The organism is Streptomyces sp. NPDC022552, from assembly GCF_055561875.1.
The window spans coordinates 1-55,201 of record NZ_JBVHGJ010000017.1 but is presented as its reverse complement, the minus strand read 5'-3'; the positions used below and the strand labels follow the sequence as shown (position 1 = coordinate 55,201).

Here is a 55,201-nt window from a genome sequence, read left to right as displayed (position 1 = left end):
GAGGCCGCGACCCGTACCGCCACCGCCTCCGCGTAGACCGCGTCCGGGCGTTCGAAGGCCGTACGGGACCCGGAGCGCAGGAACGTCACCGCGCCCACCGTCCTGCCCCGGCTGCGCAACGGCAGGCAGAGCGCGTGGACCGCGTCCTGCGGCCAGTGGCGCGTCGTCGCCCAGTCCTCGGCCGCCTGCGGGCCCGCCGTGGCGGGCGCCGACGCCCGCACCGGTCCCGTACGGGAGAGGGCCTGGAGGACCGGGTGACCCGACGGGTAGCGCAGCGGGATGCCGCCGCCCGCGACCGGTACGACCGGGCCCGGCTCGCCCGTCGGCGTCGCCGCCACCCGTACGAGCCGCCGCTCCCCCGCCGCCACGTCGACGAGCGCGTGGTCGGCGAACCCCGCCAGCGCGAAGTCCAGCAGGACCGTCGCCGCCTCCCTCGGGTCCTCGCACTCGGCCGCCACCGCGCCCCCGCGGTGCAACTGGCTGTACCGGAAGCGCAGCCGGTCCGCCTCCTGCTCGGCGAGCCGCTCCTCGGTGACGTCCTGGAACAGCCACCCGACCCCCAGCGGAACCGGCTCCTCCGCCAGCGGCGACGCCAGCCGCACGAACCCGCTGCGCCAGCACCGCCGCCGTTCGCCCTCCGGCGTCCGGAGCGTCACCCACACCTCGGCCGCGCCCTTCGGCGCGCCCTCCGCGAGCACGTGCTCCAGCGCGGACTCCAGCTCCTCCACGCCCTGCGCGATCAGCTCCCCCAGCGGCCGCCCCAGCAGGGTCGTACGGCCCGCGCCCATGACCCGGGCCGCGTGGCCGTTGACGACGGTGGGGCGCAGGTCCACGTCGACGAGGACGACACCCCAGGACGCGTCGTCGAACAGCGCCTCGCTGAGCGCGATCGAGCGCTCCAGATCGATCTGCGCATGAACCTCGCTGAACGCGCAGTACACCCCGGCGGGCTTCCCGTCCGCGCCGCGCACGCCCGCGGACTGCGTCCGTACGAGGACGCGGCCGCCGTCCTTCCGTACGAGCGCGAACTCGTTCACCAGCCGGCCCGGCGCCTCCATCGCGGCCATCAGGCGGGCCAGCGCCTCGACGGCGTCGGCGGGCCGCGCCGCCCACCCCTCGAAGCCGCGCCGCCCGACGGCCTCCTCGGCCGACCAGCCGAGGATCCGCTCGGCCTCCTTGTTCCAGTGCGTGACGGCACCATCGGCGTCGAAGGCACAGAGCGCCGCGTCCATTCCGTCGAGGAGCGCGGCGAGCAGATCGGCCCCCGGCCCCTCCGCGTCGCGCCGCTCCGCGGTCCCACTCCTGGCAGCACTCATCCCGGCACCCCCTGCAGGACGGTGTACGCACGTGCATCCGCACGTCTCAGATCATTCAACTTGAACGTGACGCAGGACACACCCGGTTCAATGAAATCGTTGCGTCCCGGAAACGAACACGGGGCGGGTGCGGGGCGACGAGAGCCGCGCACCCCTCACGACACCGTCCTTGGGGTTCAGAAGGCGGCGATGACCTTCGCACTGGGCCAGGGTTCCGCTGTCACTCGACGGGGCGCGAACGGGGCCCGCCAGTCGCCGTTGCTCCGGTGCAGGTAGGCCCCGCCGGAGCCGTACGCGATGAGGTCGGGCCGTCCGTCGCGGGTGGCGTCACCCACGGCGACGACGTGGGAGTACGCGCTCCAGCCGCCCCCGATCCTCGTCCTGGCGGCGAAAGTGCCCTCGCCCTTGCCCAGGTACAGCCAGAGAACACCGTCCTTGTCGCGGGCGACGAGGTCTCCTGCCGCCGCTCCGGCGATGTCGCCCGTGGCCGTGAGCTGGTTGTAGACACCCCAGCCGCCACCGATCCTCTTTCGCGGAGCGAACGGCGCGTTGATGTTTCCCGTACCGGCGTAGAACCAGAGAACCCCGGCCGTGTCTGCGGCGAGCAGATCAGGCTTGCCGTCGCCGTTGAGATCACTGCCGCCGGTGATCTTGTTGTAGACCTGCCAGCCGCTTCCGACCTTCCTGCGAGGGGCGAACACCTCTCCTCGGTCACCCGTGCCCTCGTGGATCCAGAGGATGCCCGTCCTGTCCCGAGTCACGGCATCGGCGTGCGGGGCACCACCCAGGTTTCCGGGTGAAGCGAACCGGTCGTAGCTGTGCCAGCCCTCTCCCACGGTCGAGACCGTGGGCCAGAAAAGGGTGGCGATCTCCGGGCGATAGGAGGTGTCGTAGCGGTTGAGCCGACCTGCGGGGTCCACGACGAGAAGGTCCGGGGAACCGTTGTCGGTGAAGTCGTGCGGCGCCTCCTTGCGGACCACCGTGAGGTTGCCGGAGCGTTCGGTGGCGGGGCCGATGCCGTTCAACGGCGACGCCGTGACGCGCCAGTGGTACGCCCCGTTGTACGCGGCGGTGAACTCCCCCTTCTCGTACGGCTCCCGGTTGAAGCGGCCGGCCCACGACGTGCTGATGGTCGCGGCGCCGCGGTCGAGGATTCCGGACGGGTCCACTCTCGTGGCCGTCCACCGCCTCTGGGATGCCACATGGGTCAGCTCGATCTCCAGACGCACGTTGGGCCGGCTGACAGTCGTGTCCAGGGAGACCACTCCGCTGCCACGGTCCAGGTCGATCACCGAGGGAACGGCGGTCTTCAGGATGGCTACCTGGGTGGGCTCACCGGTACTCGCCACCATGGTCGCGACCGGCTTTCCGTCGGCGTCGAGGGAGACCTGGTACAGCCCCTCCCCGTGCTCCACGCTGCCGCCGTCGGCGAAAAGAGCGCCGTCGGCGGCGACCTGTGCACCGTATGTGTGGTCCAGCAGCCGGACGGTGGCACCGGTCTTCAAGGAGCGGGCGGTCAGCGCGTGAAGCGGGTCGGGTGCGGTTGCCTGGCCGCCCCGCCGTTCGGCGTACAGAACCCAGTCACCGAGCAGGTCGACCGTGAGGGCTCCGGCGCCTCCCAGTACGGTGCGCTCCGGATCACCCGCCCCGCGTGGAGCGACAACGAGCGTCCGGCCGGCCTCCGAGCTGGTCTCGGTCCAGGCCAGGTGCGTCGCCGACGCGGCAGCGGACCTCACGGGCGTGGCACGACCGGTGTCACGCCTCTCGATCACAGCGGCCGTGGCGATGTCGACCAACGCGATGTGGTTCGTGGTCGACGCCGCCGTACCGAGGGTGTAGCGGACGACCAACGTGCCCACCGGGGCGTCGACGGTGACACCCCCGAACGTGGCTCCCTCGGGCAGACCCTTCACCGTACGGTCCCGCAGCACGCCGTCCGGCTTGTCGACGAAGTGCAGGTCTCTCCCGCCTGCCGCATTGGGGGCGGTCATGACAAGAGCGGGGCCGACCGCCCGGTACAGGGTGTAGTCGCTGCCGAGGGCGTCCCTGTCGATCCTCACCGGAGCGGCCCCGCCGGCCATGTCGTGCAGCAGGTAGGCGTCAGGCTGCTCCACCACGACGATGTCCGACGCCGAGCCGCGGGAGGGGCCGTTCATCTCGGTGGTGGAGCCGTCCGAGAAGCGTGTCCACCTCCACCGAGGGTTGCTGCCCTCGGCGAGGGTGAGGAAGCCGGTCCTGCCGATGCCGCTGACCACGACGCCCGGCGGCATGTCGACCGGGGCGCCCTCGGCCACCTCCGCTTCAGCAGCGTCACCTTCGGCGGCCGGGGCGGACGTCGCCGCCGCCACAGGCGGGGCGAGGACCAGAGACGCCGAGGCACCGGTCGTGACGGCGAGTGCGGCGGTGACCGCCACGGTCAGCCGACGACGGGCCGAACGTGCATGGATCAAGGTCTGTTCCCATCCCATTCCCTGAGAGACCGGGCGCCTCGTGCGCCGGGTCTCGATGAGACCCATGACCAGGTCGAATGGTTGTACGCAGAACGGCCTGGAGCCTGGACCGCAATAAATCGCTTGAGGCTTCGCGGAAGGGTTCCTAGGGTGTGGAGCACACGCGAAAGGAGGTGATCCGAAAACATGATTTCTTTTCGGACTCGTGAGGTGACTGCGGGCTAACGGCCTGCCGTCGCACTCTGTGCACCTCGGCAGGACAGCTGCCGATACCCAAGCAGTCACCCGACCCGTGGGCCGCCGGTAAGTCCGGCCGGCTCTCGTCCGAACTCGAGCGGACGGGACCAAGGCCCACGGGTCGTCTGCGTTTCCGGGCTGGGTTCCGGGCTGGGCTTTCGGGCTGGGCTTTCGGGCTGGGTTTTCGGGCTGGGTTTTCGGGCTGGGTTTTCGGGCCGACGTGTACAACCAGTTCCCCTGTTCGGCCGTCGAACCGGGTGGCGCGCACCGGCGTGCGCCCGCCCGTTCGCCCAGGAGGACACTTCTTGCTTTCCGTACGCATGCCCCGCCGCCTCGGCGCCGCCGTCGCCACGGTCCTCGCCGTCACCCTCGGCGCGGGCACCCTGACCGCCGCTCCTGCGGGCGCCGCCGTCTCCGTCCGGACAGCCGCCACGGCGGACACGGTCGAGGTCCGCTCGCTCGTGCCGGGCACCCACCTGCTGAGCGGGGGCAGCACGGGGTACTTCACGTACATCCCCACGGACGACGATCTGTCCAAGAAGCTGCGGTGGACGCCCTACGGTCCGGGCCCGAGCCGTGACTTCACGTACGGAGCGGACAGGTACATCACCGACACGTCCGGGGACCTCCTGGTCACCTCCTCCGAAGGATTCGGGGCCACGGCCACGGACATGGAGACCGGGGAGTCCTTCGGCCCGGACGAGATCCCCGGCACGCTGGACCTCGAGTACAGGGGCACCGCCGGTAAAGCTCTGTTCGTCCTCGCGAGCGGTGGGCTGTTCATGAAGGCGAAGGACTCCGGCCAACGCCTCGTGACGGGCCTGCCGGACGGTACGTGGTACCAACGGGTGGAGCCGGCCACCGCCGGGTACGGCCTGCTCACCTACAGCACCGCGGCGGGTGAGCTCCGACGCGGGCTCATCGACCTGGCCACCGCCTCGATCACGGAGACGTTCCCGTATCCGAAGGGCCCGTGGGGCCGCGACGCCACTCTGGCCGGCGAGCGGTTCGCCTGGGTCGAGAGCGACACCGCCACGGACACGCTCCGGGTGGTCGTCCGCGACCGGGCGACCGGAGCGGAGAGCACCGTCACGGTCCCCGGGACGGCTGCCGACCACGGCCCGGACATCGAACTGCTCGGTGACTGGCTGATCTACGACGGAACCGCCCGCCATCTGCGGTCGGGCGAGACCGTCGAGGTGCTCGAGCACACCTCCACGTCGTTCACCACCCCCGACGGCTCGGCCAAGATCACGCAGGGCCGGACCGCCGCGCACGGCGACGGCGTCTTCCGTCTCGCGCTCGGCGCGGACGGCCGGCCGGGCGTCCGGCTCCTGGCACGCCTGGGCACCACCACGTCGGTGATCCACGACCTGGACGGCGACGGCTCCCCCGACCTGCTCGGCCGGGACGCCTCGGGCACGTTGTGGAGGGACAGCCTCGGGGACGGCCGCCAGGCGTCCGCGATCAGGTCCGGCTTCCACATCTACGACAAGATCGAGGTCGTCGGGAACATAGTCGGCCAGGGGCACTCCGCAGATGTGATCGCCCGTGACAAGGCCGGCGTCCTCTGGCTCCACCAGCCTTACGGCGCGGGGTTCTTGAGCCGCACGCAGATCGGCGGAGGCTGGCAGACGTACGCCACGATCACCGGCGGCAGCGACCTCACCGGGGACGGACGCCTGGACGTCGTCGCCATCGACAAGGCCGGCGTCCTGTGGCTCTACGCGGGCACCGGCGAGACGAACCGTCCCTTCGGGGCCCGCGAGCGCATCGGCACCGGCTGGAGCATCTACGACCAGCTCGTCGCCGTCGGCAACCTCGCCGGCGGTCCGGCCGGCGACCTCGTCGCCCGCGACAGGAACGGCGTGCTGTGGCTCTACCTCGGGAGGGGCGACGGCACCTTCGTCCAGCGCACGAGGATCGGCGGCGGCTGGCAGACGTACTCCCAGCTCATCGGTGCCGGAGACGTCGACCACGACGGCAAGGCCGACCTCTTCGCCGCCCACCCGGGCTCGAAGACCGTCTACCTCTACTCCGGCACGGGCGACCGTCACCGGCCGTTCCACTCCCGCAAGGTCACCGACGTCCACGCGGGGCGCACGTACAACCACATGAGCTGATCACACGCGCTAGGCCATCGACAGCCGGCCCGTGCGCTGCGACCGGGCCTCGCCGACCCTGAGGATCACCGCCGCCGCCCCCAGCAGCAGTGCGCTCAGGGCGGTGAGGCCGAGGAGCGTGGGGGCGAGGTCCGTCAGCGTGCGGTGTTCCAGGAGGGCGCCGCGGACGGCGATCAGGCTGCCGGTGAGCGGGAAGACCGCGCCGGCGACCTGGATCGCCGCGGGCAGGGCGAAGTGCGGCAGGCGGACGGCGGAGACGAACCACAGCGGCTCGTCGAGGATCGTGTACAGGAACGCCGAGTCGCGCGAGAAGACCAGCAGGCTGTTGAGGAACGCGCCCCACGCGACCGCCGGGACCAGCAGGGCGAGGAAGACGACTCCGTACATCCACCAGGCCGAGACCGACAGCGCGCCGAAGCCGGTGAGGGCGGCCACCGTGAAGCAGGTGAGCAGCCAGGCGTTCTGGAGGAGCGCCCCCGCGCCGTTGGCGATCATGAGGGTGAGGCGGCCGGCCGGGGAGAGGAAGAGGAGCTCCAGGGTCCCGGTGGAGCGCTCGAAGGAGAAGTGCCAGGCGCTCTGGACGAGGGAGAAGAAGAAGGCGTACGCGAGGGTGCCGGTGGCCAGGAAGGCGAGGAGGCGGTCCGGGTCGGCGGCGAGCGGCCAGTTCGCGGCGGCCGGGGAGGCCGTGGCGACCGGGCGCAACGTGTAGTAGGTGGTGGCCAGTTGCAGGACCGGCCAGACGAGCATCGAGAAGGCGACGAGCGGCTGGCCGAAGAGGCGGCGGTGCTGCTTCAGCGCCTCCGCCGCGAAGACTCTCAGCGCGTGGTTCATACGAGCGCCTCCTCGCCGGTCTCCGCCAGCGCCAGGATCGCGTCCTCCAGGCTCGCCTCCGCGATCTCCAGGCCGCCGATCGAGCCGCCCGCCTCGACGACGGCCGCCGCGAGCGGGCCCGCCATGTCGTCCGGGTGGCGCAGGGTGATCAGCTCGGCCCCCTCGGGGAGGGGTTCGCGTACCGCGCCGAAGCGTTCGGCCACCGCGGCGGTCGCCGCGCTCGGGTTCGTGACCGTGAGGCGGATCGTACGGTGGCTGCCGGTGGCCGCCTTCAGCTCCGCCGGGCTGCCCTCGGCGAGGTGGCGGCCCGCGGAGATCACGTACACATGGCCGCAGAGCTCCTCGACCTCGGCGAGGTAGTGGGAGGTGAGCAGGACGCCCGTGCCCTCCTCGGCGAGGCGGGCCACGACGCGGCGCAGGTCGCGGGCGATCGGGGCGTCGAGGCCGAGGGTCGGCTCGTCGAGCAGCAGGTGGTCGGGGGTGTTGACGAGCCCGCGGGCGATGGCGAGGCGCTGGGTCATACCGCGCGAGTACCGCTCGACCATGGTGTCCGCCGCGTCCGACAGGCCGACCAGGCTCAGCAGCTCGTCGATGCGGGCGCGCAGTTCGCGCTTGGGTACGTCGTAGAGCTGGCCGAAGTACCAGAGGTTCTCACGGCCGGTCATGCGGGTGTAGACCATGCGCTCGCCGCCCGCGATGAGGTTGATGCGGCGGCGGACGGCGCGGGCGTCGGCGACGGTGTCGAGGCCGTCGACCGTGACCGTGCCGGAGGTGGGGCGCAGCAGGGTGGCGAGGATCTTGATGGTCGTGGTCTTGCCGGCGCCGTTGAGGCCGAGGAGGCCGGTGATCCGGCCGGGCGGGATGTCGAGGTCGAGGCCGTCGACCGCCCGCTTGAGCGAGCGCGGGCCGAAGAGCCCCTTGTCGCGTACGGGGAAGTCCTTGGTGAGCGCGCGCACCTGAATGCCCGTCGAGCCCTTCATGTCAGTACGTCCTTTCCACGGCCCGGGCCTCGGCCCGCGGCAGGTAGGTCAGGCCGAGCAGCAGGTACACGGCGCTGACCGCGGCGCACACCGCCAGCCTCGGCAGGAGGTCGGGCAGCGACTGGCCGCCGGTGGTCGCCGCGTGCAGGACGTCCGTGGCTGCGGTCGTCGGGAGCAGTTCGGCGAACCACTGGACGGGCTCGGGCAGGTAGGCGCGGGGGAAGGTGAAGCCGCCGACCAGGCCGAGGACGATGAAGACGGTGTTCTGCGAGATGTGCGCCTCGCCCGCGGCGATCATCAGTCCGCCGAGCCCGACCGAGAGGGCGAAGACGGCCCCGGCGAGCGCGAGGACGCCCAGGACCAGGCCGGCCGCGGAGGCCACGGGAACGGAGAGGCCGAGCAGGGCGACGAAGACGCCGAGGGCGAGGAACTCGACCAGGCTGCTGAGCACGGCGAAGGCGGTGAAGCCCGCGAGGTAGGGGAAGCGGCCGGCCGGGGCGATCAGGAGGGCGCCGAGCGTGCCCTCCCGCTGCTCGGTGATGAGCGCCTTCGCGGACCAGAGGATGAGGCGGACGGTGAACTGGAAGGCGGTGGCGCCGACGACGATGTAGGCGAGGTAGGCGGTGGTTCCGCTGCCCGCGGCGAAGTCGTCGGCGACGGCTCCGCCGCCGACGACGTGGTAGCCGAGGTACGCCAGCGAGATGGCGAGCGCGGCGGGCAGGACCGTGCCGACGGCGTAGGTCCATGGGTAGGCGCGGCGGGTCATCTGCCAGGTACGCCAGGCGGTTGCCCAGGCTATGGGCATACGAGCGATCCCCTCCCCCTGTGGATCGGTCTCGGCGTTCAGCCGGGGACCGATCCCTGCGATCAGTGAGTTTCTTTTCGGAACTTACAATGGGTTTCTATCGGGAACTCACTCGATGGCGCAAGATGGAGCGGTTGCCCGACCGAGGAGGAGCGCATGGTCCGAGCCGTGCCCGAGCGCGACGCCGCCTGCGCGATCGCCCAGGCCGCCGCCGTCGTCGGCGACTGGTGGAGCCTGCTGCTCGTACGGGAGACCGCGCGCGGCCGCCACCGCTTCGACGAGCTCCAGGGCGAGCTCGGCATCTCCCGCAAGGTCCTCACCGAGCGCCTCGGCCACCTCGTCGACAGCGGCGTGCTCGACAAGGTGCCGTACCAGGAGGGGCCGGTGCGGTACGAGTACCGGCTCAGCCCGGCCGGGCGCGCCCTGCTCCCCGTCCTGGTCGCGATGCAGGACTGGTCCGACCGCTGGCTGCTCGGCGACGGCACCCTCACCGCCTCGGCCGACGAGCACAGCGCCGAGGCCCTCCGCGTCCACGAACTCCCCGGCACTCGGCTGCCGCGCCTGACCCTGCCCGCGCACACCGGCGCCGATAGGGACCCCGTGGACCCGGACGCCGCCGCCACCGTGCTCTTCTGCTACCCCGCGACCGGGCGGCCGAGCCCGCTGCCCGACGGCTGGAACGACATCCCCGGCACGGTCGGCTGCACGCTGGAGAACCGGCTGTTCAGGGACGCGTACGGGGACTTCACGGAGGCCGGGATCGCCGTCCACGGGGTCTCCACCCAGCGCCCCGACGAGCAGCGGGCCTTCGCCGCCGCCGAGGACATCCCGTTCCCGCTGCTCTCCGACATGGACGCCCGGCTCTCTGCGGCGCTCCGGCTGCCGACCTTCCGCGCCGGGCAGGCGCTGCGGCTCAAGCGCGCGGTCCTGGTCGTGGACCGGGAGCGGACCGTACGGCACGCGCGCTTTCCGGTCACGGACATCCCGCACGCCGTCGAGGAGGCGCTCGCGGAGGCGGCGAAACTGTCAGGGTGAGAGGCGCTCCACGCGCCACTCACCGGCGTCGCCTTCGTCCTCGCCCACGCGCACGTACCGCAGCCGGTCGTGCAGCCGGTTCTCGTGCCCCTGCCAGAACTCCACCGCCTCCGGCACGACCCGGATGCCGCCCCACTCCGGGGGCACCGGCACCTGCTCGTCCGCCGGGTAGCGCGCCGCCAGCTCCTCGTACCGCGCGAGCAGCTCGTCGCGCGACTCGATCACCGAGGACTGGTGGCTGGCCCAGGCACCCAGCTGGGAGCCGTGCGGGCGGGTGCGGAAGTACGCGACGGTCTCGTCCCTGCCGGTACGGACCGCCCGGCCCGTGACGATGACCTGGCGGGCCAGCGGGTGCCAGGGGAAGAGCAGCGAGACGTACGGATTGGCGGCCAGCTCGCCGCCCTTGCGGGAGCCGTAGTTCGTGTAGAAGACGAAACCGCCCTCGTCGTAGTGCTTCAGGAGCACCGTGCGCGAGGAGGGGCGGCCGTCGGGCGTCGCGGTCGAGACGACCATGGCGTTCGGCTCGTGGATCGCCGGGCTGGTGGCGGCGATCTTGAACCAGCGCGTGAACTGTTCGATCGGTTCAGGGGCGAGGTCGGCCACAGTCAGCTCCGTGGTGCGGTACTGCTCGCGCATGTCGGCGGGATCGAAGGCGTCGGTCACAGGAATCATCCTGCCGCAGAGGCGGAGCCTGCCCGGCATCGAGGCCCGCTAATCCTTCCTCGCCGGATCGGCGCACTGTGCCGGATGTCACGCTTCCCCGCATCATCGGAACCGTACAGACTCTTGGGCTGGACGACTGTTCATTCCCGACCAACAGGCCTCACCGGCCGACAGGTCCCCCTCCGACCTCCCGGTCCTTCCGGCCGACAGGTCCACCAACCCGCTGGATGATTGATCATCGATTGAGGAGCCGCCTGATGTCCGACTTCGTACCCGGGCTCGAGGGAGTCGTCGCGTTCGAAACGGAGATCGCCGAACCGGACAAGGAGGGCAGCGCCCTCCGGTACCGCGGCGTCGACATCGAGGACCTGGTCGGTCACGTCTCGTTCGGGAACGTCTGGGGTCTACTGGTCGACGGGGCGTTCGACCCCGGTCTGCCGCCGGCCGAGCCGTTCCCGATCCCCGTGCACTCCGGCGACATCCGCGTCGACGTACAGTCCGCGCTCGCCATGCTCGCCCCGGTCTGGGGTCTCAAGCCGCTGCTCGACATCGACGCCGAGCAGGCCCGCGAGGACCTCGCCCGCGCCGCCGTCATGGCGCTGTCGTACGTCGCCCAGTCGGCGCGCGGCCAGGGCCTGCCGATGGTGCCGCAGAGCGAGATCGACAAGGCGCAGACGGTCGTCGAGCGCTTCATGATCCGCTGGCGCGGCGAGCCGGACCCGCGCCACGTCAAGGCCGTCGACGCGTACTGGACCTCGGCCGCCGAGCACGGCATGAACGCCTCCACCTTCACCGCCCGCGTCATCGCCTCCACGGGCGCGGACGTGGCCGCGGCGCTGTCCGGCGCCGTGGGCGCGATGTCCGGTCCGCTGCACGGCGGCGCCCCGTCCCGCGTCCTCGGCATGATCGAGGAGATCGAGCGGACCGGTGACGCCACCGCGTACGTGAAGAGGGCCCTGGACAAGGGCGAGCGCCTGATGGGCTTCGGCCACCGCGTCTACCGCGCCGAGGACCCGCGCGCCCGCGTCCTGCGCCGTACGGCCAAGGAGCTGGCCGCGCCGCGGTTCGAGGTCGCGGAGGCGCTGGAGAAGGCGGCCCTTGAGGAGCTGCACAACCGCCGCCCGGACCGTGTCCTGGCGACGAACGTGGAGTTCTGGGCGGCGATCATGCTGGACTTCGCCGAGGTCCCGGCACACATGTTCACCTCGATGTTCACCTGCGCCCGTACGGCGGGCTGGTCGGCGCACATCCTGGAGCAGAAGCGCACCGGCCGCCTGGTCCGCCCCTCGGCGCGATACATCGGCCCGGGCCAGCGCAACCCGCAGGAGATCGCGGGCTACGCCGACCTGGCGGACTACGCGGGCTGAGCCCACGAACGGCCACCGCGCGCCCAGCGACGCGGAACAGGGTGACGACACGCGCCGGGGCGAGCCCGCACAGCCTGCCCCGGCCGGCCCGCCCGGGCCCGGGTAGGCCCCGGTCGCGCCCGGGCGGCCCCGGTCCGGCCCGGGTTCAGGCGCCCGCCCGTCACGCCGTCGTGAGGCGGCGGTCCTCCGTGAGCAGCAGGTCCGCGTGGTGGCGGGCCGCGGCCAGCGGGTGGGCGCGCAGCTTGCCCTTCAGTTCGTTGCGGCCGTACTCGGCGAACAGCGGGTTCGCCGGGTCGGTCGTGATCCCGGGCGCCGTCGAGGCGTACGGGAAGGGCAGCGGCGCGATCCGCGCGTCGAGCCTCGGGTTGTAGAAGAACGGGACGGAGAAGCGCTCCGTCGCCCCGCGCGGGGAGACCACCCGGTGGTTGGTGGCGAGCAGATAGCCGTTGGTCGCCACTTCGAGCAGCTCGCCCAGGTTGACGACGAACGCGCCGGGCAGCGGCGGCACGTCGTGGAAGAGACCGTCCTCCCGCTCGACCTGGAGGCCACCGACGTGGTCCTGGAGGAGCAGGGTCAGGAAGCCGTAGTCCTTGTGGGCGCCCACGCCCTGGTCGGCGCCGTCCCCGGCGCTTCCCGGGTAGCGCACCAGCTTGAGGTGCGGGTGGGCCTGGGCCCCGAAGATGTCGTCGTAGAAGTCCTCGGGCGCGCCGATCGAGGCCAGCAGCTCGTGCAGCAGCCGCTGGGCGACCGCGCTGAGGCGCTCGACCCAGTTGAGCGCGGCGACGCGCAGCTCGGGGAGGGCGGCGGGCCACTGGTTCGGGCCCTGGAGCCACCAGTACGGGGGCTCGCCCGGGCCCGGGACGCGCGCGGGGCGCTCGGCACCGATGTCGAGCTGGTCGCGCCAGTCGCGTGAGCCGCCCGTGCGCTCGTCGCCGATACGGGTGTAGCCGCGGAAGTGCGGCGAGTTGGTGGTGTCCAGGGCGAGCCGGTCGGCCTCCGGGAGGGCGAAGAACGCCTTCATCGCGGAGGTGAGGGCCGCCGTCTCGGCCTCGGTGATGCCGTGCCCGACGAGCTGGAAGAAGCCGACGTCGTGGGCGGCGGAGTGCAGCTGGGCGTGGAGGAGGCGTCGGTCCCGCGGGCCGCGGTCGGCGGCGGAGAGGTCGACGATCGGGAGCTGGGAGCTGTACGGCTGGGTCTGCGACGAGTGCGTCATGGTGTGCGTCCGCGGGGTGTACGGGTGCCCGGGCGCGCCGCCAGGGGTGGGGCGGGGGCGCGGGTGCCTGAAGAAAAAGGGGGCTTCGAGGTCAGGCGGAGCGCCGACAGCCCATGCTCGTGACGCGGACGAAGTCCACGTGGCGGCGGCGTACGAGCGGAAGCATGGAACCAGCGTACTGCGGGGCGGGCAGGACGTATGTGGCGTGGGTCACGACCGGCTGTGGGCTCGGTCACGCGGGCCTCCGGCACGGTCGCGGCCCACCGGGGGGGGCACGCGCTCCGCTCGCCGCTCGCATCGGGACGGGTGACCATGGTGGACGGGACCGCTCCGGGGGCCAGGTGCGAGGAGGCACCCGTGGCACAGACCCGTACGACCGACGTGCTGATCGTGGGCGCCGGCCCCGTGGGGCTGAGCGCCGCCGCAGAGCTGCGCCGCCGCCGGGTGGCCTGCCGGCTCGTCGACCGGCTGCCGGCCCGCCTCCCGTACGCGAAGGCGGTCGGCATCCAGCCGCGCACGCTGGAGATCTGGGACCGGATGGGACTGGCCCGCGCCGTCCTGGAACGCGCCGTCCCGCTGCGCGGCCAGTTGCTCTACGTCAACGGCCGGGAGCAGGGCCGGTTCGAGCTCGCCCTGCCGCCGGACGTCCCGTACCGGTTCGCCGCGCTGCCGCAGTACGAGACCGAGCGGCTCCTGGAGGAGTACGTCGCGGACCTGGGCACGACCATCGAGCGCGGCACCGAACTGCTGTCGTTCGCCCAGGACGCGGACGGGGTGACCGCCCGGCTACGGACCGCCTCCGGCGCCGAGGAGGAGCTGCGCGCCCGCTTCCTGATCGGCTGCGACGGCGCGCACAGCACCGTCCGCAAGGGGCTCGGCCTCAGCTACGAGGGCGGGGCCTTCCCGGAGGAGTACATGCTCGGCGACGTCGAGGCCGACTGGGACCTCCCGGACGGGTACGGCATCCGGTCCCTGCACCGCGCCGAGGACGGCTCCACGGACGACGCACTCGTCTGCATCCCGCTGCCCGGCACCCGCCGCTACCGGATGTCGATGACGGTCCCGCCCGAGCTGTCCGCCCAGGGCGAGGCCAAGGAGCGCGGCGACGGTGTGGCGCACGGTCTGGAGGGCGGCGCGGCCCCCGGGCTGTCCCACATCCAGGCCGTGGTCGACCGGCTGGCCCCCGCCCCGACCCGCGTCTCCACGCTGCGCTGGTCCTCCGTCTTCCGCATCAGCCACCGGATCGTCGACCGGTACGGCGAGGGCCGGGTCTTCGTCGCGGGCGACGCCGCCCACATCCACCCGCCGACCGGCGCCCAGGGCATGAACACCGGCATCCAGGACGCCTGCAACCTGGCCTGGAAACTCGCCCTCGTCCTGCGCGGGGAGGCCGGGCTCTCCCTGCTCGCCAGCTACGACGCCGAGCGCCGCCCGGTCGGCGAGGAGGTCGTGGGCCGGACCGTCCGGCACGCGAGCCGGGGCATCGAGAGCGACCCCGAGGACCCGGCGACCCTGATGCTCCGGGAGGCCCAGCTGCTCGTCACCTACCGGGGCGGTCCGCTCGCCGGCAGCCCCTACGGGCCGGACGACGCGCCCCAGCCCGGGGACCGGGCACCGGACTGCGGCGGCCTGGCCCTCCCTCTCGCCACCTACCCGCTCCGGCTGCTCGACGTCCTGCGCGGCCGCACCGGGCACGTCCTGCTGCTGTACGCGGCCGATCCCGACGACCTGGCCAGGGCGGCGGAGGCGGGAGCGGTGGTGGCGAAGGCCGTGGGCGGTCAGGAGTCGTCGGAGGACGGCCGTCTGTCGACGGTCGCGGTGCTCGCCCGAGACGCCTCGTCCGACGCGCCCGGGGCACCCGCCGCCTCAGGCCACGTCGGATACCGGGACGCGGCAGGGGAGTTCGCCCGGCTCTACCGGCCGGACGGCCCGACCGGGTTCCTCGTGCGTCCCGACGGGCAGCTCGGCGCCCGCTTCCCGCTCGCCGGCACCGCGGCGGCGCTCACCGGCTACCTGGCGGCGCTGTCCGTACCGGACGCCTGAGCCCCCAGCGCCTCGTCGAGGAGCTTCGACCACTGGGCCACGACCCGGTCCCGGCGGGCCCGGTCGTCCGACAGAAGCGTCGCGAGCCCCAGGCCACGGGCCATGTCCAGGAAGCCCTGGACCGTCTCCCGCACGCCGGGGACCGACTCGTCCGCGGCGAGGAGGGTCACCGCCATGCGGTGGGACTCGCGGCCGACGCGCGCCTCCAGCTCCTGCACGCGCGCGTGGAGCTGCGGCTCGTGGGCCGCCGCCACCCAGAGGTGGAGGGCGGCGCGGAAGAGCGGCCCGGTGAAGAGGTCGACCAGGGCCGACACGGCTTCCCGGCGGTCGCGGGCCGGGAGGGTGCGCAGGGCCTCGGAGCGCTCCTCGGCGACGTACTCGACGGCCGCCGTGAAGAGGTCCTCCCGGGTCGGGAAGTGGTGCTGCGCCGCGCCCCGCGAGACGCCCGCCCGCTCGGCGACCACCGAGACGGTGGAGCCCGCCCAGCCGTGTTCGGCCAGGCAGGACACCGCCGCCTCCAGGAGCCGCTGCCGGGTGGCGCGGCTCCTGTCCTGCTTGGGGCCGGTCACAACCGCCATTCGGGGTCCCGTCGTTCGAGGAAGGCCGTCATCCCTTCGCGCGCCTCGGCGGAGGCGAAGAGCGAGGCCGACCTCTGGACCAGGTCCTCCGCTTCGCGTTCGAAGGTCTCCAGGACTTTAGCCGTGACCAGGCGCTTCGACTCGGCCAGCCCCTGCGGGGAGCCCTTGCGAAGGCCGTCCAGGATGGCGTCCAGGGCGTCCTCGCCGGCCGTCACCAGGCCCATCGCGCGGGCCTCCGCCGTCCCGAAGCGCTCCCCCGTCAGGTAGTACCGCGCCGCCGCCCGCGGCTCCAGCCTCGGCAGCAGCGTCAGCGAGATGACGGCGGGCGCGACACCGATCCGTACCTCCGTGAGCGCGAAGTCCGACGCGTCCGAGGCCACCACGACGTCGCACGCCCCGAGCAGCCCGAGGCCCCCGGCCCGGACGTGGCCGCGCACCACGCCCACCACCGGCTTCGGCAGCTCGACGATCTGCCGGAGCAGGTCCACGAAGGCGTACGGGCTGGGCGGCGCCTTCAGGTCGGCGCCCGCGCTGAACGTGGAGCCGGTGTGGGTGAGGACCACCGCCCGTACGGCCGGGTCCTGCCCGCACTCGGTGAGCGCCTCCGCCAGCTCGGCGACCAGGGCCGCCGAGAGCGCGTTGCGGTTCTCCGGGGAGTCCAGCGTCAGTGTGGCGATGCCACGGTCCAGCTTCATGCGTCGTCCCTCAGCTCGGTCACGCGCGGTCCCTCAACTCACGACGCAGGATCTTCCCCGACGCGGCGCGCGGCACTCCGTCGATGAACTCCACGCGCCTGATCTTCTTGTACGGGGCGACCTTTCCGGCCACGTACGCCATGACGTCCTCGGCGGTCAGCTCCGGGGCGCTCGGCTGCCGGACGACGAACGCCTTGGGTATCTCCGTACCGTCCTCGTCGCCGACGCCGATCACGGCCGCGTCGGCGACGCCCTCGTGGGTGAGCAGCAGGGCTTCGAGTTCGGCCGGGGCGACCTGGAAGCCCTTGTACTTGATGAGTTCCTTGACGCGGTCGACGACGAACAGCCAGCCGTTCTCGTCGACGCGGCCGACGTCGCCGGTGTGGACCCAGCCGTCGGCGTCGATCATCGCGGCGGTGGCGTCGGGGCGGCCCAGGTACCCCTTCATGACCTGCGGGCCCCGGATGGCGACCTCGCCCTCGGCCCCCGGCTCGGCGTCCTTCGACGGGTCGTCGAGGGAGAGGATCCGCATCTCGGTGGAGGGCAGCAGCTTGCCGACGGCGCCGGGCGGCGGGCTGACGGCGTCGAGGGGCACGACGTGCGTGCCGGGCGACAGCTCCGTCATCCCGTACGCCTGGCGGACCGGCGGCAGCTTCAGCCGGGCCGAGCACGCCTCGGCGAGGGAGGCGTCGAGCGGGGCGGCGGCGCTGACGATGTACTCCAGGGAGGAGAGGTCGTGGTCGGCGACGGCCGGGTGCTTGGCGAGCGCGAGGACGATCGGCGGGGCGACGTACAGGCCGTTGATGCGGTGCTTCTCGATGGCCGCGAGGAACTGGTCGAGCTCGAAGCGGGCCAGGACGACGACGGTCGCGCCCTGCCGCAGGGGCGCGTTCATCAGCGCCGTGAGGCCGTAGATGTGGAAGAACGGGAGCACCGCCAGGATGCGGTCGCCGGGGCCCATGGGGACGAAGGGTTCGAGCTGGGCGAGGTTGGTGGCGATCGACGTGTGGGTGAGCATCACGCCCTTGGGGACTCCGGTGGTGCCGGAGGAGTACGGAAGGGCGGCGACGTCCTCGTCGGGGTCGATGGCGATGTCCGGCGCGGGGGCGGTGTTGGCCGCCATCGACTGGAGGGAGCGGACGCCCTCGGCCTCGGGCGCCTGGTCGCAGACGAAGATCTCCTGGATTCCACCGGCGAGTTCGGCTGCCCTGCGGGCCGGGGCGAGGAGCGGGGAGACCGTGACGATCCAGCGCGCCGAGGAGTCCTGGAGCTGCTTGGCGAACTCCTCCGGTGTGGAGAGCGGGTGGACGGTGGTGACGGAGGCGCCGGCGCGGGTGGCCGCGTAGAACGCGACGGGGAACAGGACGGTGTTGGGGCTGTGCAGGGCGACGACGTCCCCCTTGCGGACCCCGGCCTCGGCGAGGCCGGCGGCGATCCGCCGGTGGAAGGCGTCGACCTGGGCGTACGTGAGGGTCGTCCCGGCCGCCCCGTCGATCAGGGCGGGCGCGTCCCCGAACTCGGCGGCCCGGCCGAGGACGGCGTCGTGGATGGGGAGGGAAACGGTGGAGACGGCCTCGTACTCGCTGTGGAACACCATGCAGGCCCCCTGAAGAGGTGGAAGGTGGTCGCCAGGATCGCGTGTGTCGGTACGGCTTGGGGAGACCTCGGCAGCAGTCCGGTTCCACGTCGGCCGAGGCCGGTCTGCTCCGGGGCCCCGCTTGGTCCCGTGGCCCCGTCCGGCCCGGGCACAGGCAGTCCGCCCGGGCCGGCGGGGCAGCGCCGTGCCCGGCCGGCGGGATTCCTCGTCAGTACGACTTGGGCAGCCCCAGGGTGTGGACGGACACGTAGTTGAGGATCATCTCCCGGCTGACGGGGGCGATCCGGGCCACCCGCGAGGCGGCGATCAGACGGGCGAGTCCGAACTCGCGGGTGAGACCGTTGCCGCCGAGGGTGTGGACGGACTGGTCGACGGCCTTCACACAGGCCTCTCCGGCCGCGTACTTGGCCATGTTGGCGGCCTCGCCCGCGCCGATGTCGTCCCCGGCGTCGTAGAGCTGGGCGGCCTTCTGCATCATCAGCCGGGCCAGCTCCAGCTCGATGTGGGCCTGGGCGAGGGGGTGGGCGATGGCCTGGTGGGCGCCGATGGGGGCCTTCCAGACCGTGCGCTCCTTGGCGTACTTCACGGCCTGGGCGAGGGCGTAGCGGCCCATGCCGATCGCGAACGCCGCCGTCATGATCCGCTCCGGGTTGAGCCCGGCGAAGAGCTGGAGCAGCCCCGCGTCCTCGTCGCCGACGAGCGCGTCCGCGGGGAGGTGGACGTCGTCGAGGGTCAGCTCGAACTGCTTCTCGTCCGCGTCGAGTTCCATCTCGATCTGCCGCCGCTGGAAGCCGGGGGCGTCCCGGTCCACGACGAACAGGCAGGGCTTGAGGTTGCCGGTACGGGCGTCCGACGTCCTGCCGACGATCAGGGTCGCGTCGGCGATGTCGACGCCCGACACGAACACCTTCCGGCCGTTGAGGACCCAGCCGTCCTCGGTCTTCGTGGCCGTGGTCGTGATCCGGTGGGAGTTGGAGCCGGCGTCGGGCTCGGTGATCCCGAAGGCCATGGTGCGCGAACCGTCCGCCAGACCCGGGAGCCACGCCCGCTTCTGCTCCTCCGTGCCGAAGCGGGCGATGACCGTGCCGCAGATCGCGGGCGACACGACCATCATCAGGAGCGGGGCGCCGGCGGCCCCCGCCTCCTCCAGGACGACCGACAGTTCGGCCATGCCGCCGCCCCCACCGCCGTACTCCTCGGGCAGGTTCACCCCCAGGTAGCCGAGCTTGCCGGCCTCCGCCCAGAGCGCGGCCCGGTCGAAACCGGGGCCGTGACGGTGGCCCAGCGCCGAGACGGCGGCCCGGAGCGCGGTGAGCTCTTCGCTTTCGATCATGGTGCTCATACGGTCTGGTCCTCCTGTGCTTCGGTCTGTACGGACTGCTGTACGACGGCGAGCAGGGCACCGACCTCGACCTGGCGGCCGGGGGCGGCGTGGAGCGCGGTGAGCGTGCCGGAGGCGGGGGCGACGACGCGGTGCTCCATCTTCATGGCCTCCAGCCAGAGGAGCGGCTGCCCGGCGGTGACGCGCGCGCCGGGCGCGAGACCGTCGGCGACACGGACGACGGTGCCGGGCATGGGCGCGAGCAGGGAGCCGGGTTCGCGCTGCTCCGTGGGGTCGGGGAAGCGGGGCGCCGCGGTGAGCCGGTGGCGGCCGACGTGGACGGTGTCGCCGTGGCGGGCGACCGCGAAGTCCCTTACGACCCCGCCGACTTCCAGCCGAACGCGATGGGGAGCGACGCTCACGGGCCGCACGCCCTCGGGGGCGGTGACCGTGTATCCCTCCCGGGTGGGCCGGTAGCGGACCTCGTGGTCCCCGTACGCGGCGACCTGGTCCTGCGAGCGCACGTTCCGCCAACCGCCCCCGAACCGTCCCTGGTGGGCGGCCGCCTGTGCGAGCGCGGCGGCGACGGCCGCGTACGCCTCGCCGGGCGGGGCCTGGGTGAGCGCGTCGAGGTTCCGCTCGTAGAACCCGGTGTCCAGACGGGACGGGTCGTGGAAGTCGGGATGCCGCAGGGAGGCGACCAGCAGGTCCCGATTGGTCACCGGCCCGTGGATCCGGGCCTGCTCCATGGCGTGGGCGAGCTTGCGGACGGCCTCGGCCCGGGTGGGCGCGTGGACGACGACCTTGGCGAGCATCGCGTCGTAGTGGACCCCGATGGTGTCCCCGGAGACGTAACCGGTGTCGACGCGGAGGCCCGGGCGGAACTCCAGGGTGTGCAGCGCCCCCGTCTGCGGGGTCCAGCCCGCCGCCGGGTCCTCCGCGTAGAGACGGGCCTCGATCGCGTGGCCCCGGGGGGACGGGGGCTCCGGCGGGAGGGGCCCGCCCTCCGCCACGGTGATCTGGAGGGCCACCAGGTCCACGCCGTGGACCTCCTCCGTCACCGGGTGCTCCACCTGGAGGCGCGTGTTCATCTCCAGGAAGTGCGCCTTGGGGGTCCCCCCTGCTCGAGCGGAGCCGAGAGTTTGGGGGACGTCCGCGACCAGGAACTCGACCGTGCCCGCGCCGACGTAGCCGACCGCCTTCGCCGCCGACACCGAACGGTCGTACAGCTCCGCGACCAGCGCCGGTGGCAGACCCGGCGCCGGGGCCTCCTCGATCACCTTCTGGTGGCGGCGCTGGAGCGAGCAGTCACGGGTGCCGAGCGCCCACACCGTGCCGTGCGCGTCCGCCAGGATCTGCACCTCCACATGGCGGCCGTTCTCCACGTACGGCTCGACGAAGACCTCGCCGTCGCCGAACGCGCTCGCCGCCTCCGCCGAGGCGGCCGTCAGCTCGCCCTCCAGCGCGGCCAGTTCGCGGACGACCCGCATGCCGCGCCCGCCCCCGCCTGCCGCCGCCTTCACCAGGACCGGCAGGTCCGCCTCGGTGAGACCGGCGGGCACCAGCGGCGCGATCCCGAGGAGTTCCTTCGCCCTGGTCTTCGACGCCATCGCCTCGATGGCCGGCGGCGGAGGGCCGATCCACACCAGGCCCGCGTCGAGGACCGCGCGCGCGAACTCCGCGTTCTCCGACAGGAAGCCGTACCCCGGGTGCACCGCGTCCGCGCCCGCCGCGAGCGCCGCCTTCACCACCAGGTCCCCGCGCAGATACGTCTCCGCGGGCGTGGCCCCCGGCAGCCGCACCGCCGCGTCCGCCTCCCGTACGTGCAGGGCGGTGGCGTCCGCGTCCGAGTACACGGCGACCGTCCCGATGCCCAGCTCCCGGCACGTGCGGAAGACCCGGCAGGCGATCTCGCCCCGGTTGGCGACGAGGACAGTGGAGATCATGGGATCAGGCCTCACATTCGGAAGACGCCGAAGCCGCCGCGCGCGCCCTCGACCGGTGCCGTGTGGATCGCGGACAGGCACAGCCCGAGGACCGTGCGGGTGTCGCGGGGATCGATGACGCCGTCGTCGTACAGCCGCCCCGAGAGGAACATCGGCAGCGACTCCGACTCGATCTGCGCCTCGACCATCGCGCGCAGCCCCGCGTCCGCCTCGTCGTCGTACGGCTGCCCCTTCGCCGCGGCGCTCGCCCGCGCCACGATGGAGAGCACGCCCGCGAGCTGCTGGGGGCCCATGACGGCCGACTTGGCGCTCGGCCAGGCGAAGAGGAAGCGCGGGTCGTAGGCCCGGCCGCACATGCCGTAGTGCCCGGCGCCGTACGAGGCGCCCATCAGCACGCTCAGGTGCGGCACCCGGCTGTTCGACACCGCGTTGATCATCATCGCGCCGTGCTTGATGATGCCGCCCTGCTCGTACTCCTTGCCGACCATGTAGCCGGTGGTGTTGTGCAGGAAGACCAGCGGGATGTCGCGCTGGTTCGCCAACTGGATGAACTGCGCCGCCTTCTGCGACTCGGCGCTGAACAGCACGCCCTGGGCGTTCGCCAGGATGCCCACCGGATAGCCGTGCAGCTCCGCCCAGCCCGTCACCAGGCTCGGTCCGTACAGCGGCTTGAACTCGTCGAAGTCCGAGCCGTCGACGATCCGGGCGATGACCTCGCGCGGGTCGAACGGGGTCTTCAGGTCCCCCGGCACGATCCCGAGCAGCTCGTCCTCGTCGTACTTCGGCGGCTCCGCGAGAGCCGGATCGGGTTGCGCCTTGCGGTGGTTGAGGCGGGCGACGATCCGCCGGGCCTGGCGCAGGGCGTCGACCTCGTCGACGGCGTAGTGGTCGGCGAGGCCGGAGGTGCGCGCGTGCATCTCGGCGCCGCCGAGCGACTCGTCGTCGCTCTCCTCGCCGGTGGCCATCTTCACCAGCGGCGGACCCCCGAGGAAGACCTTCGACCGCTCCTTGATCATCACAGTGTGGTCGGACATCCCGGGGACGTATGCCCCGCCCGCCGTCGAGTTGCCGAAGACCACGGCGATGGTGGGGATACCGGCGGCGGAGAGCCTGGTCAGGTCGCGGAAGAGCGCCCCGCCGGGGATGAAGATCTCCTTCTGGGACGGCAGATCGGCACCGCCGGACTCGACGAGCGAGACGACCGGGAGCCGGTTGGCGTACGCGATCTCGTTGGCGCGCAGGGCCTTCTTCAGCGTCCACGGGTTTGAGGCGCCGCCGCGCACGGTCGGGTCGTTGGCCGTGATCAGGCACTCGACGCCCTCGACGACACCGATGCCGGTGACGATCGACGCGCCGACCGGGTAGTCGCTGCCCCAGGCGGCGAGCGGGGAGAGCTCCAGGAACGGGGTGTCGGGGTCGACGAGCAGCTCGATCCGCTCACGGGCGAGCAGCTTGCCGCGCTTGCGATGACGGGCGATGTACTTCTCGCCGCCGCCCGCGAGCGCCTTGGCGTGCTCGGTGTCGAGGTCGGCGAGCTTGTCGAGCATGGCGGCGCGGTGAGCCGCGTAGTCGGGTCCGCCGGTGTCGAGGGCGGAGGCGAGGACGGTCACAGCAGTTCCTCCAGAAGGTCCACCGGGATGTCGAGATGACGCGAGCGGAGCCACTCGCCGAGGGCCTTGGCCTGTGGGTCGAAGCGGGCCTGGGAGGCGACGCCCTCGCCGAGGATCCCGGTGACGACGAAGTTCACCGCGCGCAGGTTCGGCAGGACGTGCCGTACGACGTCCAGGTCGGCGGTCTCCGGCAGGAGTTGCTTGAACCGTTCGACCGTGAGGGTGTGGACGAGCCAGCACCACGCGGCGTCCGTACGGACCCAGACTCCGACGTTCGCGTCGCCGCCCTTGTCGCCGCTGCGGGCCCCGGCGACCCGGCCGAGCGGGGCCCTGCGCACCGGGCCAGCGGGCGGCGGCCCGGGCAGCGGCGGCTCGTCGACCGGTTCCAGTTCCCGCGTCCGTACGGGTACGGGGAGGCGGACTCGGCTCCCGTCGGGCAGGACGGCCGTGTGCGGGACGTCGGCGGCGGGGACGTACGTGGCCTCGAAGACGCCGTAGGGCGCGCCCTTGCCGGGCGGCGCGGTGACGTGGAAGCCGGGGTAGCTCGCGAGGGCGAGTTCGATCGCGGCGCCGCTGAGGGCGCGGCCGACGGGCTCGGGCGCGGGGTCGCGGACGACGAGCCGGAGGAGCGCGCTCGCGGTCTCCTCGGTGTCGGCGTCGGCCCGGTCCGTCCGCGCCAGCTCCCAACGGACCTCGGCGGGGCGGGACTCGGTGCGCTCGAAGGCGTCCTCGACCTGCTCCTTGACGAGCTGGGCCTTGGCGTCGATGTCGAGTCCGGTGAGGACGAGGACGACCTCGTTGCGGTGGCCGCCGATCCGGGCGAGCCCGGCCTTGAGGGTGGGGGGCGGCGCCTCGCCCCGTACGCCGTCGATCCGTACCCGGTCCGGCCCGTCCTGGGTGAGCCGTACGGTGTCGAGCCGGGCGGTCACGTCGGGTCCCGCGTAGCGTGCGCCGGACGTCTCGTACAGGAGCTGCGCGGTGACGGTGCCGAGGTCGACGACGCCGCCGGTGCCGGGGTGCTTGGTGATGACGGCGCTGCCGTCGGCGTGGAGTTCGGCGAGCGGGAAGCCGGGGCGGCGCAGCGTGTGCCGGTCGTGCGCGGTGAAGAAGGCGTAGTTGCCGCCGGTGGCCTGGGTGCCGCACTCCAGGACGTGGCCCGCGACGACCGCGCCGGCCAGCCTGTCGTACTCCTCCGGGCCCCAGCCGAAGCGCCACTGCGCGGGGCCGGTGACGAGGGCGGCGTCGGTGACGCGTCCGGTCACGACGACATCGGCGCCGGCGGTCAGGCATGCGGCGATCCCGGCGCCACCGAGGTAGGCGTTGGCGGTCAGGACTCCGTCCCGGGTGGGGAGGCGGTCGCCCTCGACGTACGCGATACGGGTGGGCAGGCCGAGCCGGTGCGCGAGGGTGCCCAGCGCCTCCGCGAGGCCGGCGGGGTTGAGGCCGCCCGCGTTGGTCACGATCCGGACGCCGCGCTCGTGGGCGAGGCCGAGGCCCTCCTCCATCTGACGCAGGAAGGTCTTGGCGTAACCGGAGTTCGGGTCCTTCAGGAGGTCGCGGCCGAGGATGAGCATGGTCAGTTCGGCGAGGTAGTCGCCGGTGAGGACGTCGAGGGAGCCCGGTTCGCCGCCGGTGAGCATCTCGCGGACGGCGTCGAAGCGGTCGCCGTAGAAGCCGGAGGCGTTGCCGACACGGAGGGTGCGGGGAGCGCCGGGGGTGCCTGGGGCGCCGGGGGTGCCTGGGGTGTCTGGGGTACGGCGGACGTCCACTAGGCCCCCTGCGGTGCGCGGCCGGTACCGGCCGGGCCCGCGAAGGCCTGGGCGATGGTGAGCCAGTGCGCGGCGTCGGGGCCTTCCGCCGTGAGGGCGGTGTCGTCGCGGTGGACGCGCTGGGTGACGAGGAGGCAGAAGTCGAGCGCGGGGCCGGTGATCCGCTGGACGGCGCCTTCGGGCCCGTACGCCCACTCCTGGCCGTCGGGGGCGGTGAGTTCGACCCGGAACGGCTCGGCGGGCGGGGTGATCCCCCGTACGAGATAGGCATAGTCGCGGGCGCGGATGCCGATCCAGGCGACGTGGCGCAGCCGGGCGGTCGGCTCGCGGACGACTCCGAGGGCGTCGGCGATGTCCTGGCCGTGCGCCCAGGTCTCCATGAGCCGGGCGGTGCCCATCGAGGGGGCGCTCATGGGCGGCCCGTACCAGGGGAAACGGGCGCCGGGCGGGGCGGAGCGCAGGGCCATCTGCAGCCGTTCGCGCCCGACGCGCCACCGCCCGAGGAGCTCGGCGGGCGGCAGTGCCGCGCCCTCTTCGGCGCCGTCGTCGACGAACGACTCGGGCGCGGCGAGCGCCTTCTCGGCCTCGGATGCGAACCCCTCGGGGTCGGTGACGGCGAGCAGGGCGGCCCGGTCGGTCCAGGCGAGATGCGCGATCTGATGGGCGACGGTCCAGCCGGGGGCCGGGGTGGGCGCGGCCCATCGGTCGTCGCTCAGCTCCCGTACGAGCCGGTCGACCTCCTCGCTCTCACTGCGCAGATCGTCGAGTACGACGACAGGGTCGGACACGGTGCGCTCCCCTCGGGACACGGGCGTGTGCCGAGGAGCATGGCAGCGGTGAGAGAAACAATCAAGCGTGCTTGCTTTACTTTCTCGGCCGACTGCGGGGCGAGAGCGGCTCCCCCTTCCGCCGTCAGACGTCCCGGCGGCGGATACCGGCCAGGAGGCCGTCCAGGGCGGTCACCGTGAGGTCGAGCGACTCGGGTGTGCCGCTTCGGGCCAGCCAGAGGGCGGCCTCGTTCATCGCGCCCGAGAGCAGGCGCGCAAGGGGCTCGACGGGCTGCTCGGCGATGATCCCGGCATCGATCAGGCCGGCGAGGGCTTCGGTCAGGTGCCGGGCGGAGGACTCCTCGTCCAGGGCACGCCACTCCTCCCAGCCCAGGACGGTCGGCGCGTCGACGAGCACGATGCGCCGTACGGCGGGGTCGGAACCGGCGGCCAGGAAGGCCCGGCAGCCGGCGCGCAACTGCTCCCAGGGGTCGACCCGCCCCTCCGCGGCGGCCGCGACCCGCTCGCCCAGGTCCCGCTGGACCTCGGCGACGACGGCCCGGAAGAGCCCGGCCTTGCTCTCGAAGTGGTGGTAGGCGGCGCCCTTGGTGACCCCGACGGCCTGGGCCACTTCGGCCAGGACCACGGCGTGGTAGCCGTCCTCGGCGAACCGCCGCCGCCCTTCGGCCAACAGCGCCCGCCGCGTCGCCGCCCGCTGCTGGGCCCGGTTGCCCGCCGCCCGCTCGTCCGCCATCACCCGTACCGCCCTTCCCATTTCACATACCCCGGGTATGCTAACCGTACGATTCACATACTCCGGGTATGTGAAATGGATGCACGCGCCAAGGAGTCATGCCATGAAAACCGGGCTCGACAGCTTCTATCCCGTGATCTGCACGCGTGACGTCGCCGCGGCACGCGACTTCTACACCCGCCATCTCGGCTTCACGACGACCTTCGAGGCCGACTGGTACGTGAGCCTGCGCCGCCCCGACGCCCCGCACTACGAACTCGCGCTGCTCGACAGCAGCCACCCCACCCTCCCCGAGGGCCACCGCACCCCCACCCGGGGCGGGCTGCTGCTCAACTTCGAGGTACGGGACGTGGACGCGGAACACCGCCGCCTGATCGGCGAGGCGGGCCTGCCCGAACTGCTCCCCCTGCGCACGGAGGACTTCGGCCAGCGCCACTTCATCGTCGGAGCCCCGGACGGCGTACTGATCGACGTGATCACGACGACCCCACCGACGGAGGAGTACGCCGGCCAGTACACGACCTCCGCGGACCAGGACGCGTGATCCGTCCACCTGAACGGCCGTAGCTGCGCCTCCAGTTCACCGGGTACGTCACGGTGCGGGCGGCCCCATGACGCCACCGACCGTCCGCGTGAGCTCAGGCCGGGTTCTTGATGCTCTCGATGATGCGGGCGAAGCCTTCCGCTCCGTGGCCCGCGTCGATCTGGCGCTGGATGAGGTTCTGGACCATGCCGATCACCTCGGTGCCGATGCCCTGGTCGGAGCTGGCGGTCAGGATGTCGCCGAGGTCGGAGAACTCGAGGCTCTGCTGCCCTTCGACGGTGTAGTCCCCGCCGTCGATGACCTCGGCGAACCCCTGGAAGCCGCCGGTCATGGCGCTCAGCCACGGTGCGGCCCTGGAAGCGAACTCGCTCGCCGTCACTCCGGCCGGCGCGACCATCGCGGCGCCGTGCACGAATCCGGCGAACATGACGTACATGCCCGCCAGCAGGGCGAGGTCGTACAGGGACGCCAGCCCGGCATCCTCACCGAAGTAGGTGCTCGTTCCCCACAGGTCGAGCAGCGGCTTGTGCTGAGCGAAGACCTCGGCCGATCCGCTGTAGAGGATCGACGAGCCAGGCTGACCGATCATGGACGGTACGGCCATGATCCCGCCGTCCAGATACGCGATCCCGGCATCGGCGGCCCAGGCCGCCAGCTCCCGTGACTGCTCCGGTGTCGTCGTGGTGACGTTGACCAGGGTTCGTCCGGACAGCTCATGGGCGAGCGGACCGAGGACCTCGTGGACCGACGCGTGGTCCAGCAGGCAGGCGATCACCACGCGGCCGGCCCCGACCGCCTCGCCGGCCGTCCCCGCGGCCTCCGCGCCCTGCGCGACGAGGCCGTCCGCCTTCCCCGGTGAGCGGTTCCAGACCGTGGTCGCGTACCCGGCCTTCACCAGGGCGCCGGCGAGGGCGCTCCCCATCGCCCCGAGCCCGAGAACACTCACCTGGACGCTGTTGTCGCTTGTCATTCCTGGGACTCCCTCTCGCGTTCGGCGTTCGGCTCGATCCTCTCCGCCGCCAGAAGGGTTGACCAGTACGGACTAATTAGTCGGATACACACCCATGGGTAAGCAGGCCCCGGGGGAACGGGGCGCGGAACGCCGGCCCGCAGACCCGCGCGACAGGGCCTAGGCCTGCGGCGGCAGGGCGGCGGCGCGCTTCATCTGGGTGCGGATGGCGCCCATGCTCGCCGCGATGACCAGGGCGATCGCGAGCGCGTCCGTCAGGGAGAGCGCCTGGCTCAGGACGAGGAAGCCGGCGCCCGCCGCGATGGCCGGTTCCAGGCTCATCAGGATCGCGAAGGTGGGGGCGGGGAGGCGGCGCAGGGCGATGAGTTCGAGGGTGTACGGGAGGACGGAGGACATCAGCGCGACGGCCAGGCCGAGGCCGATCGTCGACGGGACGAGGAGCTTGTCGCCCGCCTCGACGATGCCGAACGGCACGCTCAGCAGCGCGCCGAACGCCATCGCGAGGGCCAGCCCGTCCGCCTGCGGGAAGCGCCGGCCGGTCCGGGCGCTGAAGACGATGTACGTCGCCCACATCGCGCCCGCCGCGAGCGCGAAGGCAGCGCCGACCGGGTCCAGGCGGTCGAAGCCGCCGCCGCTGAGCAGGACGACGCCGCCGAGGGCGAGCCCGGCCCACAGCAGGTTCATCAGCCGGCGCGAGGCGATCACGGAGAGGACGAGCGGGCCGAGGACCTCCAGGGTCACGGCGGCACCGAGCGGGATCCGGTCCGCGGCCTGGTAGAAGAGGATGTTCATGCCCGCCATCGCGGTACCGAAGGCGACGACGGTGCCCCAGTCGGCGCGGCCGTAGCCGCGGACCTTGGGGCGGCAGACGATCAGCAGGACGGCGGCGGCGAGGACGAGCCGCAGCGTGACGACGCCGAGCGCGCCGGCCCGGGGCATGAGCAGGACGGCGACGGCCGACCCGAACTGTACGGAGAGACCTCCGGCGACGACGAGCGCGACGGGGCCGAGGCGGGTGGCGCGCGCGGAGGCTCCCGCGGCGGCGGGCGCGGTACCCGGTCCGGTGCCCGGCACGCCCGATGCGGAACCCGGCGCACCCGGGGCCGTGCCCGGCGCCGCGCCGGTGGCGATGTCCTTGACCGGGCTGTCCACCGGCACACTCCCTGCGTGGTTCATCAGATTGGACCTTCAAGTCCAGAATAATGGACTCGTCAAGTAGGTTCCGACTCTCACGCTACGAGCGCCCGCGCGGCGCGTGAAATGCCGATTGGGCTGCGGTTATGCTCCGGATGCATGAGCATCGAGCTGCGTCACCTCCGCTGCTTCCTCGCCATCGCGGAGGAAGGCAACGTGACCAGGGCCGCCGCCCGGCTCCACCTCACGCAGCCCGCGGTCTCCCGTACGCTCGCCGCCCTGGAGAAGCACCTCGGCGTCCGGCTCGTCGACCGCTCCACGCACCACCTCGCGCTCACCGCCGAGGGCCGCGCCTTCCACGACCGCGCCGCGTCGGCCGTCGCCGCGTTCGACACGGCCCTGGACCCGGCACGGCTGCGCCACCGGCCGCTGCGGCTGGGACACGCGTGGTCGGCCTTCGGCCCGTACACGACCCCGCTGCTACGGCGCTGGCAGCGCGAGCACCCCGAGACCCCGCTGGAACTCCTCCGGATCGACGACCGCACGGCGGGCCTGGTCCGGGGCGAGGTGGACGCGGCGCTGCTCCGGGGGCCGGTGGACGCGCCGGGCCTGGCGACGGAGGAACTGGCGACCGAGAACCGGGTGGCCGCGGTGGCGACGGACAGCGCGCTGGCGTCCCGTACGTCCCTGTCGCTGGCGGACCTCGCGGACGAGACGGTCGTCCTCAACACGGTCTCCGGCACGACGACCCCCGCGCTCTGGCCGGCGTCGCACCGTCCGGCGGCGACCCTGACGGTCGGCAACACCGACGACTGGCTCACGGCGATCGCGGCGGGCCGCGGGGTCGGCGTCTCCTCGGCGTCGACGGCGGCGATGCACCCGCACCCGGGCGTCACGTACCGCCCCCTCCCGGACGCCCCACCGGTCCACGTCCTCCTCGCCTGGCGCGACGCCTCGCCCCACCCGTCGACCCACCTCCTGGTGACCCTGGCCCGCGAAATCGCCCGGGGTACCTGAGCCCCGGCGCCCCGCGCTAGAGCACCGCCTCGTCCCCGGCCGGAAACGGCCGTCCGTGGCCCGGGACGATCACGTCGGACGACTTCAGGACCCGCAGGCGCGAGGTGCGGAGCTGGTCGCGGTCGGGGGCCACCGGGTCCTCGGCCGGGCCGTCCGGGCGCCACCAGAGATCGCCGACGAACGCGACGACACCCTCTGCGGTGCCGGCGAGCAGCGTGATGTCCTCCGGGCTGTGGCCCGGCGTGCGGATCAGGCGCAGGGACGGGGTGAGTTCATGGCCCTCGGCGTCCCGGTCGGTCCACTGGTCGTCCCGGTACTCGGCCTTGTGGTCATGGACCCGCGCCCGGCCGAACAGGCCCACGTTCATGGTGTTGTCGGGGTGGTGGTGGCTGAGCACGACGTCCGTGATGTCGTCCGGCCCCAGACCCAGTTCGGCCAGCGGGCCGAGGATGCGGTCGCGGCTCGCGACCATGCCGGGGTCGACGATCACATGGCGGTCGCCGTCGGTCACGTACGAGACGGTGGCGGCGACGCCCGGCCCCGTGGAGGTGGTGTAACCGGTGGTCAGGACGGTGTAGGTGGCGGTGTTGCCGCGCGGCTGGTCTGTCATGTCCGCAAGCTTCGCCGTACGGAGGACGATCGACGAGTGGCCGTACTGCCACCCATCGCGGGTTTTGTGCCAGCCGCAGGCTCACGGCGGTCCCCCGCGTGCCAGACTCCCCGCATGCCCCCCTTCCTGAGCGTCGCCGCCTACGCCCCGCCGCGCGTCGGCATGCTCGCCGTCGGGCTCGTCTCCGAGGTGTTCGGCGCACCCCCTCAGGGCCTTCCCCGCTTCGACTTCGCGCTCTGCTCCGACCGCCCCGGGCCGGTCACGACCGACCTCGGCGTCCCGCTCGCCGTCACCCACGGGCTCGACCGGCTCGCCGCCGCCGATCTCGTACTCGCCCTCCCCTGGGCCGACTTCCGCACCCCGCCGCCCGCCGCCGTGCTCGACGCGCTCCGCGCCGCCCACGCGCGCGGCGCGCTCGTCGGGTCGCACTGCGTCGGGGCGTTCGCGCTCGCCGCCGCCGGCCTGCTCGACGGGCTGCGGGCCACCACCCACTGGCGGTTCGCCGACCTGCTCGCACACCGCCACCCGTCCGTCACCGTGGAGCGGGACGCCCTGTACGTCGACGAGGGCCGGATCCTCACGGGCGCGGGCGCCGCGGCCGGCTTCGACCTGTGCCTCCATCTGCTGCGCCGCGAGTACGGGGCGGCCGCCGCGAACGCGGTCGCCCGCGACCTCGTCCTCCCGCCCCACCGCGACGGCGGACAGGCGCAGTACGTCGCGGCTCCCGTCCCCGAGGACTGCGAGGACGAACGCCTCGCCGGCGTCCTCGCCTGGGCGCGCGAACACCTCCACGAGCCACTGCCGGTGGCCGAACTGGCCCGCCGCGCCCTGATGAGCCGCCGCTCCTTCGCGCGCCGGTTCGCCGCCGCGACGGGAACGACGCCCCACGCCTGGGTCCTCGGCCTGCGGCTCGGCCGGGCGGAGGAGCTCCTGGAGACGACCGACCTCCCGGTCGAGGAGATCGCCCGCCTGGTCGGCTACGGCAGCGCGGCGGTCCTGCGCGAACAGTTCGTCCGCCGCCGGGGCGTGCCGCCGCGCACCTACCGTCGTACGTTCGCCAGGACGGCGGACGCGGCGCGCGAGGGGCCGGCCGGCCGTGTTGCCGGACCGGCCCGGTGAGACGTCCACGATCCGCGTACGGCGGCCTGGTCGAGACCGGCCCCCGCAGGGCCTGCGACGAGCCGCCCTCGGACCCGGCTCACGCCGGTGGTGCGGACGCGCGCCATTCGCGGCCGATGTCGCGCATCAGCGGCGGGTAGACGATCAGGTGCCGGAAGGGGGCGATCGCGGCCATGTAGGCCTTTCCGAAGAGGCCGTTGGGCTTCACCAGGACGGCCATCTGGCCACGGTGGCCGCCCTCGCCGTCGGGGACCCAGCTCAGGTGCATCACTCCGTGCACGGTCCGGTTGGCCATCTCCGCAGCCCACTCGTCGTCCCTCAGGTAGACGGACGTGAAGGGCAGCACCTCGAACTCCGGTCCTGCGGGGCCGTCGCGGAGGTCCTGCGGCAGCCTGTCGCGCAGGGTCGGCACCCGGGAGCCGAGGCCCTTCTCCTTGTCGTCCCAGCCGAGCAGCTTGCCGAGCTTCCAGCGGATCGCGAAGAGCAGGCGAGCGATCCGGGAGGAGTTGTCGCCCGTGTCGCCGCCGGCGAAGTTCCTTACCAGGCGCGGGAATTCGTCGGGCCCGCCGGGCGTGGGCAGCGCCCAGACGTCGTAGAGGCGGAAGTCAGGCGTTATCTCGTGGATCCGCCAGGGGCGGGAGGTGTGGGCCGACTCGGGAAGTTCCATGGTGTGCCTCCTGCGGTTCGTTCCGTACAGAGGAGTGCGTCGTACGCGGGTCGAGCCCGAGGGCGCCCGCGGCCGCGGCGACCACGAGCGACGCGTCGTCGGGCACGCGGCCGGCGAGGGCGATCGAGGTGCCTTCGAGCGCGCCGACATAGGCCAGCGCGACGTCCCCGGCGGGCGGCCCGTCGGGGATCGTCCCCGTCGCGCGTCCGGCGGCGATGTATCCGGTGCAGAGGTCGAGGAGCTGTCGGTAGCCCGTCTCCACCTGGTGTCCGATCGGATGGTCCTGTCCGGAGAACTCCAGCCGCAGGGCCACGGCCACGCGGGCGATGTCGCGCCGGCAGAAGACGGTGTGGGCACGCGCGAGCGTGAGCAGCGCGGCGAGCGGTTCCGACTCGCGCTCGACGTACCGCCCGACCTCCTGGTCCCAGACCTGGAAGACCCACTCGGACACGGCGAGGGCGAGGTCCTGCTTGTCCTTGAACTGGTGGTAGAGCGCGCCCCGCGTGTAGCCGGCGTCCCTGGCCACCTGTTCCAGGACGAGATTGCTGTACCCGTGCCGGGACAGCCCCCGAGCGGCCGACTCCAGAAGCGCGTTGCGCGTGCGCTCCCTCCGCTCGGCCTGCGTCGAACGCCGAGGGGCCGAGGAGCCGGACTGCTCACGTACATTCATGTATGTATGTTACTGCTCCCGCAGCGCCTCCGCCAGGACTTCCGCCATGTGCCGGCCCTGACGGCCCGCCAAGGAGTCCAGCTGGGTGCGGCACGAGAAGCCGTCGGCCAGGATCACCGCGTCGTCGTCCGCGGCACGGATCGCCGGGAGGAGCTGGTCCTCGGCGCAGGCCACCGAGACCTCGTGATGGCCCGGCTCGAAGCCGAAGTTGCCCGCCAGACCGCAGCAGCCGCCGCTCAGCTCCCCGACCAGGCCCATCCGTTCCCGCAGCCGGCGGTCCGGTCCGTCGCCCAGGACCGCGTGCTGGTGACAGTGGGTCTGACCGGCCACCGGGTGGTCCAGGCGCGGCGGCTCCCACGCGGGCGCGAACTGCTCCAGGGCCTCCGCGAAGGTCCGTACGGAGGAGGCCAGCTCCCGCGCACGCGGGTCGTCCGGGAGGAGTTCCGGGAGGTCCGTCCGCAGGGTCGCCGCGCAGGAGGGTTCGAGCACGACCACGGGGTGACCGAGCCTGGGCTCCATCACGTCGAGCGTCCTGCCCATCGTCGCCCGCGCCCGGTCCAGCTGCCCCGTCGACACATACGTCAGCCCGCAGCACACCCGCCCCGGCGGCAGCCCCACCCGCACCCCGGCCGCCTCCAGGACCCGTACCGCCGACTTGCCGACCCGGGGCGCCAGGTGGTTGGTGAAGGTGTCCGGCCACAGCCAGACGTCGGACACCGTCTCGAGGCGCGTGCCGAACCACGAGACGAACGTCCGCGACGCCACCCGTGGCAGGTCCCGCTCCGGAGCGACGCCCGCGAACCGCGAGGGGAACATCCGCGCGAGGTTCAGGGCCGGGCCGAACAGCCGCAGCCACTCCGGCAGCCGGCCCATCGTGACGTGCGACCACGGCCGCCGCCGGCCCGCGTAGTGCCGGTCCAGGAACTGCGCCTTGTACGAGGCCATGTCCACACCCACCGGACAGTCGCTCCGGCACCCCTTGCACGACAGGCACAGATCGAGCGCCTCCTTGACCTCCTCCGAGCGCCAGCCGTCCGTGATCACCTCGCCGAGCGCCATCTCGTGCAGCAGCCGCGCCCGGCCCCGCGTCGAGTGCTGCTCCTCCCCCGTCGCACGGTACGAAGGACACATCACCCCCGGCCCCGACGTCGGCCCCTCAACCCGGCACTTGGCCACGCCCACACAGCGCGCCACCTCCCGGCCCATCACCGGCAGGGACGTGAAGCGCAGCCCCTCGTCCAGCGGCAGGGGCCGCACCAGCATCCCCGGGTTCAGACCGCCGTCCGGGTCCCACACGTCCTTGACCCGGCCGAACAGCGCCACCAGCTCGGAGCCGTACATCTTCGGCAGCAGCTCGGCCCGCGCCTGCCCGTCCCCGTGCTCCCCCGACAACGAGCCGCCGTGCGCGACCACCAGGTCCGCCACCGCCTCCGAGAACTCCCGGAAGCGGCCCACCCCCGCCCCCGAGTAGAGGTCGAAGTCGATACGGACGTGAATGCACCCGTCACCGAAGTGCCCGTACGGGGTGCCGCGCAGACCGTGCTCGGCGAGCAGGGCGCGGAACTCCCGCAGATACGCCCCGAGCCGCGCGGGCGGCACCGCGCAGTCCTCCCAGCCGGGCCAGGCCTCGGCACCTCCCCCGGACTCCGTCCGGGAGGCGCCCCCGGGCATCCGGGTCGCCGTGCCCGCCGCGTCCTCCCGGATCCGCCACAGCGCCCGCTGATCCGCCGCATCGACCACCACCGAGGCGTCCAGCGCGTCCGCCGCCCTCACCAGCTCGCGCGCCGCCGCCTCCCCGTCCATCTCCACGAAGAGCCAGGCCCCGCCGCGCGGCAGCCCGGAGGCACCCCGTACCAGGTCGGCGGCCATCCCCTCCACCGTCAGCGGCCGGTACGACAGGAGCCCCGCCGCCGCGTCGGCCGCCGCGCTCTCGTCCGCGTACCCGAGGACCGCCAGGACCGGCGAGGCGGGCAGCGGGACCAGCCGTACGGTCGCCTCCGTCACCACCCCGAGCGTCCCCTCGCTCCCGCACAGCAGCCGGGCCACGTCGCCGCCCCGCTCCGGCAGCAGCGCGTCGAGCGCGTAGCCGGAGATCCGGCGCGGCAGCCCCGCCGGGTACCCCGTCCGCACCAGCGCCAGGTTCCGGTCGATCAGCTCCCGCAGCCCCGCCGGAGCCCCCCGCCAGTCCCGCCCGAGGACCATCGCCTCGCCCCCGTACGTACGGACGTCGAGCGAGAGGACGTTGTCGGCGGTCGTGCCCCAGGCCACCGAGTGCGCGCCGCACGCGTTGTTGCCGATCATCCCGCCGAGGGTGCAGCGGCTGTGCGTGGACGGATCGGGGCCGAAAGTCAGCCCGTACGGGCGAACCGCGTTCCGCAGCCGGTCCAGGACCAGGCCCGGCTGGACGACGGCCGTCCGCGCCTCGCGGTCGACGGAGACGACCGACCGCAGGTGACGGGTGAAGTCGAGCACGACACCCGTGCCGGTCGCCTGCCCCGCGATCGACGTGCCGCCGCCCCGTGCGACGACCGGCACCCCCCGCGCGCGGCAGACGGACAGCACCGCCGCCACGTCGCCGGCGTCCCGTGGCGCGACCACACCCACCGGCACACGGCGGTAGTTGGACGCGTCCATCGTCATCAGCGCCCTCGCCGTGGTGCCGAAGTCGACATCTCCTGCCACGGCCGCGCGCAGCGCCGCCTCCAGCTCGGACCGCTCGTGGTGTTTTCGCACGAGGTCAGGATGTCTCACCTGTCGTCTCATCCGGCGGACATCGTCGGCCGTGTGCGGTCCGACCCGATACGCTCCGCCTCGTGGCTGAGATCCGGATTCCCGCTGACATCAAGCCCGCCGACGGCCGTTTCGGCGCGGGCCCCTCCAAGGTGCGTACGGAGGCGCTGGACGCCCTGGCCGCCACCGGCACCTCCCTCCTCGGCACGTCCCACCGCCAGGCTCCGGTCAAGAACCTGGTCGGCGAGGTACGTGCCGGAGTGCGTGACCTCTTCTCGCTGCCCGAGGGCTACGAGGTGATCCTGGGCAACGGCGGCTCCACCGCCTTCTGGGACATCGCGACCCACGGGCTCATCGATTCGAAGTCGCAGCACCTCACCTTCGGCGAGTTCTCCTCCAAGTTCGCGAAGGCCGCGAAGCTGGCCCCCTGGCTGGCCGAGCCGACCGTGATCTCCTCCGACCCGGGCACCCACCCGGAGCCGCAGGCCGAGGCGGGCGTCGACGTGTACGCGTACACGCACAACGAGACCTCCACCGGTGTCGCGGCCCCGGTGAAGCGGGTCGCGGGCGCCGACGAGGGCGCGCTCGTCCTGGTCGACGCGACCTCCGGCGCGGGCGGCCTCCCGGTCGACATCACCGAGTCGGACGTCTACTACTTCGCCCCGCAGAAGTCCTTCGCCGCCGACGGCGGCCTGTGGCTCGCGGCCTTCTCGCCGGCCGCCCTGGAGCGCGCCGCGCGCATCCACGCGTCCGGCCGGCACATCCCGGAGTTCTTCTCGCTCCCGACGGCGATCGACAACTCGCTGAAGAACCAGACGTACAACACGCCGGCGCTCTCGACCCTCTTCCTGCTCAACGAGCAGCTGAAGTGGATCAACGGTCAGGGCGGTCTGGACTGGGCCGTGGCCCGGACGAAGGAGTCCTCGCAGGCGCTGTACGGCTGGGCCGAGGAGTCCAAGTACGCGACGCCTTTCGTCACGGACGCGGCCAAGCGCTCGCAGGTCATCGGCACGATCGACTTCGCCGAGGACGTCGACGCGGCGGCGGTGGCGAAGGTGCTGCGCGCCAACGGCATCGTGGACACCGAGCCGTACCGCAAGCTGGGCCGCAACCAGCTGCGGATCGCGATGTTCCCGGCAATCGACCCGGCGGACGTGCGGGCCCTGACGGCCTGCATCGACTACGTGATCGAGAAGCTGTAACCCCTGGGTGTACGAAGGGCCCGGCATCGGACATGGCCGATGCCGGGCCCTTCGCCGTACCCGCGTCCGAGCGGCTCAGCCCATCTGTGCCTTGACGTGGTCGACGACCTCGTTGAACTCGACGGTCGGCGAGAACTCCACGACGTCGACGTCCTCCACGGCTTCGGGGGCGTGACCGGGACCCCAGTAGTAGGCCTGTCCGGCCTCGTAGAACTCCTCACCCGAAGCGGTCCGCATCCTGATCCGACCGCTCAGCAGGTAACCCCAGTGGGGGCACTGGCACAGGTCGTCCTGGAGGCCTTTGAGCGCCGGCGCCATGTCGGTGCCCTTGGGAAGGTGGATGAAGGCGACGGTCATGTCGCCTCCGGCGTCCGTCATGCGGAAGTCCAGGCCGCCGCCTTCCATGGCGACAGGAGTGTCCTCGCGAGTGAATCCCGTCATGGTTCCTCCACGCGTTTTCCGGTCCCCTTCCAGTTTCGACCCGGGGGCGCCCGCGGTCGAGACGGGGAGTCAGCGGCTGAGGCGCTGGAACCTCCGTACCGCGAGCGGGAGGAAGACCGCCGTCAGGAGCAGCGGCCAGAGAACGGCCATCAGGAGCGCGTGCTGTTCCACCCAGCTCCCGCCGCCCGCGCCCGGGTTGCCGAACAGCTCGCGGGTGGCCGCTACCGTCGAGGAGATCGGGTTCCAGGCCGCGACGGGGGCCAGCCAGCCCGGCATCAGGGACGGGGCCACGTACACGCTGGAGATCATCGTGATCGGGAAGATCACCGCGTAGAGCGCGCCGGCGGTCTCCGTGTTCGGGACGATCAGCCCGCACCAGACTCCCACCCAGATGAGGCTGAACCGCAGCAGGAGCAGCAGGCCGAAGGCGAGCAGCGTGCCGCCGACGCCGCCGTCCGAGGTCCAGCCGATGGCGAGCGCGGTGGCGGCGAGGATGGCGAGCTCGGCGGAGGCGATCAGCAGGTCGGACAGACCGCGGCCGGTGGTGACGGCGGAGGGCGCCATCGGCATGGACCGGAACCGGTCCATGACCCCCTTGCCCGAGTCGGAGACGACGGCCGTCGCGGTGTTCATGAGGCCGAAGGTCATCGTCATGGTGAACATCCCCGGCATGAGGAAGTCCTTGTAGTCGCCGCCGCCGGGCACCCGCATAGCGCTGCCGAAGACGAAGCCGTAGAGGAGGACGGAGACGATCGGGAAGCCGAGCTGCCAGAGGATGGCGACGGGCTGGCGGCGGTAGTTGAGCAGGGTGCGGAGGACGAGGGTGGCGCAGTCGGCCAGCGCCCAGTAGGCGCGGCCGCGAGTGGCGACCGGGGTCCGGGCCCGGTCCGCCGTGGCGGCGGTCGTCATGCGGCTGTGGCTCCTTGGGTGTCGGGGCGGGTGGCGCCCGGTTCGCCGGGCGTGGCGTCCGCGCTCGGGCGGCCCGTCAGGGCCAGGAAGACGTCGTCCAGGCTGGGGCGGCGCAAGCCGATGTCCTCGACGGCGATCCCCTCGTCCCGCAGGGTGCGCGCGACGTCGGTCAGGGCGGCGACCCGGTCGGTGACGGGGGCGTACAGGCGCCGGTCGGCCTCGTCCACGGCGGGCTCGGCGGCCGCGACGCGGGCGAGGACCTTCCGTACGGCCGGCAGGTCGGCCGCCTCCGCGACCACGACCTCGATCCGGTCACCGCCGACCCGGTCCTTCAGCCCGTCGGGGGTGTCGTCCGCGATGGCCCGGCCGTGGTCCATGACCGTGATCCGGGAGGCGAGCCGGTCGGCCTCGTCGAGGTACTGGGTGGTGAGGAGCACCGTCGTACCGCCGGCCACCAGGGCGCGGACGGCGTCCCACACCTCGCCCCGGCCGCGCGGGTCGAGGCCGGTGGTCGGCTCGTCGAGGAAGAGGACGTCGGGCGCGAGGATCATCGAGGCGGCCAGGTCGAGGCGGCGGCGCATGCCCCCGCTGTACTTCCCCGCGCCCTTGTCGGCGGCGGCGGTGAGGTCGAAGCGGTCGAGCAGTTCGGCGGCCCGGTCGCGGGCGCGGCGGCCGCCGAGGTGGAAGAGCCGGCCGAAGAGCTCCAGGTTCTGCCGGCCGGTCAGGCCCTCGTCGACGGCCGCGTACTGGCCGGCCAGACCGATCCGGGCGCGGACGGCGCGCGGATCGCGGACCACGTCGATCCCGGCGACCTCGGCCCGGCCCCCGTCGGCCTTCAGGAGCGTGGCGAGGACGCGTACGGCGGTGGTCTTGCCCGCGCCGTTGGGCCCGAGGAGGCCGTGGACCGTGCCGGGGCGGACGGCGAGGTCGAAGCCGTCGAGAGCGAGGGTGCTCGGGTGCCCGCGACTGCCGCTCTTCCTCCCGCGGCTGCCGCCGTACCGCTTGCGCAGGCCCTCGGCGAGGACCGCGTGTTCGTCCATGGGAATCCTCCGTTCGGCGAAACTGAGTACACCGTACCCGATTCAGAGTACGGTGTACTCAGTTTTAAGGTGAGGCCATGAAGGACGCGACGACGAGCAGCCTGGAACTCCTGTGGGGCACGGGTGAGCGCCCCAGCCGCGGCCCGAAGCCGGGCCTCACCCTCGACCGGATCGTCACGGCCGCGGTCGCGGTCGCCGACGCGGAGGGTCTGGACGCGGTGTCGATGCGGCGCGTCGCGGCCGAGCTCGGGGTCGGGACGATGTCGCTGTACCGGTACGTCCCCGGCAAGACCGAGCTGCTCGACCTGATGCTCGACCGCGTCCAGGGCGAGTCCTACGAGGACGACCCGCGGATCCCCACGCACTGGCGCGAGACCGTCGAGCAGCTCGCGCGCTCCTACCGCGAGCTGTACCAGGCCCACCCCTGGCTGCTCAGGGTCAACCAGGCCCGCTCGGTCCTCGGCCCGAGCGCGCTGCGGGGGCTCGAACTCTGCCTCTCCGGCCTGAAGGGGCCGCACGGGATGGGGCTGAGCGACCCCGAGACGATCGGGGTGATCATCGCCGTGCAGAACTACGTCACCGGTGTCGCCCGCATGGAGATCCAGGCCGCCGAGGCCGCGAAGGAGACGGGCGTCGGCGACGAGGAGTTCTGGACGGGCCAACAGCCCTTCCTGGAGCGGGCGATGGCCTCGGGCGACTACCCGCACATGGCGGCCCTCGCCGAGGACACCTTCTCCCGCGACATCGACCACTTCGCCTTCGGGCTCGAACGGCTCCTCGACGGCCTGGAGGCGCTCGTCAGCCGCGCCGCAGGAGACGCTTCACGCCGATGACCAGGGCGGTCGCGGCGCCGAGCACGATCACGCCGACGGTGAAGTTGCCGCGGTCCTCGGCGGTGGCGGACGAGTCCGGGCCCTGACCCGGGTTCTTCGGCGATCCGCCGGGGGACTCCGCCGAGGGGCGCGGGCCCGGGTCGCGGTCCACGCGCACGACCTTGCTGTTCGCGCCCTCCGAGCCGAACATCAGCGCCGAGCCGTCCCTCGTGTACGTCACCGACTCGGCCTGCCCCTGGAACGGCGCGCCGGCGGCCGTCCCCTCGTCACCGAGGCGGCCGTCCTTCCACACGTACTCCCTCGCGCTGAAGTAGCCACGCAGCAGGAGCCGTTCGCCGTCGGGCGAGAAGGCGCCGTCGGTCACCCACGGCACGTCGTCGACGCGGCGGAACACGTTCGTACCGGAGGCCGAGAGCCGCTCCGGGCCCGCGTACAGCCCGCCCGTGTTCTCGTTCTTGCTGGCGATGTAGACCCGGCCGGTCTTCGGATGCACCATCAGCGCCTCGGCGTTGCGCGGCCCTTCGGCGTACTTCACGTCGTACTGCTTCGCGGTGACGGTCTGGTTCCTCAGCTGCTTCGGCTCGGGGAAGCGGTAGATCCAGACGTGGTCCCAGGTGCCGTCCTTGTTGTCGCCGATGTCGCCGACGTAGATGTCGCCGTCCGGGCCGACGGAGATCGCCTCCATGTCGCGGGGCGTGCCGACGCCCTTCATGGTGAGCGTCGCGACCGTCTCGCCGGTACGGGAGTCGATGCCGTAGATCAGCGGCGCGTCCTGGTCGTTGTGCGTCCAGTAGACGCCGGGGTGCGCGCGACTGGCGGCCAGACCGCTGGACTCGGTGATCCGGGGGTCCTTGATCGTGAAGTCCTGGTCCGCCTCGGCGGCCGCGGCGGGGGCGGCCGCCGAGGTCAGGACCAGCACGGCGGCACCGACAGCACCCAGGAGTGATCGCATGCCCTCCAGCGTGCCACGGGTCCGGCCACGGCCGCCGCCTCAGGTGGTGGTGGGCGCCACAAGGCCCCCTTGTCCGAGGACAACGCCGGGTGGCCGGGATCACGTCGCTGGGGGTGGCCGGCCTCCGCGATGATGTGACCATGCGTTTCATGTTCGTCGGCGACAGCTGCACCATCGGACAGGCCGGCGACCACACCTGGCGCTACCGGATGTGGCAGCACCTCGAAGCCTCGCTGCCCGGCCGGTACGAGATCGTCGGGCCGCGCACCGAGCTGTACGACTCCGTCGCCGACGCGCCCGTCTCGCACGCCTACGCCGACCCGGCCTTCCCCGTTCCCGCCCGCCGCCATCTGGCCGGCTGGGGCGAGGGGTGGCTGCACATGGCGCCGCTGATCGGCGAGACGGTGACCGCGACCGGGGCCGACGTCCTGCTGGTCTCCCTCGGCCTGATAGACCTCGGCTTCTACACCAACAGCGCGCAGACCGTGGAGAACACGCGCGCCTTCGTCGCCGCCGCCCGCGCGGCGAACCCGCGTGTAAGAGCAGTCGTCATGCCGGTCATCCCGAACGTCCGGGCCACGTACGACCCGCCGTTCGCCGCCGAGTGCGAGCGCTTCAACGAGCTGCTCGCCAAGGCCGTCGCCGACCTGGACACGGCCGCGTCGCCCCTGCTGCTCGCGACGCCACCGGAGCCGTACGACCTCTCCACGGACACGTACGACGGCACACACCCCGGCCCGTCCGGCGAGCACAAACTGGCGGCCTCCTTCGCCTCGGCGATGTACCAGGCGTGGGGGCTCGGCACCGCGTACGCGGGGTCCGTACGGCGGCCGCTGACAGGGCGCCAGGCGACCTGACAGGCCCCGCGCGAGGCTGTCAGGCATCAGCCCGCGGGCTGTCAGCACGGCTCGGCATCGTCTTCCTCGCCAGGAACGACGACACCGAATCACAGGAGACACCCCGATGAACGCCGACCCGCCGCCGTCATGCAGCTGCTCATCGCCCTCGCCTTCGTCAGCATCCCGATCGTGCGCCACCGCTTCGGCCCGGCCGCCACGACGGCCGCGGAGGCCGAGCTCTCCCGCCAGGGCGTCCGGCCCGGAGTCCTCGCCGAGAACGGCCTCAGGTTCGACGCGAGCGGGCACGAGACGTGGGCCCCGGTCTCGGTCGCGGTGATCATGACCACGATCGCCGCCCTCAACTTCGCGGGCGACGGCTGGGGGCAGACGCTGACCTGGATCTTCCAGTCGCTCGTCATCGTCATGAACGGCTTGATCCTCTACAGCAACCTGACCGCCGTCTCCTCCGTGCGGGCCGCCTTCGCGCGCAAGGGCGACCCGGAGCCGGCCCGTGTCGACGTCCCCGCCTTCCTGGAGGCCGCGGAGAACGCCTTCCCCGGCTGGGTCCGGATCCAGCAAACATCCGCCACGCCATCGTCTTCGGCGGCTCGGCGGTGGCCCTCGTCGCCCTCGCCCTGCGGTGACGCTCACGCCGAGCGGGTCAGCCGGTTCGCCAGGGTCGACAGCGTGTAGGCACCGATGCCGAGGACGACCTCCAGGGCGTTCTGGCGGGTGTACCTCCAACCGAAGAACTCTTTTAGATCCTCGTCGCTCACGGCTCCGGCAGCGGCGAGGATCTGGTGCGTGAACCGCCGTATGCCCTCCAGCCGTTCGGGTTCGGAGGCCGGACCCAGCTTGGCGAGCTTCGCCTCGTGCAGCTGGATGCAGAGATGGCACTGGTTCCGTACGGCGACCGTCAGGATCACCGTCTCGCGGGAGTGCGGGTCGAGCGTCGTGGACTCGAACATCGCGCTCAGCTTCAGGAAGCCGTCCAGCGCGTGCGGGGACTCGGCCATGCGGGCCACGGCCTGCGGGACGTGGCCCCAGGCGGCGGCGACGCGCTCCATCGAGCCGCGGGAGGCGGCGGGGGCGGTCTCTACGGTGTGATCGGTGAACAAGGCGACTCCTGGGCAGACGCGAGCAGGGAGTAGAATCGACAACATGGTTGACCAGTTCGATGCGAGAAACGTAAACCAGGTTGTCGATAGCAGCAAGGGGGAATCGGATTCCGCGGCCGGGTTCGAGCTGCCGCTGCTCCTCTTCGCCGGCTTCCGCACCCTCATCGACCGGCTCCACGCCGAACTCGCCCGCCAGGGACACCCCGACCTCCGCCCCGCCCACGGCTTCGCCCTGCAGGCCATCGCGGCGGGCGGCCCGCGCGGGGCCACCGCCAGCGACATCGGCCGCCGGCTCGGCGTCTCCAAGCAGGCCGCCGGCAAGACCGTCGACCGCCTCCTCGCCGTCGGCTACGCCGAGCGCGCCGACGACCCCGCCGACGCCCGCCGCAAGCTCGTCCGCCTCACGCCCCACGGCCTCGACGCCCTCACCCGCTCGGCCGAGATCTTCGACGAACTGCACGAGCAGTGGTCCGCGACCCTCGGCGCCGAGCGCGTACGGGACATGGAGGCCGCACTCCGCCAGGTCGTACCGCCGGAGACCACGTTCCGCCTCGACGCCGGCAGCTGGCTCGGCGGCTGACCGTGCCGAGCAGGCCGACCCGACCGACCCGACCGACCCGGCCGGCCCCAACGTCCGCGCACCGGAACCCTCTTGCCTGAAGCGCGCTCCAAGGCGTTGGCTTGGGGACCATGAAGTACACGCAGCTCGGACGCACGGGCCTCAAGGTCAGCCGACTCGTCCTCGGCACGATGAACTTCGGCCCGCAGACCGGCGAGGCCGACAGCCACGCGATCATGGACGCCGCACTCGACGCGGGCATCAACTACTTCGACACCGCCAACGTCTACGGCTGGGGCGAGAACAAGGGCCGCACCGAGGAGATCATCGGCAGCTGGTTCGCCCAGGGCGGCCGCCGCCGCGAGAAGACCGTCCTCGCCACCAAGGTCTACGGCTCCATGGCCCGCGAGAGCGAGACCTGGCCCAACGAGGACAAGCTCTCCGCCCTCAACATCCGCCGCGCCGTCGACGCCTCCCTCAAGCGGCTCGGCACCGACCACATCGACGTCTACCAGTTCCACCACATCGACCGCTCGACCCCCTTCGAGGAGATCTGGCAGGCGATCGACGTCCTGATCCAGCAGGGCAAGATCCTCTACGCCGCGTCGTCGAACTTCCCCGGCTACAAGATCGCCCAGGCCAACGAGGCCGCCGCCCGGCGCGGCATGGTCGGCCTCGTCAGCGAGCAGTGCCTGTACAACCTGTTCGAGCGGCGCGCCGAGATGGAGGTGCTCCCGGCCGCCCAGGAGTACGGACTCGGGGTCATCCCCTGGTCCCCGCTGCACGGCGGGCTGCTGGGAGGTGTCATCAAGAAGCAGGTCGAGGGCGGCCGGCGGGCGAGCGGCCGGGCCGCCGACAGCCTCGCCGACACGGCCGTGCGCGCCAAGATCCAGGCGTACGAGGATCTGCTCGACAAGCACGGGGTCGAACCCGGCGAGGCGGCCCTGGCCTGGCTGCTCACCCGCCCCGGCATCACGGGTCCGATCGTCGGCCCGCGCACGGCGGAACAGCTGGAGAGCGCCCTGCGGGCGGTCGAGCTGGAGCTCTCGGAGGAGCTGCTGGCCGGGCTCGACGAGGTCTTCCCGGGGCCGGGACCGTCGCCGGAGGCCTTCGCCTGGTGAGCGGTGCCGTCTGACGAGCTGCGCCGGTGCTCGGCGGGCTACTGGCCGAGCACCGACGACAGCGCGACGATCGCAAACATCAGTACGAGCACACCGGCCATGATCCGGTTACGAGTCTTCGGGTCCACCCCACGAGATTAACCCGCGCCGCCCAGCGGCCACGCGGCGACCGTCTCGTACCGCGGCTGTTCCCCCGGCACACCGCCGGCCGGCAGGTTGCTGCGGACGAGCGCCAGCTCCGGGACCTGCCAGCGGGTTCCCTCGAAGGGGGCGAGCGCGTCGACGAAGGGGCGCAGGTCGAGGCCGGCGCGGGAGCGGGCGACCGTGACGTGGGCCTGGTAGCGGCGGTGCTCGTCCATCGGGACGCCCGCCCGGCGTGCGGCGGCGTCGGCGCGCTCGGCGAGCAGGCGCATCTCGTCGAGGTCCCCGGCGGCCCCCGTCCACAGCACCGCCCGGCCGAAGTGGCCGCCGCCGTGCAGCCGCAGGCCGAACGGCGGGGTGCGGTGGGCGGCGCGGGCGAGCCGCTCGTGGAGGTCGGGTAGCAGCCCGTCGTCGACCTCGCCCATGAAGGCGAGCGTGAAGTGCCAGCCGGGCCGCGAGGTCCACCGCAGCCGCTCGGCGTCGGGCAGGTGGGCCAGCCGGTCGACGACACCGGCGAGTTCGGTCAGCTGCTCCTGGGGTGGCAGTACGGCAGCGAAGAGCCTCATGCGAAGAGTCTGGCAGCGGCGGGCCGAGCGGGCGGGCCCTGTGGGGGCGCGAGGGGGCGTTCCGCGGGGCCGAACGCCCCCTCGCGCCGGGACTACGCCGCTGTCGCCAGCCGTTCGCGTTCCACGAACCGGACCCGTGGGTGCCCGTGGTGCCAGCCCAGGGACATCCTCAGGCCGCCGACCCGCGCCAGGACCAGGCCGATCCCGCCCGCCGCCACGAGCGAGACCAGGCCTCCCGTGGCGAAGCCCACACGCGGTCCGTACGTGTCCGTGATCCAGCCCAGGAGCGGCGCGCCGATCGGCGTACCGCCCGCGAAGACCATCATGTAGAGGCTCATGACCCGGCCCCGCATCGCCGGGTCCGTCGCGAGCTGGACGGCGGAGTTGGCGCTGATGTTGACCGTGAGGCCGACCATGCCGATCGGGACGAGCAGCAGCGCGAACAGCCAGAACGACGGCGAGAGCGCCGCCGCGATCTCCAGCACGCCGAAGACCACCGCCGCGACCACCAGCATCCGCAGCCGCGTGGAGCCGCGCCGTGCCGCGAGGAGCGCGCCGGCGAGCGAGCCGGCCGCCATGAGGGTGTTCAGGAAGCCGTACGTGCCCGCGCCGACGTGGAAGATCTCCTCGGAGAAGGCCGTGAGCCAGATCGGGAAGTTGAAGCCGAAGGTGCCGACGAAGCCCACGAGGACGATCGGCCAGATCAGCTCCGGCCGCCCGGCGACGTACCGCAGCCCCTCGCGCAGCTGGCCCTTGCCGCGCGGCGCGCGCTCCACCGGGTGGAACTCGCTCGGGCGCATCAGCAGCAGTCCGGTGAGCGGGGCGAGGAAGAACAGGCCGTTGAGCAGGAAGGACCAGCCGCTGCCGATCGTGGCGATCAGCAGACCGGCGACGGCGGGGCCGACGAGCCGGGCGGACTGGAAGTTCGCGGAGTTCAGGGAGACGGCGTTGCGCAGCTGCTCGGGGCCGACCATCTCGGAGACGAACGACTGCCGGGCCGGGTTGTCGACGACGGTGACCATGCCGAGCAGGAACGCGACCAGGTAGACGTGCCAGACCTGGATGTGGCCGGAGAGGGTGAGGACGGCGAGCGCGAGTCCGCAGAGGCCGAGGGCGGCCTGGCTGATCAACAGGATCTGCCGCTTCGGGTAGCGGTCGGCGATGACACCGCCGTACAGACCGAACAGCAGCATCGGGAGGAACTGCAGCGCTGTGGTGATGCCGACCGCGGCGGCGGAGCCGGTGAGGCTCAGGACCAGCCAGTCCTGGGTGATGCGGGCCATCCAGGTGCCGGTGTTGGAGACGATGGCACCGGAGAAGAACAGCCGGTAGTTGCGTATGCGGAGTGAGGAGAAGGTTTCCCCCCGACCGCGCGTGCAGGTAGCGGGTTTATGGACGGGTGCGGAGTCTGCTCCGGGTCCCGTACTCAAAGTGCGTCGCCTCCTCGGCGTCAGGGTCAGAGATGGGCGAGCTTCTCCAGGACGGGGGCCGCCGCGCGCAGCTTGGCCCAGTCGTCCTCGTCCAGGCCCTCCGCGAGGGAGGCCAGCCAGGCGTTCCGCTTGCGGCGGGACTCTTCGAGCATGGCCTCGGCCCGCTCGGTCTGGCTGACCACCTTCTGGCGGCGGTCGTCGGGGTGCGGCTCGAGACGGACCAGTCCCTTGGCTTCGAGCAGGGCGACGATGCGGGTCATCGACGGCGGCTGGACGTGCTCCTTGCGGGCCAGCTCGCCGGGGGTGGCCGAGCCGCAGAGGGCCAGGGTGCCGAGGACCGACATCTCGGTCGGGCTCAGCGACTCGTCGACGCGCTGGTGCTTGAGTCGTCGGCTCAGTCGCATGACGGCGGAGCGGAGCGCGTTCACGGCGGCGGCGTCGTCTGCGGTGCCGTGGGACAGGTCAGGCATGTTCGTTAGCGTAACTCATTAGCTGAGCTAAATACCACCCGGAATGCCCGTGCTCGAATCTGTCACCCAAACGAGTGAGATGGATCCAGAAAGTGACGCACCGGGCCCATCCGTGCCGCGACCCTGACTGACATGGGATCGACCGTGCTCAGCCTGCGCATCGACGGTGAGCTGCTCGACCGTCTCAAGGGACACGCCGCCAAACGCGGAATGAGCGTCCAGGACTACGTGGTCCGGACGCTCATCCGCGATGACTTCGACGAACGGTTCAAGTCGGCCGTCGACGAGACAGAGAAGTTCTACGGGCAGACGCAGCCCCCGAGCACGGCCACTACGTGAGGCCGAGGGCCGGCATCGCGTAGTAGAAGACGAAGACCGCCGACACGACGTACATGGCCACCGGGACCTCACGGCCCCGGCCGGCCGCGAGCCGCAGCACGCTGAAGGCGATGAAGCCGATGCCGATGCCGTTGGTGATCGAGTACGTGAACGGCATCATCACCATCGCCAGGAACGCCGGCACCGCGATGGTGAAGTCGCTCCAGTCGATCTCCTTGATCGAACCGGCCAGGATCAGGAAGCCGACCGCGAGCAGCGCGGGCGTCGCCGCCTGGGACGGGACCATCGTGGCGAGCGGCGTCAGGAACAGCGCCACCGAGAACAGACCGCCGGTGACCACCGAGGCGAGGCCGGTACGGGCCCCCTCGCCGACACCCGCCGTGGACTCCACGAAGCAGGTGGTGGCGGAGGACGAGGTGGCGCCGCCGGAGGCGACGGCCAGGCCGTCGACCAGCAGGACCTTGTTGATGCCGGGGAAGTTGCCGTCCTTGTCCATCAGCTTCGCCTCGTCGCCGACACCGAGGATGGTGCCCATCGCGTCGAAGAAGCAGGACAGCAGCACGGTGAAGACGAAGAGGACGCCGGTGAGCATCCCGACCTTCTCGAACCCGCCGAACAGGCTCACCTCGCCGACCAGACCGAAGTCGGGCGAGGCCACCGGGTTGCCGGGCCAGGTCGGGGTGGTCAGGCCCCAGGACGGGACGGTGGCGACCGCGTTGATCACCATCGCCACGATCGTCATGACGACGATGGAGATGAGGATGGCGCCCGGCACCTTGCGGATGATCAGCGCGAGGGTGAGCAGCGTGCCGAGGACGAAGACCAGGACCGGCCAGCCGGTGAGGTGCCCGTCGCCGCCGAGCTGGAGCGGGACGGTGGTGTGCGCGGCGTCGGGGATACGGGAGACGAAGCCCGAGTCGACGAGGCCGATGAGCATGATGAAGAGGCCGATGCCGATCGCGATGCCCTTGCGCAGGCCTACCGGGACCGCGTTCATCACGCGCTCGCGCAGACCGGTGGCGACGAGCAGCATCACGACGAGGCCCGCGAGGACGACCATGCCCATCGCGTCCGGCCAGGACATCCGCGGCGCGAGCTGGAGGGCGACGACCGTGTTGACCCCGAGGCCGGCCGCGAGGGCGATCGGCACGTTGCCGATGACGCCCATGAGGAGCGTCGAGAAGGCCGCGGTGAGCACGGTCGCGGTGACCAGCTGGCCGCTGTCGAGCTGGTGCCCGTACATGTCCTTGGCGCTGCCGAGGATGATCGGGTTCAGCACGATGATGTAGGCCATCGCGAAGAAGGTGGCGAAACCGCCGCGGACCTCGCGGGCGACGGTGGAGCCGCGCTCGGAGATCTTGAAGAAGCGGTCGATGCCGGAGACGGGAGTGCCGTTCTCCGGTGCGGGGGGCATGGCCTTGGCGGTGGCCGTGGTGCTCATGGGGGTTCCTCGTGGGGGGTGACTGTTGGCGGTTCATACGAAGGAAACCCGCCAGAGGCAAACCGTTTCAGTATGAACACATGAACGAGCGGGCGTCCATCTCCGCGCGTAGACGCCCCCTCGGGACGCCTGGGGAGATGGACGTCCGGGACGCCTAGACTGACCGCATGGCGAAGTGGACCCCCAAGCACGAGGCACCCGAGCCCCTGGAGGGGCCCGTCGTCGCCACCATCACCGGCGGCACGATCCTCTGGTTCGTCCTGTTCCTCGTCCAGGTCCCCTTCTACGGCTGGTTCGACGATCGCGACCTCACCTGGTGGGTGTGGACGTGCCTGGCCGGCGCCGGCCTCGGGCTGATCGGCATCTGGTACGTACGGAAGCGCGACGCGGCGATCAAGCGCGCGGCCGCGGGCGGGGCGCCCGAGGGCGAGCCGCCGGCTCCCCACGCCTCCTGACCCCGTAGTACCCCGGGACGATTCCGGTCCTCCCGCGGTCTGATGTTCGCCCCTCTCGGCGGGTGAACGACCGGTTCCGGTCGTACCGTCGAAAACATGACTCAGCGGGCGAAGATCGACACCGACGGCAGCGGGAATCCGGCGGACGAGCCTCCCGTCGTCCACCGGGTCGCCGGACTGACCTCCGCCGAGGTCGCCGAGCGCGTCGCCCGCGGCGAGGTCAACGACGTACCCGTCCGCAGTTCCCGCTCCACCGTCGACATCGTCCGCGGCAACGTCTTCACCCGCTTCAACGCGATCATCGGCGTGCTCTGGGCGATCATGCTCATCGTCGCGCCGATCCAGGACAGCCTCTTCGGCTTCGTGATCATCGCCAACACCGGCATCGGCATCATCCAGGAACTCCGCGCGAAGAAGACCCTCGACGGGCTCGCCGTCATCGGCGAGGCCAAACCCACCGTCCGCCGCGACGGGACCGCCGCCGAGGTCTCCACCTCCGAGATCGTCCTCGGCGAACTGATCGAGCTCGGTCCCGGCGACAAGGTGGTCGTCGACGGCGAGGTGGCGGAGGCCGACAGCCTGGAGATCGACGAGTCGCTGCTCACCGGTGAGGCCGACCCGGTCGTGAAGAAGCCCGGCGACCGGATGATGTCGGGCTCGTTCGTCGTCGCGGGCGGCGGCGCGTTCACCGCCACCAAGGTCGGGCGCGAGGCGTACGCCGCCCAGCTCGCCGAGGAGGCCTCACGCTTCACCCTCGTCCACTCCGAGCTGCGCTCCGGCATCTCCACGATCCTCAAGTACGTGACGTGGATGATGATCCCGACCGCGATCGGCCTCATCATCAGCCAGCTCGTCGTCAAGGACACCAACTTCAAGGACTCCATCGCCCGGACCGTCGGCGGCATCGTCCCGATGATCCCCGAGGGCCTCGTCCTCCTCACCTCCGTCGCCTTCGCGATCGGGGTGATCCGCCTCGGCCGGAAACAGTGCCTCGTGCAGGAGCTGCCGGCCATCGAGGGCCTGGCGCGCGTCGACGTCGTCTGTCTCGACAAGACGGGCACGCTGACCGAGGGCGGCATGGACGTCACCGAACTGCGCCCCCTGAACGGCAGCGACGAGACGTACGTACGGAAGGTCCTCGGCGCCCTCGGCGAGTCCGACCCGCGCCCCAACGCCTCCCTCCAGGCCATCATCGACGCCTACCCCGACTCCGACGACTGGCGCTGCACCGAGTCGCTGCCCTTCTCCTCCGCCCGCAAGTACAGCGGCGCCGCCTTCAGCGAGGGCGACGGCGACGCGTCCTCCTGGCTGCTCGGCGCGCCCGACGTGCTCCTGCCGGCCGACGACCCCACCCTCGCCGAGATCGACCACCTCAACGAACAGGGGCTGCGCGTCCTGCTCCTCGCCCGCACCACGCGCGAGCTGGACTCCCCGGAGGTCGCCGCCGAAGCGCGCCCGGCCGCCCTCGTCGTCCTGGAGCAGCGATTGCGCCCCGACGCGGCCGACACCCTCGCGTACTTCGCCGACCAGAACGTCGCCGCCAAGGTCATCTCCGGTGACAACGCGGTGTCGGTCGGCGCGGTGGCGGGCAAGCTCGGCCTGCCCGGCGCCGAGAACACCGTCGATGCCCGTCTGCTGCCGGCCGAACAGTCCGCGATGGCCGACGAACTCGACCGCAACGCGGTCTTCGGCCGGGTCACCCCGCAGCAGAAACGGGACATGGTGGGCGCGCTCCAGGCCCACGGCCACACGGTCGCCATGACCGGCGACGGCGTGAACGACGTCCTCGCGCTCAAGGACGCGGACATCGGCGTCTCGATGGGCTCGGGCTCGGAGGCGACGAGGGCGGTGGCCCAGATCGTCCTGCTGAACAACTCCTTCGCGACCCTGCCGTCGGTGGTCGCCGAGGGCCGCCGGGTCATCGGGAACATCACCCGGGTGGCGACCCTCTTCCTGACGAAGACGGTGTACTCGGTGCTGCTGGCGGTCCTGGTGGTGTGCAGCCAGGTCGAGTACCCGTTCCTGCCCCGGCACCTGACCCTGCTGTCCACGCTCACCATCGGCGTGCCGGCCTTCTTCCTCGCGCTCGCCCCCAACAAGGAACGCGCGAAGCCGAACTTCGTGAAACGGGTGATGCGGTACGCGATCCCGGGCGGCATCGTCGCTGCGGCGGCCACCTTCACGACGTACCTCGTGGCCCGCTCGTACTACAGCGGCACGGGCGCCCTGGACGCCGAGACGAGCGCCGCGACGCTGACCCTCTTCCTGGTCTCCTTGTGGGTCCTGGCCATCGTCGCCCGCCCCTACACGTGGTGGCGCATCTCCCTGGTGGCGACGATGGCCGGCGCCTTCCTCCTGGTCCTCGTGGTCCCCTGGCTCCAGGACTTCTTCGCCCTGAGACTGGTGGGCGTGACGATGCCGTGGACGGCGGTGGCGATCGCGGCGGCGGGCGCGGCGCTGCTCGAAGTGGCGTGGCGCTGGGTGGACCGCAGGTTCCCGGCCTGACGGGCCGGCCGCCGGGTCACCGCTCGGCGGGGACCTTCGCCGTCGCCCGCCACAGGCGGTGGCAGGAGAGCAGGGTCGCCGTGAGCAGGAGGCCGTTACGGAGGACCATCAGCGTATTGCCCAGGGGCGAGCCCTGCATGACGTCCAGGTAGTACGTCGGGAAGGCCAGTGCCGTCACCACGGTCGCGGCCAGCAGCAGCCAGGCCACCGGGCGCTGCGTGGTGAGCCGCGAGGTGAGGCAGACCGCCGCCAGGCCCAGGAGCCAGACCATGTACTGCGGGCTGATCACCCGGCTGGTCACCGTGAACAGCAGGACCGCGGTGAGGGCCGCGTCGAACGGTGTCGCCTCCGTCCACCGCGAGGCCCGGCCCCGCCAGAACATCAGCCAGCCGAAGGCGGCGGCCGTCGTCATCAGCGACAGCTGCGCCACGGTCGCCACGTGCGCCCCGACGAACTCCAGGGCGCCGTAGCGGACCTCGATCCCGATCGGCATACCCGACGCCCGCATCAGCGACAGCACCGTGCCGCCCAGCGACTCGATCTGCACGCCCCGGGCACCCTGTTGCGACAGGAAGTCGAAGCTGTGCCGGAACGCGAGCGCGAGGACGGCCAGCAGCGCCGCGGCGGTCACGACGGCGGACCGCCACGCCTGCCGGCCGGCCCGCCCGTGCTCCGTTCCCAGCAGGGTGAGCAGCGGCCACACCTTGATCAGGGCGCCGAACGCGGCGAACGCCCCGCCGACGCGCGGGTGGCGGCGCCCGGCGAGCAGCGCGAGGACGGCGAGGGCCGTCACCTGGATGTCGAACCGCCCGTGCGGAAGGTTCAGGAGCAGGGGAAGTCCGGCGGTCCACAGCCAGGCGCCGGCGATCCCGCGGCTCGGGCGGGCGAGCGCCAGCGTGACCACGGCGTCGGCGGCGAGCGTGAGCACGAGGAACGCCGCGAAGTAGTCGAGGAACGGCAGCAGCGAAGGAAAGAGGAACAGCAGCCCGGCGCCCGGCGGGTACTGCCAGGTGACGTCGCCGACCGGGTACGCGCCGTCGGTCAGCTGCTGGGACCACCGCGGGTAGAGGTACTCCACCTCGGCGGAGACGTTGCTGACGCCGATGTCGTCCTGCACCAGCAGGTACACCATGGCGATCCGGGTCAGGGCCCAGACCGCCCAGACCGCGGTACGTGATGTCCCGAACGACCGGACGGCGTCCCGGGCCGCCGGGGCGGAACCGGCCAGGTTCGCCGCCGGCTCGGGAGGGGCCTCGCCCAGAAGGCCGGCTCGCTGCTGCGTCATGGACCGGGAATGTAGGGCGATCCGCCCCCCGTCTCCATGAACGCACCGCTCACACCCGCCCACGTCCCCCGTCGGGCGGGCACCCACAGGGCCAGGTGGCCCCGCCGGGTCCGCTCCGCATGCCGGACACCCCCGGCGGTGCGAGCTCGTCGAGGACGTCGAGGAAGGGCGGAAGCAGGGGGTTCCGGCCCCCGGCGGGCCACATCAGGCCGTAGTCGACGGTCGGGGCGTCGCGGAGCGGCACGAAGGCCAGCCCCGGTCGAGCGTGGAACCGCTCGGCGCGGGCGGCGACGGTACTCACCCCCGCACCGCAGGCGACGTGCACCAGGACCTCCGGCCAGTAGTGCGTCGCGGGGCCCTGCGGGATCGGGCGGCCGGCGGGGGTCCGGCGCGGAAAGTGACGGTCCATCCAGTAGCGGGGGACGTGCGCGTCGGCGAGGGTGACGAGCACGGTGTCCGCGAGGTCCTCCAGCGAGACGGACTCCTCCAGGGCGAACGGATGATCCGCGGGGACCATGAGCGCACGGGGTTCCGCGAACACCAGCCGCCCGGTGGTGACGTCCGTCTCGACGACGGGGAACTCGGTCAACTGCACGTCCACCGTGCCGGCGCGCATGCCACCGAGGGGATCGCAGAGCTGGATCTCCCCGATCTCGACCTCGCAGCCCGGGTGCCGCGCCCGGAACAGTGCGGCGGCCCGCCACACGAGCTCCCCGCACCACGGCGCGGACCAGCCGACCCGCAGCACGCCCGCGGTCCGTACGCCGCGGCCGGCCGCGATCGCCTGCGCGAGTCCGAGGCCGATCTGTTCGTACGCGGGCAGGAGGTCGTCACGCAGCCGCCGTCCCACCTCGGTCAGGGTCACGCTGCGGCTGTTGCGCGTGAACAGCTCGGCGCCCACCCGGCGTTCCAGCCTCTTCACGGTCTGGCTGATCCGACTCGTCGTGACGTGCAGGCGCCCAGCGGTCCTGCCGAAGTGCAGCTCTTCGGCCAGCGTGAGGAACGCCTCCAGCTCCAGTCGTTCGAGCATGTGCCCCCCTCGTCGTGTAGCCATGCTCAACGGAGCGTGCTCTCTTCGGCTCTTGTCGGCCGATGCGCCCGGTCCCGATGCTGAGGTCACCCCGCAGCCCCGGAATTCCTTCTCGATCCAGGAGCCGATCCGCGATGCGCAAGATCGTCAACTCGACCTACCTCTCCCTCGACGGCGACATCGAGAAGCTCGACGAGTGGTCCTTCGACCACTGGAGCGACGACCTGGAGCGGTACGCCCACAAGCTCCTGTTCTCCGCCGACGCCCTGCTGATGGGGCGTGAGACGTACGTGAACTTCGAGGCCGCGTGGTCGGAGCGCGCGGGTGCCGACGCCTTCGCCGACCGCATGAACGGCATCGACAAGTACGTCGTCTCCTCGACGCTCGGTGGGGGCGAGTGGGGCGCCACCACCGTCGTCCCCCGGGACGGGGCCGTCGAGGCGATCGCCGAGCTCAAGGCGCGACCGGGCGGCGACATCCTCATGTACGGCTTCGGGCCCGTCGCGAAGACCCTGCTGACGCACGGCCTGCTGGACGAGATCCACTTCTGGCTCCACCCGGCGATCGCGGGCGGCGGAAGCCTCGCCGCCGACGGCTTCCGAGGCCGCCTGAGGCACCTGCGCACCGAGGTCCTCGACACCGGTGTCGTGGTGCTCGTCTACGCACCCGCGTCCCCTTCCCCACGATGAATGAGACGAGACGTTTCGTCTCGTATTCATGGCGTCACTATGCCGCCGGCCGCCACCCCGAGTCAAGCGCCGGCCGCCGATGAGTTTCGCCGAGGCCGGCAGTCAGACAGACAGTTCACACAGACACGAGACACCGAGGAACCCACCATGCGCACCCTGATCAGCACCGCCTTCGTCTCCCTCGACGGCGTCGTGGAGGGCCCGGGCGGCGAGCCCGGCTACCGGAACTCCGGGTGGACCTTCAAGAACATCGAGTTCCTCCCCGAGGCGTACGA

At 72.2% G+C, this 55,201-nt stretch carries 50 protein-coding genes and 1 pseudogene (1 of these 51 cut by a window edge); 18 read left to right on the top strand and 33 right to left on the bottom strand.

From position 1 onward, the window contains the following. Together ACZ3OF_RS31920 and ACZ3OF_RS31915 are read right to left on the bottom strand one after the other, a co-directional pair. Window positions 1-1,316, bottom strand: the 5' portion of a protein-coding gene (locus tag ACZ3OF_RS31920) for a PAS domain-containing protein (RefSeq protein WP_467308254.1). It extends 127 nt beyond the left edge of the window; 1,316 of the gene's 1,443 nt are visible here — the first part of the coding sequence; its start codon is at window positions 1,314-1,316; the stop codon falls past the left edge of the window. Between the two features lie 176 nt (window positions 1,317-1,492). Continuing rightward, complete coding sequence (locus ACZ3OF_RS31915; protein WP_467308252.1) at window positions 1,493-3,766, bottom strand: FG-GAP-like repeat-containing protein; 2,274 nt, start codon at window positions 3,764-3,766, stop codon at window positions 1,493-1,495. A gap of 542 nt (window positions 3,767-4,308) precedes the next feature. Here ACZ3OF_RS31915 and ACZ3OF_RS31910 point away from each other — a divergent pair. After that, window positions 4,309-6,126 (top strand): FG-GAP repeat domain-containing protein, encoded by a 1,818-nt coding sequence (locus ACZ3OF_RS31910; RefSeq protein ID WP_467308250.1) that lies wholly within the window; start codon window positions 4,309-4,311, stop codon window positions 6,124-6,126. Between the two features lie 9 nt (window positions 6,127-6,135). Here ACZ3OF_RS31910 and ACZ3OF_RS31905 read toward each other — a convergent pair whose 3' ends face one another. The 3 genes from ACZ3OF_RS31905 to ACZ3OF_RS31895 are packed head-to-tail and all read right to left on the bottom strand — an operon-like array spanning window position 6,136 to window position 8,742. Then, window positions 6,136-6,957 carry an ABC transporter permease gene (locus ACZ3OF_RS31905; protein ID WP_361677339.1) on the bottom strand — a complete coding sequence of 274 codons (822 nt, stop codon included), beginning with the start codon at window positions 6,955-6,957 and terminating at the stop codon, window positions 6,136-6,138. Next, on the bottom strand, window positions 6,954-7,937 hold the full coding sequence (locus ACZ3OF_RS31900; protein ID WP_361677337.1) for an ABC transporter ATP-binding protein: 984 nt from the start codon (window positions 7,935-7,937) through the stop codon (window positions 6,954-6,956). Before ACZ3OF_RS31900 ends, ACZ3OF_RS31905 begins: the two co-directional genes overlap by 4 nt. 1 nt (window position 7,938) lies before the next feature. Continuing rightward, window positions 7,939-8,742, bottom strand: coding sequence for an ABC transporter permease (locus ACZ3OF_RS31895; RefSeq protein ID WP_467308248.1), 804 nt, complete (start codon window positions 8,740-8,742; stop codon window positions 7,939-7,941). Between the two features lie 156 nt (window positions 8,743-8,898). On the opposite strand from ACZ3OF_RS31895, the gene ACZ3OF_RS31890 reads away from it, so the two are divergent. After that, window positions 8,899-9,777, top strand: a complete 879-nt coding sequence (locus ACZ3OF_RS31890; RefSeq protein ID WP_361677331.1) for a winged helix-turn-helix transcriptional regulator — start codon at window positions 8,899-8,901, stop codon at window positions 9,775-9,777. Here the strand turns inward: ACZ3OF_RS31890 and pdxH are convergent. After that, the gene (gene pdxH / locus ACZ3OF_RS31885; protein ID WP_361677581.1) at window positions 9,769-10,413 is read right to left on the bottom strand and encodes a pyridoxamine 5'-phosphate oxidase; all 645 of its coding nucleotides are present in this window, start codon (window positions 10,411-10,413) and stop codon (window positions 9,769-9,771) included. The two genes, ACZ3OF_RS31890 and pdxH, sit on opposite strands and share 9 nt — an antisense overlap. Window positions 10,414-10,697: 284 nt before the next feature. On the opposite strand from pdxH, the gene ACZ3OF_RS31880 reads away from it, so the two are divergent. Beyond that, complete coding sequence (locus tag ACZ3OF_RS31880) at window positions 10,698-11,807, top strand: citrate synthase 2 (protein ID WP_361677328.1); 1,110 nt, start codon at window positions 10,698-10,700, stop codon at window positions 11,805-11,807. Between the two features lie 160 nt (window positions 11,808-11,967). On the opposite strand, the gene ACZ3OF_RS31875 is transcribed toward ACZ3OF_RS31880, so the two are convergent. After that, a complete protein-coding gene (locus ACZ3OF_RS31875) occupies window positions 11,968-13,020 on the bottom strand; it encodes an isopenicillin N synthase family dioxygenase (RefSeq protein ID WP_361677325.1) in 1,053 nt (350 codons plus the stop codon). A 357-nt stretch (window positions 13,021-13,377) separates the two neighbouring features. Between ACZ3OF_RS31875 and ACZ3OF_RS31870 the strand changes: the two genes are divergently transcribed. Continuing rightward, entirely contained in the window at window positions 13,378-15,063 is a 1,686-nt protein-coding gene (locus ACZ3OF_RS31870) for an FAD-dependent monooxygenase (RefSeq protein ID WP_467308245.1), read from the top strand. On the opposite strand, the gene ACZ3OF_RS31865 is transcribed toward ACZ3OF_RS31870, so the two are convergent. From ACZ3OF_RS31865 to ACZ3OF_RS31825, 9 genes are all read right to left on the bottom strand, one after another. Further along, window positions 15,030-15,641, bottom strand: coding sequence for a TetR/AcrR family transcriptional regulator (locus ACZ3OF_RS31865; RefSeq protein ID WP_361677319.1), 612 nt, complete (start codon window positions 15,639-15,641; stop codon window positions 15,030-15,032). The two genes, ACZ3OF_RS31870 and ACZ3OF_RS31865, sit on opposite strands and share 34 nt — an antisense overlap. Further along, a complete protein-coding gene (locus ACZ3OF_RS31860) occupies window positions 15,629-16,336 on the bottom strand; it encodes an enoyl-CoA hydratase family protein (RefSeq protein ID WP_361677316.1) in 708 nt (235 codons plus the stop codon). The genes ACZ3OF_RS31865 and ACZ3OF_RS31860 overlap by 13 nt, the downstream gene beginning before the upstream one ends. Before the next feature lie 19 nt (window positions 16,337-16,355). Then, window positions 16,356-17,933: a 4-coumarate--CoA ligase family protein gene (locus ACZ3OF_RS31855; RefSeq protein ID WP_467308242.1), complete on the bottom strand. Its 1,578-nt coding sequence runs from the start codon at window positions 17,931-17,933 to the stop codon at window positions 16,356-16,358. A gap of 208 nt (window positions 17,934-18,141) precedes the next feature. Continuing rightward, a complete protein-coding gene (locus tag ACZ3OF_RS31850) occupies window positions 18,142-19,275 on the bottom strand; it encodes an acyl-CoA dehydrogenase family protein (RefSeq protein ID WP_361677310.1) in 1,134 nt (377 codons plus the stop codon). Further along, window positions 19,272-21,200, bottom strand: a complete 1,929-nt coding sequence (locus ACZ3OF_RS31845) for an ATP-binding protein (protein WP_361677307.1) — start codon at window positions 21,198-21,200, stop codon at window positions 19,272-19,274. Before ACZ3OF_RS31845 ends, ACZ3OF_RS31850 begins: the two co-directional genes overlap by 4 nt. 11 nt (window positions 21,201-21,211) lie before the next feature. Continuing rightward, a complete protein-coding gene (locus ACZ3OF_RS31840; RefSeq protein WP_467308240.1) occupies window positions 21,212-22,810 on the bottom strand; it encodes an acyl-CoA carboxylase subunit beta in 1,599 nt (532 codons plus the stop codon). Next, window positions 22,807-24,579, bottom strand: a complete 1,773-nt coding sequence (locus tag ACZ3OF_RS31835) for an acyclic terpene utilization AtuA family protein (RefSeq protein WP_467308238.1) — start codon at window positions 24,577-24,579, stop codon at window positions 22,807-22,809. Before ACZ3OF_RS31835 ends, ACZ3OF_RS31840 begins: the two co-directional genes overlap by 4 nt. Next, window positions 24,579-25,367: a TIGR03084 family metal-binding protein gene (locus tag ACZ3OF_RS31830; protein ID WP_361677298.1), complete on the bottom strand. Its 789-nt coding sequence runs from the start codon at window positions 25,365-25,367 to the stop codon at window positions 24,579-24,581. Before ACZ3OF_RS31830 ends, ACZ3OF_RS31835 begins: the two co-directional genes overlap by 1 nt. A 124-nt stretch (window positions 25,368-25,491) precedes the next feature. Then, on the bottom strand, window positions 25,492-26,121 hold the full coding sequence (locus ACZ3OF_RS31825; RefSeq protein WP_467308235.1) for a TetR/AcrR family transcriptional regulator: 630 nt from the start codon (window positions 26,119-26,121) through the stop codon (window positions 25,492-25,494). A gap of 82 nt (window positions 26,122-26,203) precedes the next feature. Between ACZ3OF_RS31825 and ACZ3OF_RS31820 the strand changes: the two genes are divergently transcribed. After that, window positions 26,204-26,644 (top strand): VOC family protein, encoded by a 441-nt coding sequence (locus tag ACZ3OF_RS31820; protein ID WP_361677292.1) that lies wholly within the window; start codon window positions 26,204-26,206, stop codon window positions 26,642-26,644. Window positions 26,645-26,738: 94 nt separating this feature from the next. On the opposite strand, the gene ACZ3OF_RS31815 is transcribed toward ACZ3OF_RS31820, so the two are convergent. Further along, complete coding sequence (locus ACZ3OF_RS31815) at window positions 26,739-27,614, bottom strand: NAD(P)-dependent oxidoreductase (protein ID WP_361677288.1); 876 nt, start codon at window positions 27,612-27,614, stop codon at window positions 26,739-26,741. A 159-nt stretch (window positions 27,615-27,773) separates the two neighbouring features. Further along, window positions 27,774-28,790, bottom strand: a complete 1,017-nt coding sequence (locus tag ACZ3OF_RS31810; RefSeq protein ID WP_467308232.1) for an EamA family transporter — start codon at window positions 28,788-28,790, stop codon at window positions 27,774-27,776. 117 nt (window positions 28,791-28,907) lie between these two features. Here ACZ3OF_RS31810 and ACZ3OF_RS31805 point away from each other — a divergent pair, with 117 nt between their 5' ends. After that, window positions 28,908-29,765 (top strand): LysR family transcriptional regulator, encoded by an 858-nt coding sequence (locus ACZ3OF_RS31805; protein ID WP_467308230.1) that lies wholly within the window; start codon window positions 28,908-28,910, stop codon window positions 29,763-29,765. A 16-nt stretch (window positions 29,766-29,781) separates the two neighbouring features. On the opposite strand, the gene ACZ3OF_RS31800 is transcribed toward ACZ3OF_RS31805, so the two are convergent. Next, window positions 29,782-30,375 (bottom strand): MBL fold metallo-hydrolase, encoded by a 594-nt coding sequence (locus tag ACZ3OF_RS31800; protein ID WP_361677279.1) that lies wholly within the window; start codon window positions 30,373-30,375, stop codon window positions 29,782-29,784. A gap of 114 nt (window positions 30,376-30,489) precedes the next feature. Here ACZ3OF_RS31800 and ACZ3OF_RS31795 point away from each other — a divergent pair, with 114 nt between their 5' ends. Further along, on the top strand, window positions 30,490-31,494 hold the full coding sequence (locus ACZ3OF_RS31795) for a GlxA family transcriptional regulator (RefSeq protein ID WP_361677276.1): 1,005 nt from the start codon (window positions 30,490-30,492) through the stop codon (window positions 31,492-31,494). A 79-nt stretch (window positions 31,495-31,573) separates the two neighbouring features. Here ACZ3OF_RS31795 and ACZ3OF_RS31790 read toward each other — a convergent pair whose 3' ends face one another. Genes ACZ3OF_RS31790 through ACZ3OF_RS31780 form a run of 3 tightly spaced genes read right to left on the bottom strand, consistent with a single transcriptional unit; the run spans window position 31,574 to window position 35,594 of the window. Further along, entirely contained in the window at window positions 31,574-32,161 is a 588-nt protein-coding gene (locus ACZ3OF_RS31790) for a DUF2867 domain-containing protein (RefSeq protein ID WP_361677273.1), read from the bottom strand. Then, on the bottom strand, window positions 32,100-32,831 hold the full coding sequence (locus tag ACZ3OF_RS31785) for a TetR/AcrR family transcriptional regulator (RefSeq protein ID WP_361677270.1): 732 nt from the start codon (window positions 32,829-32,831) through the stop codon (window positions 32,100-32,102). Before ACZ3OF_RS31785 ends, ACZ3OF_RS31790 begins: the two co-directional genes overlap by 62 nt. 9 nt (window positions 32,832-32,840) lie before the next feature. Beyond that, window positions 32,841-35,594 (bottom strand): FAD-binding and (Fe-S)-binding domain-containing protein, encoded by a 2,754-nt coding sequence (locus tag ACZ3OF_RS31780; protein WP_467308226.1) that lies wholly within the window; start codon window positions 35,592-35,594, stop codon window positions 32,841-32,843. A 50-nt stretch (window positions 35,595-35,644) separates the two neighbouring features. Here ACZ3OF_RS31780 and serC point away from each other — a divergent pair, with 50 nt between their 5' ends. Continuing rightward, entirely contained in the window at window positions 35,645-36,763 is a 1,119-nt protein-coding gene (serC, locus tag ACZ3OF_RS31775; RefSeq protein WP_361677264.1) for a phosphoserine transaminase, read from the top strand. A gap of 75 nt (window positions 36,764-36,838) precedes the next feature. Here serC and ACZ3OF_RS31770 read toward each other — a convergent pair whose 3' ends face one another. The 3 genes from ACZ3OF_RS31770 to ACZ3OF_RS31760 all read right to left on the bottom strand — a co-directional run bounded on the left by ACZ3OF_RS31770 (window position 36,839) and on the right by ACZ3OF_RS31760 (window position 39,153). Beyond that, window positions 36,839-37,204 carry a cupin domain-containing protein gene (locus ACZ3OF_RS31770; RefSeq protein WP_361677261.1) on the bottom strand — a complete coding sequence of 122 codons (366 nt, stop codon included), beginning with the start codon at window positions 37,202-37,204 and terminating at the stop codon, window positions 36,839-36,841. A gap of 69 nt (window positions 37,205-37,273) precedes the next feature. Further along, on the bottom strand, window positions 37,274-38,113 hold the full coding sequence (locus ACZ3OF_RS31765; RefSeq protein ID WP_361677258.1) for an ABC transporter permease: 840 nt from the start codon (window positions 38,111-38,113) through the stop codon (window positions 37,274-37,276). Then, window positions 38,110-39,153 carry an ATP-binding cassette domain-containing protein gene (locus ACZ3OF_RS31760; protein ID WP_361677255.1) on the bottom strand — a complete coding sequence of 348 codons (1,044 nt, stop codon included), beginning with the start codon at window positions 39,151-39,153 and terminating at the stop codon, window positions 38,110-38,112. The genes ACZ3OF_RS31765 and ACZ3OF_RS31760 overlap by 4 nt, the downstream gene beginning before the upstream one ends. Window positions 39,154-39,230: 77 nt before the next feature. Between ACZ3OF_RS31760 and ACZ3OF_RS31755 the strand changes: the two genes are divergently transcribed. Beyond that, entirely contained in the window at window positions 39,231-39,986 is a 756-nt protein-coding gene (locus ACZ3OF_RS31755) for a TetR/AcrR family transcriptional regulator (protein WP_361677252.1), read from the top strand. Here ACZ3OF_RS31755 and ACZ3OF_RS31750 read toward each other — a convergent pair. After that, entirely contained in the window at window positions 39,952-40,938 is a 987-nt protein-coding gene (locus ACZ3OF_RS31750; protein ID WP_467308221.1) for a WD40 repeat domain-containing protein, read from the bottom strand. The two genes, ACZ3OF_RS31755 and ACZ3OF_RS31750, sit on opposite strands and share 35 nt — an antisense overlap. A 140-nt stretch (window positions 40,939-41,078) precedes the next feature. Between ACZ3OF_RS31750 and ACZ3OF_RS31745 the strand changes: the two genes are divergently transcribed. Together ACZ3OF_RS31745 and ACZ3OF_RS31740 are read left to right on the top strand one after the other, a co-directional pair. Beyond that, window positions 41,079-41,795: a GDSL-type esterase/lipase family protein gene (locus ACZ3OF_RS31745; protein WP_361677246.1), complete on the top strand. Its 717-nt coding sequence runs from the start codon at window positions 41,079-41,081 to the stop codon at window positions 41,793-41,795. Window positions 41,796-41,924: 129 nt separating this feature from the next. Then, window positions 41,925-42,470: a hypothetical protein gene (locus tag ACZ3OF_RS31740; protein WP_467308219.1), complete on the top strand. Its 546-nt coding sequence runs from the start codon at window positions 41,925-41,927 to the stop codon at window positions 42,468-42,470. Here ACZ3OF_RS31740 and ACZ3OF_RS31735 read toward each other — a convergent pair. Beyond that, window positions 42,425-42,895 carry a carboxymuconolactone decarboxylase family protein gene (locus ACZ3OF_RS31735; RefSeq protein ID WP_467308218.1) on the bottom strand — a complete coding sequence of 157 codons (471 nt, stop codon included), beginning with the start codon at window positions 42,893-42,895 and terminating at the stop codon, window positions 42,425-42,427. The two genes, ACZ3OF_RS31740 and ACZ3OF_RS31735, sit on opposite strands and share 46 nt — an antisense overlap. A 43-nt stretch (window positions 42,896-42,938) precedes the next feature. Here ACZ3OF_RS31735 and ACZ3OF_RS31730 point away from each other — a divergent pair, with 43 nt between their 5' ends. Together ACZ3OF_RS31730 and ACZ3OF_RS31725 are read left to right on the top strand one after the other, a co-directional pair. Then, window positions 42,939-43,475, top strand: coding sequence for a MarR family winged helix-turn-helix transcriptional regulator (locus ACZ3OF_RS31730; protein ID WP_361677238.1), 537 nt, complete (start codon window positions 42,939-42,941; stop codon window positions 43,473-43,475). 110 nt (window positions 43,476-43,585) lie between these two features. Beyond that, complete coding sequence (locus tag ACZ3OF_RS31725; RefSeq protein ID WP_361677235.1) at window positions 43,586-44,575, top strand: aldo/keto reductase; 990 nt, start codon at window positions 43,586-43,588, stop codon at window positions 44,573-44,575. Window positions 44,576-44,712: 137 nt separating this feature from the next. Here ACZ3OF_RS31725 and thpR read toward each other — a convergent pair whose 3' ends face one another. The 3 genes from thpR to ACZ3OF_RS31710 all read right to left on the bottom strand — a co-directional run bounded on the left by thpR (window position 44,713) and on the right by ACZ3OF_RS31710 (window position 47,182). Continuing rightward, window positions 44,713-45,282, bottom strand: a complete 570-nt coding sequence (gene thpR, locus ACZ3OF_RS31720; RefSeq protein ID WP_361677232.1) for an RNA 2',3'-cyclic phosphodiesterase — start codon at window positions 45,280-45,282, stop codon at window positions 44,713-44,715. 92 nt (window positions 45,283-45,374) lie between these two features. Beyond that, window positions 45,375-46,712: an MFS transporter gene (locus tag ACZ3OF_RS31715; protein WP_467308214.1), complete on the bottom strand. Its 1,338-nt coding sequence runs from the start codon at window positions 46,710-46,712 to the stop codon at window positions 45,375-45,377. A 26-nt stretch (window positions 46,713-46,738) separates the two neighbouring features. Next, window positions 46,739-47,182: a MarR family winged helix-turn-helix transcriptional regulator gene (locus ACZ3OF_RS31710; protein WP_260230443.1), complete on the bottom strand. Its 444-nt coding sequence runs from the start codon at window positions 47,180-47,182 to the stop codon at window positions 46,739-46,741. A 132-nt stretch (window positions 47,183-47,314) separates the two neighbouring features. Between ACZ3OF_RS31710 and ACZ3OF_RS31705 the strand changes: the two genes are divergently transcribed. After that, on the top strand, window positions 47,315-47,521 hold the full coding sequence (locus ACZ3OF_RS31705) for a ribbon-helix-helix protein, CopG family (protein ID WP_361677226.1): 207 nt from the start codon (window positions 47,315-47,317) through the stop codon (window positions 47,519-47,521). Here ACZ3OF_RS31705 and ACZ3OF_RS31700 read toward each other — a convergent pair. Next, window positions 47,514-48,935, bottom strand: a complete 1,422-nt coding sequence (locus ACZ3OF_RS31700) for an NCS2 family permease (protein WP_467308346.1) — start codon at window positions 48,933-48,935, stop codon at window positions 47,514-47,516. The two genes, ACZ3OF_RS31705 and ACZ3OF_RS31700, sit on opposite strands and share 8 nt — an antisense overlap. Before the next feature lie 194 nt (window positions 48,936-49,129). Here ACZ3OF_RS31700 and ACZ3OF_RS31695 point away from each other — a divergent pair, with 194 nt between their 5' ends. After that, entirely contained in the window at window positions 49,130-49,417 is a 288-nt protein-coding gene (locus tag ACZ3OF_RS31695) for a DUF2530 domain-containing protein (RefSeq protein ID WP_361677223.1), read from the top strand. Between the two features lie 96 nt (window positions 49,418-49,513). Beyond that, window positions 49,514-51,922, top strand: a complete 2,409-nt coding sequence (locus tag ACZ3OF_RS31690) for a cation-translocating P-type ATPase (protein WP_467308210.1) — start codon at window positions 49,514-49,516, stop codon at window positions 51,920-51,922. A 16-nt stretch (window positions 51,923-51,938) separates the two neighbouring features. Here the strand turns inward: ACZ3OF_RS31690 and ACZ3OF_RS31685 are convergent, their stop codons facing one another. Together ACZ3OF_RS31685 and ACZ3OF_RS31680 are read right to left on the bottom strand one after the other, a co-directional pair. Continuing rightward, window positions 51,939-53,207 carry a glycosyltransferase 87 family protein gene (locus ACZ3OF_RS31685; RefSeq protein WP_361677217.1) on the bottom strand — a complete coding sequence of 423 codons (1,269 nt, stop codon included), beginning with the start codon at window positions 53,205-53,207 and terminating at the stop codon, window positions 51,939-51,941. Window positions 53,208-53,256: 49 nt separating this feature from the next. Next, on the bottom strand, window positions 53,257-54,237 hold the full coding sequence (locus ACZ3OF_RS31680; RefSeq protein WP_361677214.1) for a LysR family transcriptional regulator: 981 nt from the start codon (window positions 54,235-54,237) through the stop codon (window positions 53,257-53,259). Window positions 54,238-54,371: 134 nt separating this feature from the next. Between ACZ3OF_RS31680 and ACZ3OF_RS31675 the strand changes: the two genes are divergently transcribed. Continuing rightward, on the top strand, window positions 54,372-54,926 hold the full coding sequence (locus ACZ3OF_RS31675) for a dihydrofolate reductase family protein (protein ID WP_467308207.1): 555 nt from the start codon (window positions 54,372-54,374) through the stop codon (window positions 54,924-54,926). A 147-nt stretch (window positions 54,927-55,073) separates the two neighbouring features. Next, window positions 55,074-55,201: pseudogene (locus ACZ3OF_RS31670) on the top strand (dihydrofolate reductase family protein); the annotation flags it as partial.

Bases quoted from the DNA above. Each gene is read 5' to 3' on its own strand.
- ACZ3OF_RS31905 (WP_361677339.1), bottom strand. From the start codon at position 6,957: ATGAACCACGCGCTGAGAGTCTTCGCGGCGGAGGCGCTGAAGCAGCAC.
- ACZ3OF_RS31900 (WP_361677337.1), bottom strand. From the start codon at position 7,937: ATGAAGGGCTCGACGGGCATTCAGGTGCGCGCGCTCACCAAGGACTTC.
- ACZ3OF_RS31895 (WP_467308248.1), bottom strand. From the start codon at position 8,742: ATGCCCATAGCCTGGGCAACCGCCTGGCGTACCTGGCAGATGACCCGC.
- ACZ3OF_RS31890 (WP_361677331.1), top strand. From the start codon at position 8,899: ATGGTCCGAGCCGTGCCCGAGCGCGACGCCGCCTGCGCGATCGCCCAG.
- pdxH (WP_361677581.1), bottom strand. From the start codon at position 10,413: ATGCGCGAGCAGTACCGCACCACGGAGCTGACTGTGGCCGACCTCGCC.
- ACZ3OF_RS31880 (WP_361677328.1), top strand. From the start codon at position 10,698: ATGTCCGACTTCGTACCCGGGCTCGAGGGAGTCGTCGCGTTCGAAACG.
- ACZ3OF_RS31875 (WP_361677325.1), bottom strand. From the start codon at position 13,020: ATGACGCACTCGTCGCAGACCCAGCCGTACAGCTCCCAGCTCCCGATC.
- ACZ3OF_RS31865 (WP_361677319.1), bottom strand. From the start codon at position 15,641: ATGGCGGTTGTGACCGGCCCCAAGCAGGACAGGAGCCGCGCCACCCGG.
- ACZ3OF_RS31860 (WP_361677316.1), bottom strand. From the start codon at position 16,336: ATGAAGCTGGACCGTGGCATCGCCACACTGACGCTGGACTCCCCGGAG.
- ACZ3OF_RS31855 (WP_467308242.1), bottom strand. From the start codon at position 17,933: ATGGTGTTCCACAGCGAGTACGAGGCCGTCTCCACCGTTTCCCTCCCC.
- ACZ3OF_RS31850 (WP_361677310.1), bottom strand. From the start codon at position 19,275: ATGAGCACCATGATCGAAAGCGAAGAGCTCACCGCGCTCCGGGCCGCC.
- ACZ3OF_RS31845 (WP_361677307.1), bottom strand. From the start codon at position 21,200: ATGATCTCCACTGTCCTCGTCGCCAACCGGGGCGAGATCGCCTGCCGG.
- ACZ3OF_RS31825 (WP_467308235.1), bottom strand. From the start codon at position 26,121: ATGGGAAGGGCGGTACGGGTGATGGCGGACGAGCGGGCGGCGGGCAAC.
- ACZ3OF_RS31820 (WP_361677292.1), top strand. From the start codon at position 26,204: ATGAAAACCGGGCTCGACAGCTTCTATCCCGTGATCTGCACGCGTGAC.
- ACZ3OF_RS31815 (WP_361677288.1), bottom strand. From the start codon at position 27,614: ATGACAAGCGACAACAGCGTCCAGGTGAGTGTTCTCGGGCTCGGGGCG.
- ACZ3OF_RS31810 (WP_467308232.1), bottom strand. From the start codon at position 28,790: ATGAACCACGCAGGGAGTGTGCCGGTGGACAGCCCGGTCAAGGACATC.
- ACZ3OF_RS31805 (WP_467308230.1), top strand. From the start codon at position 28,908: ATGAGCATCGAGCTGCGTCACCTCCGCTGCTTCCTCGCCATCGCGGAG.
- ACZ3OF_RS31800 (WP_361677279.1), bottom strand. From the start codon at position 30,375: ATGACAGACCAGCCGCGCGGCAACACCGCCACCTACACCGTCCTGACC.
- ACZ3OF_RS31795 (WP_361677276.1), top strand. From the start codon at position 30,490: ATGCCCCCCTTCCTGAGCGTCGCCGCCTACGCCCCGCCGCGCGTCGGC.
- ACZ3OF_RS31790 (WP_361677273.1), bottom strand. From the start codon at position 32,161: ATGGAACTTCCCGAGTCGGCCCACACCTCCCGCCCCTGGCGGATCCAC.
- ACZ3OF_RS31785 (WP_361677270.1), bottom strand. From the start codon at position 32,831: ATGAATGTACGTGAGCAGTCCGGCTCCTCGGCCCCTCGGCGTTCGACG.
- ACZ3OF_RS31780 (WP_467308226.1), bottom strand. From the start codon at position 35,594: ATGAGACGACAGGTGAGACATCCTGACCTCGTGCGAAAACACCACGAG.
- ACZ3OF_RS31770 (WP_361677261.1), bottom strand. From the start codon at position 37,204: ATGACGGGATTCACTCGCGAGGACACTCCTGTCGCCATGGAAGGCGGC.
- ACZ3OF_RS31765 (WP_361677258.1), bottom strand. From the start codon at position 38,113: ATGACGACCGCCGCCACGGCGGACCGGGCCCGGACCCCGGTCGCCACT.
- ACZ3OF_RS31760 (WP_361677255.1), bottom strand. From the start codon at position 39,153: ATGGACGAACACGCGGTCCTCGCCGAGGGCCTGCGCAAGCGGTACGGC.
- ACZ3OF_RS31755 (WP_361677252.1), top strand. From the start codon at position 39,231: ATGAAGGACGCGACGACGAGCAGCCTGGAACTCCTGTGGGGCACGGGT.
- ACZ3OF_RS31750 (WP_467308221.1), bottom strand. From the start codon at position 40,938: ATGCGATCACTCCTGGGTGCTGTCGGTGCCGCCGTGCTGGTCCTGACC.
- ACZ3OF_RS31745 (WP_361677246.1), top strand. From the start codon at position 41,079: ATGCGTTTCATGTTCGTCGGCGACAGCTGCACCATCGGACAGGCCGGC.
- ACZ3OF_RS31740 (WP_467308219.1), top strand. From the start codon at position 41,925: ATGCAGCTGCTCATCGCCCTCGCCTTCGTCAGCATCCCGATCGTGCGC.
- ACZ3OF_RS31730 (WP_361677238.1), top strand. From the start codon at position 42,939: ATGGTTGACCAGTTCGATGCGAGAAACGTAAACCAGGTTGTCGATAGC.
- ACZ3OF_RS31725 (WP_361677235.1), top strand. From the start codon at position 43,586: ATGAAGTACACGCAGCTCGGACGCACGGGCCTCAAGGTCAGCCGACTC.
- thpR (WP_361677232.1), bottom strand. From the start codon at position 45,282: ATGAGGCTCTTCGCTGCCGTACTGCCACCCCAGGAGCAGCTGACCGAA.
- ACZ3OF_RS31710 (WP_260230443.1), bottom strand. From the start codon at position 47,182: ATGCCTGACCTGTCCCACGGCACCGCAGACGACGCCGCCGCCGTGAAC.
- ACZ3OF_RS31705 (WP_361677226.1), top strand. From the start codon at position 47,315: ATGGGATCGACCGTGCTCAGCCTGCGCATCGACGGTGAGCTGCTCGAC.
- ACZ3OF_RS31700 (WP_467308346.1), bottom strand. From the start codon at position 48,935: ATGCCCCCCGCACCGGAGAACGGCACTCCCGTCTCCGGCATCGACCGC.
- ACZ3OF_RS31695 (WP_361677223.1), top strand. From the start codon at position 49,130: ATGGCGAAGTGGACCCCCAAGCACGAGGCACCCGAGCCCCTGGAGGGG.
- ACZ3OF_RS31690 (WP_467308210.1), top strand. From the start codon at position 49,514: ATGACTCAGCGGGCGAAGATCGACACCGACGGCAGCGGGAATCCGGCG.
- ACZ3OF_RS31685 (WP_361677217.1), bottom strand. From the start codon at position 53,207: ATGACGCAGCAGCGAGCCGGCCTTCTGGGCGAGGCCCCTCCCGAGCCG.
- ACZ3OF_RS31680 (WP_361677214.1), bottom strand. From the start codon at position 54,237: ATGCTCGAACGACTGGAGCTGGAGGCGTTCCTCACGCTGGCCGAAGAG.
- ACZ3OF_RS31675 (WP_467308207.1), top strand. From the start codon at position 54,372: ATGCGCAAGATCGTCAACTCGACCTACCTCTCCCTCGACGGCGACATC.